Source organism: Sorangium sp. So ce321, from assembly GCF_051530195.1.
Classification (GTDB): domain Bacteria; phylum Myxococcota_A; class Polyangia; order Polyangiales; family Polyangiaceae; genus Sorangium.
This window is the reverse complement of sequence record NZ_CP150329.1, coordinates 2,760,663-2,818,333: the sequence shown is the minus strand read 5'-3', so window position 1 is coordinate 2,818,333 and position 57,671 is coordinate 2,760,663. Positions and strand designations below refer to the sequence as shown.

Genomic DNA, 57,671 nt, shown 5'->3' with positions numbered 1-57,671 from the left:
GTGGGCATAGTCGACGAGCACGATCACATCGTCGTCGCCCGGCGCGTCGCAGCGCTCCAGGCGGCCCGCGACCTGGATGGGGGACGAGAGCGCCGACGCGGCGTCCTCGACGTCGAACCCGAGCAGGTACGCCACGGCGAGCGCGGCGAGCAGGTTCGACGCGTTGTGCGCGCCGAGCAGGTGGGAGCGGACGGTGACCTCGCCGGCGGGGGTGCGGGCTCGAATGAAGATGCCGCCCGCCGAGTGCGCGAGCTCGACGGGGGCGATCTCCGCCGTGTCCGGGCCGGCGCCCACCGCGGTCGAGTAGCGCGCGAGCGTCGCCGCGGCCGGGCGCGACAGCCCGCCCGGAGCGAGCATCTCGACGAGCTGCCGCCCGAAGGGATCGTCGACGTTGATGACGGCGGCGCCGGGGCCGAGATCCACGAACAGCCGCGCCTTCGCCGCCGCGTACGCCTCCATCGTGCCGTGGTAGTCGAGGTGATCCTGCGTGAGGTTCGTGAAGACCGCGATCCGGAAGCGGATCGCGTCGGCGCGCTTCGCCGCGAGCGCGATCGACGAGACCTCCATCACGAGGTGCGTCGCGCCGCGCTCGACCATCGCGGCCGCGACGCGGGCGAGCTCGTCGGCCTCTGGGCTCGTGTGCGACGCGGGGACGTCGAGATCCTCGAAGCGGTAGCCGAGCGTCCCGACGATCCCGGCCCGCCCGCCGCACCGGTCGACGCAGGCCTGGACGAGGTGGGCCGTCGTCGTCTTGCCGTTCGTGCCGGTGATGCCGACGACCTCGAGCGTGAAGGTCGGGTGCCCGTAGACCACCGCCGCGGCCTGCGCGAGCGCGAGCGGCACGTCGGGCACCTCGACGCGGGCGGCGCCGAGCGTGTCGGCCGCGCTCCCGCGGGCGAGGATGACCGCCCGCGCGCCGCGCGCGACCGCCTCGGGGATGAAGCGCTCGCCGTGCGCGCGCGCCCCTGCCCGCGCGACGAAGATGTCCCCCTCCGCCACCTGGCGCGAGTCGAGGTGCACGCCCGTCACGGGCATGTCCGCCGCCTCCGCGGGGGAGAGCGCGGCGCCCGGGATCTCGCGCAGCACGTCGCCGAGCCGGAGCGCGAGCTCGGCCTCGGTGAAGGAGGCCTCTGTCTGGTCGCGCTCTGTCATGTGGGCGGCTCGAAGACGAGCTTCAGCGGCGATCCCTTGGGCAGGACGGTCCCCGCCGGAGGCTCCTGGCGCGTGAGCCTGCCCGTGCCCTCGACGCTCGGGTCGAGCCCGAGCGTCGCGGCGCTCTTCACCGCCTCGCGCTGCGGCAGGCCGGTGAGATCGGGGACGCGCAGCTCCCCTGTCTTGAGCGGCGCGGACGGCGTGACCACCGCGGTCGAGATGGGCGCGGCCGCGGCGCGCGCCTCGCTGAGCACCTGGTAGGTGTTCGCCGCGGTGTCCTCCCCCGACTGCTCGCCGATCTCCGACAGCTTCATCGGCACGCTCCCGCGCGGGGTAACGCCCATGTAGCGGAGCGCCATCTCGCCGACCCGCCGGAAGACGGGCGCCGCGACCGAGCCGCCGCCGTAGGTGCCGCCCATCGGCTCGTCGAGCACCACCGCGATGGCGAGCCGAGGCCGCTCGGCCGGGACGAACCCGGCGAACGACGCCACGTAGTGGGTATCGGTGTACCTGCCCGTCGCTGGATCGATCTTCTGCGCCGTGCCCGTCTTCCCCGCGACGCGGAAGCCCGGGATGGCCGCCTCGACGCCGGTCCCCTCCCCCTCGGTGACCGCGACGAGCATCTCCGACGTCATCCGCGCGATGTGCGCGGGCACGGCGTCGCGGCGCACGCGCGGCGACGGCTCCGACAGCGTGACGCCCGTGCCGTCGGTGATCCGCTTGATCAGGATGGGCTCGAGCAGCCGCCCGCGGTTGGCGATCGCCGCCATGCCCATCGCGAGCTGGAGCGTGGTCACGCTGATCCCCTGCCCGAACGCGGCCGCGGCCGTCTCGACCTGGACCCAGGGGCGACCGCGCGGCCGGAGCACGCCGACGGACTCGCCCGGCAGCGGCACGCCCGTCAGGTCGCCGAAGCCGAACCGGCGGAAGCCCTCGTACAGCCGCTGCTCGCCGAGCCCGAGCGCGATCTTCGCCGTGCCGATGTTGGACGACTGGCCGAGGATCTGCGGCAACGTCAGCCACTTGTGCACGTGCGTGTCGTGGATCACGACGTTGTCGATCGCCATGTTCCCCTCCTCGCAGTAGATGGTCGCGCTCGGAGAGACGCTCTTCGCCGCGAGCGCGCTCGCGATGGCGAACACCTTCATCGTGGATCCAGGCTCGAAGCGATCGACGACGCAGCGGTTGCGCCGGGCGCCCGGGTCGCTCTGCGAGTAGTCGTTCGGGTTGAACCCCGGCGCGCTCGCCATGGCGAGGATCTCGCCGTTCTCGGGATCGATGACGACGATCGAGCCGCCGAGCGCCTCGTAGGTCTTCATGGCCGCCTCGAGCTCGCGCTCGGCGGTGAACTGGATGCCCTTGTCGATCGTCAGGTGGACGTTGTGCCCGGCGAGCGCCTGCTCGTCCTCGATCCCCTCGGAGAAGATGAGCCGGCCCGATCGATCGCGGAGCCCGCGCACCTCGGACGCGTTGCCGCGGAGCTCGTGCTCGAGGCTGAGCTCGATCCCCTCCTTGCCCTCGCCGTCGGTGGCGACGAAGCCGAGCAGCGGGCCGGCGAGCTCGCGGTTCGGGTAGAAGCGGCGCCCCTCGCCCTCGATCACGAGCCCGCGCACCGGGTAGCGCTGCTTCCGGTCCGAGAGCGCGCGGACGTTCTCGACCTCCTGCTCGGAGATGCGGCGCTTCAGCCAGGCGAAGCGTCGCCGGCGGCCGAGCTTCTCCACGACGTCCTCGACGGGCAGCGAGAGCGCCTGCGCGATGCGCTCGGCGTACTGCTGGATCTGCGTCGGGATGTACTTCTCCTCGATGCCGCGGAGCATCTCGACCGCGTCCACCGAGACGCTGGGCACCTCCACGCTCTCCGCGAGCGGCGCGCCGTTCCGGTCGTAGATGGTGCCGCGCTTCGGCGTGATGTGGAGCCGCCGCTGGCGCTGGCGCTCCGCGAGGTCGTACCAGGCGTCCCCGTCCTCGACCTCGATGCGGTACGCGCCGGACACGACGCCGCCGAGGCCGAGCGCCATGAGGCCGCAGAGCAGCCCCATGCGGATGCGGATCCACCGCGCGCGCCGCGGGTCGAGGTTCTTCATTCCTGCTGCCCCCCGCCCGGCGGCGCGTTGCCGGCCTCCCCGCTCGCCGGCTCACGCTCCTCCGGCAGCGCCGCGTAGCCCCGCACCGGGATGACCCGCTCGGGCGGCGGCGGCGTCATGCCGAGCAGCGTGCGGGCGACCATCTCCACGCGCTGCGGCGTCTCGTAGCTGGCCGCCTCGAGCGACAGCACCCGCTTGACCTCGCGCAGCCGCGCCTGCTCCGCGCGCGCCCGCCCGAGCTTGTAGCCGAGGTCGACCGTGCGCCCTCGCAGGGCGAGGTGCACGACGAACGCGGCGACCGTCGCGGCCACCGCGAGCGTCCAGAGCACGAGGAACGGGCGCTGCCTCACGCGAGCGACTCCGGGCGGCCGATGCGCCGCGCGGCGCGGAGCTTCGCGCTGCGCGCCCTCGGGTTGTCGGCGATCTCGTCGTCGCCCGCGGTCACCGGCTTCTTCGTGAGCGGCTGCCACACGTCCGGCTCGCGCAGCGCGCGCTTCACGATGCGGTCCTCGAGCGAGTGGAACGCGATGACGGCGAGCACGCCGCCGGGCGCGATGATCCGCGGCGCCGCCGCGAGCAGCGCCTCGAGCTCGTCGAGCTCTCCGTTCACGGCGATGCGCAGCGCCTGGAACGTGCGCGTCGCCGGATCGACGCCGCCGATGCGCGCCGGCCCGACGGCGCGCACCACGGCGCGCCGCAGGTCGAGCGTCGTCTCGAGCTCGCCGCTGTCGGCCGCCTGCTTGATACAGCGCGCGACCCTCCGGCTGCGGCGCTCCTCGCCGTAGCGGTAGATCAGGTCCGCGAGCTCCTCGTCGCTGATCCGCTGGATGAGCTCGAGCGCCGTCTCGCCGCGGCTCGGGTCCATCCGCATGTCGAGCGGCCCCTCGGCGCGGAAGCTCATGCCGCGGGCCGGGTCGTCGAGCTGCATGGAGCTCACGCCGATGTCCGCGACGAGGCCGTCCACCCGCGCGACGCCGAGGGCCTCGAGGTGCCGCTCGATCTCGGAGAACTCACCGTGAACGTAGGTCACCCGATCCCCCATCCGGGCGAGCCGGGCGCGCGCGATGGCGAGGGCGCGCTCGTCGCGATCGATCCCGATGACCCGGGTGCCGAGCGTCTCGAGGATCGTCTCGGCGTGGCCGCCGGCGCCGAGGGTGGCGTCGACGTAGACGCCCTGGCTGACCGGCGAGAGCGCGGCGAGCACCTCGCGGCCGAGGACGGTGACGTGCGGCTCGCCTCGCGGGCGCGGCGGCGGAGGGGGGAGGTGCATGGGGACTACATTGACGACGTTCATAGGCGGAACTGCTCCGCGATTGCGGCCTTGAAGCTCTGGAGCTCGACCTCGCTCATCTGCTGAGCGGCCTTCCACCGCTCCTGCGACCAGAGCTCGATCGTCTGTCCCATCCCTGCCCACAGCACGTCCTTGGTGAGGCTGGCGTGCTCGCGGAGCGACGGGGGGATGAGGATCCGGCCCTGCTTGTCGAGGTCGCACTCGACGGCCGCGGACAGGTAGCGGCGCCGGAATGCGACCACGTTGGAATCAAACTGCGGCAACGCTGCAATTTTGGCCTCCAGCTCCTCCCACGCCTTCATCGGGTAGGCATGTAGGCAAGGGTCGAAGAGGGCCGGGGTGATGACCATGCGCAGGTCGTTCGCGGCTGCGAGCACGTCACGAAAGCGCGAAGGGAGGCTCGTGCGCCCCTTCGCGTCGATCGCGTGCTCGAAGTGACCGCGAAACATCGTGCTCATCGACCCCAGCTGCGGCTGGCCTGTCCCGCCGAGGGCTTGGTGGCGCGTTGCGCCACCGGGTGCACGCCGCCTCGTGACATTCTCTGCCACTTCTTCCCACGAAGCTCCGCCACGCTACGGAGGGAGGTGCCGAGTGTCAACAGTTTGGAAGATTTCTGGACCCCAACGGCTACCTATGTAGGACATTCACCTCCAGAGTATTACCCCACAAAACAGCGCAAATAATCGCAAGTTGGCGGATCGGGTCGGTTCGTGGGGCGAAGTGGGGAGCCCTCTGCGGGGGGCGCGAGCACGTCTGGCGGAGTCCTGGCAAGGCGGAAAAGAAGCAAGGCGGATCGCCGCTGCGGGCGCGGCGATCCGCGGCTGGGCGGTGGGGCGGCGCCCCGGAAACCGAGCGGGCTCGGCTTCGGGCCGAGGGGTGCGGTGGGGAGGCGCGTCAGCTCCGGCGGGGGAGGCCCGTCAGCTCCGGCGGGGGAGGCGTCCGGCGAAGCGGTGGGGGAGAGTGGGGGCGCCCAGCCGCCGCGCCGGTCAGCCGGGGGAGGCCCGGCGGGCGCGCGGGTGGTGGAGGAGAGTGGGGAGCCCAGCCGCCGCGCCGGTCAGCCGGGGGGAGGCCCGGCGGGCGCGCGGGCGGTGGAGGAGAGTGGGGAGCCCAGCCGCCGCGCCGGTCAGCTGTGGGGGGTCACGTTGGTCTGGACCCACTCCACGATGCTCTTCAGGGTGGTCCCGGGGGTGAAGACGCCCTTCACGCCGGCGTTCTGGAGGCGAGCGATGTCCTCGTCCGGGATGATGCCCCCACCGAACACCACGATGTCATCGGCCCCGTGCTTGCGGAGGGCCTCCATGACGGCGGGGAAGAGCGTGTTGTGCGCTCCGGACATGATCGACAGGCCCACGGCGTCGACGTCCTCCTGCACGGCGGCGGAGGCGATCATGTCGGGCGTCTGGTGCAGGCCCGTGTAGACCACCTCGAAGCCGGCATCGCGGAGTGCCCGTGCGACGACCTTGGCGCCGCGGTCATGGCCGTCCAGGCCGGGCTTCGCCACGAGGATTCGGACTTTGCGCTCTGCCATGATCGCGTCGATTACCGCCTGCCTGGGCAGGCGTAAAGCGCAGCGCCCCGGCGGTGCGGCCTCAGCGCCCCGGCGGTGCGGCCTCCCCTACACAGCTACGTGGCGCGCGCCCTTACTGGGCGGCGAAGACGAACGGGATGGTCACGGGCGTGGAGCCCGAGGAAGGGGGGAACCGCCAGGATTTGATCCGCGAGCCGATGCAGCTCGACAAGCCGGGGTAGTCCTTCTCCGACCCCCCGGCCGAGACCGACTGGACGGCGCCCGACGCGCCGATGACCACCGACGCCGAGACGCGGGCGGTGGTGGACGCGTTGCTGGCGCGCGCATCGAGGGCGGGCTGCCAGCAGTGGCGCCGGACGCTGGGGCGGTTCGACTCGACAACGCTGGAGATCTCCCCCTGAGAGAGCTGGCTCAGGCCAGAGCCTGCGCCCTGGGTGCCCGGCCCTGACGAGGGGCCGGGGACCCCGGCGCCGAACCCGGACCTGTCGATCGGGGCCGAGCTCCCCGAGGCGACCGGCTTCTCCGGCTGGGGGCGCTGGCCAGCGGCGCTGCCCGGTCTGCCCGGCGTGGCGACCTCCGGCCTTGGCGACGCTGTCTCGGCCGCCGGAGGCGTCTCGGGATCGACGCTCGGCGGGGGCGGAGGGGCCGCCGTCGGCAAGCTGGCCGGCTGCTGGATCGGCGCGGCGGGGGCGGTCACGACCTGCACGGGCGGCGGCTGCTTGGGAGACAGCAGGACGTAGGCGGAGACACCGCCGAACGCCGCTGCCATCGCGATGAAGGCGTAGGCGAGCGGGCTCATGCCCGACCGCCGCCTCGGCGCGACCGTCTCGACCAGGCTGCCAGGCGTGGCCACCAGGGGGGCGGGCTCCACGGAGGAGAGAGCGGCCGCCGGCGGTGAGCCGCCCGCGTGCGCCGACGTGAAAGGCGAGCCGCCCGCCGCCACGCCACCCGCGGGGGCCGCCGTGAACGGCGAGCTGCCGGCAGCCAGGCCGCTGCCAGCGGACGCCGCGGCGAAAGGCGAGCCGCCCGCCGCCACGCCACCCGCGGGGCGACCCACGTTGGCCGCAGATGGCGCCGCCAGCTCGGGCTTCGGCGTGGAGGCGACCGGGGCCGCCGGCTCGGCCGCGAACGGGTCGGCGAGTACCGCGAGCGGCGCGCCCGCGGCCTGGCCGCGCGCGGCGCCGCCGGGGGCGCCTTGCCACGCAGCCGGCGCGCTCACCGCCGGCGTGGCCGGCGCGGGGCGCGCAGCAGACGTGGGCGGGGTCGGTGCGGCCGGCGTCCCCGCCGCCGTGAAGGCAGCGACCGAGCCGGCGACCGCCGGAGGCGGATCGTCCACGCCGGGAGGCTCGGGCTCGCGCGCGACAGGGCGCGCGGGCGTGGACACGGCCAGCGGAGGGACCCTCGCCGAAGAGGGCATGCGCGCCGAGGGAGGGACCTGCGCCTGACCGACGGAGAAGCCCGTGCTGCTGGTGCGGCGCGCGGGCGTGGACACGCGGGTCGACTGGGCCTGGGTGACGATCTCGAGCAGCTCCGGGAAGTTCTTGAGCGGCAGCCACTCGTCGAACCCCTCGCGCCAGACGAGCGAGTCGCCGTCCACGGCGCCGGCCAGCGCCTTCTCGCGGATGACGGACAGCCTCACCGGGCCGAGCGGGACACCGCCGACCCCGACATACCAATCCTCGCTCGACGTGGAGCGCACGGCCGGCGCCTTCGCGAGGGGGCGGTCGTCGGACATCGACCGCTTGAACACGCCGGCGACCCCCGCCGCCGGCGCGGGCTCCGCCCCTCGAGAGGCCGCCGGCGCGGGCTCTGCCCCTCGGGAAGCCGGCGCAGCGGCGGTCGCGGGCCTCCCGGGCGCTGGCTGGGCGGCCCGAGCTACCGGCGGCGCCTGCGGTGCGGTCGCGGGGCGCGGGCTCGACGCGGTCGACGTGCTCGAAGGGCTCGACGCGGTCGACGTGCTTGAAGGGCCCGACGCGCCCGACAGCCCCGGCGCCGGCCGCGCGACGGGGCCGGGGACGGCGCGCGGAGCGACAGGAGGTCGAGGTGCCCCTCCGGGGCGCGGGAGGGACTGCGAGGCTGGCCGGGGCGGCGACGGCGCAGCGCCCTGGCCCAGGGACGATGCGGGCGGCGCCTTCGCGCGGCTCGCGGCGCCGGCGGCCGGCGCACCTGTCCCGGCGGCCGGCGCCTCGTCGCTCGGCGGGGCGAGGTGCGCGTCGTCGCCTGCCGCGCGCGGCGGCTCCACGGGGAGCGCCTGCGCCACGGAGCTCTCGGTGACGCTCGCGCTGACCTGAATGAGGTGCCCGCATCGCCGGCACTGCATCCGTACCGACTTGCCAGCGACCTTGTCGTCGCCGATCTGGTACTTGGCCTTGCAGTTATCGCAGAGGAATTTCATCCAGGGACGCGCCTGCCGGTGGAAGCTGCCGGTGGAATCCGCGCAGTCTACGACAGCTTGACCCCAAACGACATGGGGTAGGCGCGGTCAGAGCAACCCGAGCAGGTGCTCCTTGATGGATTGCCGCGTCGGGTCATCGGGGGCGACGCCGAGCGCGCGCTCCCATGTCTCGATGGCTTTGTTGCGGAACCCGGCCTTCTGGTACAGCACGGCGAGGTTTTTCAGCGCGGGGAAGTGCTTGCCATTGATGTGCAGCGCCGTCTCCAGCTCCTGGATCGCGTCGTAGAGCTGGCCCTGCTTGCCGTAGAGCAGGCCGAGGTGGAAGTGCAGCCGGTAGGCGAGCGGGTCGATCGCCGTGCCCTCGCGCAGGTGACGCACGGCCTTGTCGAAATCGCCCGCGCGGTACGCCGCGATCCCCGCGGCGAGGAGGCGCTCCGCCTCGGCCGAGATCCGGTCCTGATCCCCGCGGATCGAGCGCGCCTGGAGCGCGTTCTCCACCGCGGCGACGACGTCGGCGACGCGGAACGGCTTCTCGATGTAGGCCTCCACGCCGTAGCTCGACTTCAGGTCCTCGGCGAAGCGCCACCCGCGGTACACGGCCGAGATCATGATGATCGGGATGTGGCCGTAGCGCTGGGTGCCCTTCATGCGGCGGGCGATGTCGAAGCCGTGCACCTCCGGCAGCATGGCGTCGAGGATCATCACGTCGGGCGGATTCTCCTTGACCATGCGCAGGGCGAGGAGCCCGCGGTCGGCCTCCTCGACGCGGTACCCGCGCTCCTCGAAGATGCGGCGGAGCAGCTTCCGGATCTCCGGCTCGTCATCGACGACCAGGACGGTGGTCTGATCGCCCTGCGGGGCCTTGTTGCCCGCGCCCGGGAGCGACTCGACGACGGACAGGTCGCGGTCGGCGGTGCCGAAGTCGGTGTCCGTCAGCTCGTCGGCCGCCGCTGCCCTCCGCATGGCGTCGTCGACGACGAGCGGCGGGCCCGCCGAGGAGATGCGCGACGGCGAGGTGGCCGCCGGCGGGCTCGGCTCGTCGGTGAGATCGGCGAACGAGATCTCCGCGTCGTCGCGCGGACGCTCCGGCGCGGGCCGCGCGGGCGGGGCGGCGCTCGGAGCCGGCGGGGCCTGCGGCGCAGGCGGTACAGACGCCTGGGACACCGTCGACGGAGGCACGGCGGAGGGAGGCCGGCGCGCCGGCTGCGCAGGGGCGGGCGCGGGCGGCGCCTCGGTGGTGGACGCCGCTGCGGCGCCGAGACCGGCCCGCTTCAGCACCTCGGGCGGGCACTTCGCGCCGACATAGAACGGCTCGCCCTGCTCCTTCATGTCGTAGGCGGCCGCGATGGTCCGCACGAGGGGACCCGCGAGCGCGATGTACGGGAAGACGCGCTTGCCGGTCACGAACTCGAGCTCGTCGATCACCTTCTTGTCGGCGGGCGCGGCCATGGCCACGAGGATCCGATCCTCGCGGACGAGCACCGGCAAGAGCTTGTGTTTCGCGGCGATCTCGCGGGGCAAGATCGAGAGGTCGCTCAGCTTGATGCAGACCTGATTGAGATCGATGCCAGGAACGCCGCTCTGCTCGGAGAGGGCCTTCAGCGCAGCGACCTCGGAGACGGTGCCGCTCTCGATGAGGTTCGTGGCGAGGGGAACCCCCTTCGCACGCGCGTCGAGGAGCGCCTGTTCGAGCTGGGGCTGAGTGACCGCCCTTTGCTGCAGGAGGATGCGTCCGAGCGGCTTCTTGTTGGCGTCTTGCGTCATTCCGCGGGCCGAGTCCGAAGGCTAATGGACGAGGAATGCGCGGGCAAGCACGCGACCCGCGCGCGAAGGCGGCCGTTCGGCTGGCGCGACCGGCTCGGGCTGCTCGGGCTCATGAACCGGCAGACCGACCCCACGGCCTGGTCGAGCGCAGCCGCGGCGCCGCCCGGGGTGCGCGGCTGCGAGCGCGCGGCGCGATGCCAGCGGCGAGATCTCACCATCCGCTCATGGTACTCCGGAACCCGCGCCGGGCAGCGCGGACGTTGCGCCCGCCGGCGAGGGCGCCGCCCCGCGCCGGCCCCGAGCGCGGCCAGGACCGAATGGCGACGATGTAGGGTCACTCGCTTGCGTCGGGGGCGCCGAGCCACGCGCGGGCGAACGCCGTGTACCGCTGCTCGGCGATGGCCGCGCGCGCTTCGCGCATGAGGCGGCCGTACAGGTGGAGGTTGTGCTCCGTCAGCAGGCGCAGCACCAGGATCTCGCCCGCCATGTAGAGGTGCCTCAGGTACGCGCGGCTGTAGCCCCCGGCGCAGGTCGGGCAGGCGCAGGTCGGGTCGAGCGGCGATGCGTCGTCCTTGTAGCGCGCCTGCTTGATGACGATCTTGCCGCGCTGCGTGAGCGCCTGCCCGTTGCGGGCGTTCCGGGTGGGGAGCACGCAGTCGAACATGTCGACGCCGGCGCCGATGGCGTGGACAAGGTCGAGCGGCGTCCCCACGCCCATGAGGTAGCGGGGGCGCGCCGGGTCGAGGTGCGGGGCGATCTGCGCGACGACCTCGTGCATCATCGCGATCGGCTCGCCCACGGAGAAGCCGCCCAGGGCGAGCCCGTCGAACGGCAGGGCGCCGAGCTCGTCCGCGTGCGCCGTGCGCAGGGCGACCGAGGTGCCGCCCTGCACGATGCCGAAGAGCGCCTGGGTGGGGCGCTTGGCGGCGAGGCAGCGCTTCCCCCAGCGCGTCGTCAGTCGGCATGCCTCCTCGACCTCCGCGAGCGGCGCGCCGCCGGGCGGGCACACGTCGAGCTGCATCGCGATGTCGGCCCCCAGCAGCCCCTGCACCTCCATCGCGACCTCGGGCGTGAGCGCCTTGCGCGCGCCGTCGAGGTGCGAGCGGAACACGAAGCCGTCCTCGACGAGGGTGCGCCGCTCGGCGAGCGAGAAGGCCTGGAAGCCACCGGAGTCCGTGAGCATCGCGTGCGGCCACCGCGAGAACGCGTGCAGCCCGCCGAGCTGCGCGACGAGCTCGGGCCCTGGGCGGAGCCACAGGTGGTACGTGTTGCCGAGGACGATCCTCGCGCCGGTCGCCGCCACCTCGCCGGGGGTCAGCGTCTTCACGCTGCCCTGGGTGCCGACCGGCATGAACGTCGGCGTCAGGACCTCGCCGTGCGGCGTGGACAGCACGCCCGTGCGGGCGTGACCGTCCCGAGCCAGCTCGGAGAAGGAGAAGTCAGGCGTCCGGCTCATGGCGCGCTCGCTCCGCGGATCAACATGGCGTCACCGTAAGAATAGAAGCGGTATCCGGCGTCGATCGCCGCGCGGTACGCGAGCTGCGCGCGCTCGCGGCCGGCGAAGGCGAACACCAGCGCGAGCAGCGTCGAGCGCGGCAGATGGAAGTTCGTCAGCAGCGCGTCGACGACGCGGAACCGGTAGCCAGGCTGGATCAGGAGGCGCGTCTCGCCGGACTGCGCCCGCACGAGGCCGGCGCGCGCCGGATCGGCGGCGGTCTCGAGCGCGCGCACCACCGTGGTGCCGACCGCGACCACCGGCGCGCCGCGCTGGCGCGCTCGCGCGACAGCGTCGGCGGTCGCCTCCGGGACCGAGTAGACCTCGGCGTGCATCGGGTGCTGATCGAGGTCGTCGACGGTGACCGGCTGGAACGTGCCGAGCCCGACGTGCAGCGTGACGCTCGCGATCTCGACCTCGTTCGCGCGGAGCCGCTCGACGAGGGCGGGCGAGAGGTGGAGGCCCGCGGTGGGCGCGGCGACCGCGCCCGGGACGCGGGCGAAGATGGTCTGGTACCGCTCGCGATCGGCCGCGTCGTCGCCGCGGCCGAGGTAGGGAGGGAGCGGCACGTGCCCGTACGCCTCGATCGCAGCGGCGATGGACAGCCCCGCCGGCGACGAGAGCAGCACCGTGAGCACGCCGTCGTCCGCGCGCTCCAGCACCTCCGCCATCAGCGCCCCGTCGCGCTCGAGATCGAGCACCGCGCCCGGGCGGATCGGCTTCGAAGCGCGCCCCATCGCGCGCCAGCGCTCGGGGCGCGCCGCGCTCTCCCGCGGCCCCGCGGCGAGGTCCTCCCCGGCGGCCGGCGCATCGTCCAGCCGGTGCAGGAGGAAGAGCTCGACCTGCCCGCCAGTGCCGCGCTTCTTGCCGAACAGGCGAGCGGGGACGACCCTCGTGTCGTTGACGATGACGAGCGCGCCGCGCGCGATGTACCGGTCGAGCTCGCGGATCGCGCCGTGCTCGACCTCGCCGGCGCCGCGCCCTCGATCGACCAGGAGGAGCCTCGCGCCGTCCCGCTCCTCGGGGGGCCGCGACGCGATGAGCGCCTCAGGGAGTTCGTAGTCGAGCAGCTCGCAGCGCACGCCGCGCTACTAGCACGACGCGGGCGAGTGCACGCTCGTCTTGGAGCGAAGGAAGCGACAGATCTCGCCGACCTTGTACGGCTTCGGGACGAAGGCCACGGCGCCGCAGTCGGCGCGCTCGACCTGGCGCGCGGAGAGGTGATACGCGCTGGAGAGCACGACGCGTACCCTCGGGAAAGCGCGCCGGATGTGGCGGGCCAGCTCGAGGCCGTTCAGGTCCGGCATCATCAGGTCGATCATGGCCACGTCGACCGGAGACGAGCCGAGGATGCGCAGCGCATCCTGGAACGAGGCGGCGAACGCGACCTCGAACCCCTCGACGCTCAGCCCAGCCGAAAGAGCGCGACGCTGGGAATTCTCACCGTCCACGATCAGCATGCAGGCCATTAAGCGTCCTCCTGCGGCGCGCGCCGCCATCCAATACGCCCTACCCGTTTAGCAACTGCCGGGCCAAGCTACCGAATCACCGCGTTGCGGTCCCCGACGCCAAAGTGAAACAGAAGAACACAGTCTACATCACCTGCCCCATTGCACTAAGGCAAATCCCGACGCTCCCCCATTGCATAGATGCAATCCATCGTGGGCTAGCTGCCCTGATTTGCTGCTGAGGCAGGTGGCTTGCCGTGGCGGCAGGTACGTGCCGGATGAAGGTGGGCGGGCAGCTTTCTGCTGAGCCTGGTGGGCAGGCAGCTGCTGAGCCTGGCGCGCACGGGTCCGCTGGGCACGGCGGTTCGCGCTTGCTGTACCCCGCGGGTACGTGCGGCTGACCCTGACCGCCAAGGCGGTCGCGCAGCCCGGCCGGCGCGGGGGAGCGCGCTGGCTCAGCCCGGGGGATAGGTGATCGCGAGGCGGGTCATCTTGCGCCACAGGGTGGTCGCGCTGATCCCGAGCACCTCGGCGGCGCGCTCCCGGCTGCCGTCGCACTCCCGCAGCGCCGCCTCGATGGCTTGCCGCTCCGCGCAGTCGACCACGTCGGCGAGCAGCCTGCCGCCGCCTTCCGGCGGCCGCTTCGGCTGCACCGCGGCGGGCAGCACGTCGTCGACGCTGATGACACCGCCGCCCGAGAGGGCGACCGCCTGCTCGACCATGTTCTCGAGCTCGCGGATGTTGCCGGGGAAGTCGTACTGCATCAGCGCCTCGACGACGCCGTCCGCGGCGCGGGCGCGACAGGTCATCTTCCGGTTGTACTTCTCCAGGAAGAACTCCCAGAGGATCGGGATGTCCTCGCGCCGCGAGCGCAGCGGCGGGAGCACGAAGCGCGCGACGTTCAGCCGGTAGTAGAGATCCTGGCGGAACCGCTTCTCCGAGACGGCGGCCAGGAGCTCCTGGTTCGTCGCGGCGATGATGCGTACGTCGACGTGGATGGGCTTGTTCTCTCCCACCCTGCGGATCTCGTTCTCCTGGATCGCGCGGAGCAGCTTCGCCTGGAAGGTGAGCGGGGTCTCGGCGATCTCGTCGAAGAAGAACGTGCCCCCGTCGGCCTCCTCGAACAGCCCCTTGCGCGCCGAGATCGCGCCCGTGAACGAGCCGCGCGCGTGGCCGAACAGCTCGCTCTCGAGGAGCGTCTCGCTGATCGCGGCGCAGTTCACCGGCACGAACATGCGGTCCGCGCGCTTGCTGTTCGCGTGGATGGCCTTGGCGACCAGCTCCTTGCCGGTGCCGCTCTCGCCGGTGATGAGCACCGTCGCGTCGGTCGGCGCGACCTTCACGATCCGGCCCAGCACCTCGCGGACCGCCTGCGAGCGGCCCACGATGTTCTCGAACCGGTACCGCTCCTTGAACTCGCTGGCGAGCAGCTGCACCTCGCCGGTGAGCTTCCGGTTCTGGACCGCGCGCTCCACCTTCACGAGGAGCTCCTGCTCCGAGAACGGCTTCTGGATGTAGTCGAAGGCGCCGAGCCGCATCGCCTCGACCGCGCTCTCGATGGTGCCGTACGCGGTCATCACGATGACCTCGGTGTTCGCGTTCGACTCCTTCACCGCGCGCAGCACGCCGATCCCGTCGAAGCCGCCCATCCGCAGGTCGGTGAGCACGGCGTCGTACGCGCCCTTGGCGCCCAGGTCGGCCCCCTGGCTGCCGTCCGCCGCTTCATCGACCTCGTACCCGGCGCCACGCAGCATCATCGCGAGCGTGGTCCGCATGTTCCGCTGGTCATCGACGACAAGAATCTTCGACATGGATTTCCCCCGCCGCCCTCATCCTCCCGTGGGAACGAGAGCGGCGCGACGATCACGACCGACGCGCGCCGAGCTGGCGCAACACCGCGCGAGCGCGGTCGTCCGCGGCGTCTTGGACATGCGTCCAGCGTATCGTACGTCAAGCACGACCCCCGCCGCCAGGAGGCCCGCGGGGCGCGCCAGCGGAGCGGGTGCGACCCCTACCCTACCCTACTTGCGGATCTGCTGGGACAGGTAGGCGGTCTCGCCGAGCTTCTCGATCAGCCCGATCTGCGTCTCGAGCCAGTCGATGTGCTCCTCCTCGGACACGAGGATCTTGGCCAGGAGCTCCTCGGTGGTGCGATCGCCCTTGTCGCGGCAGAGGGCGATCGCCGTGTTGAGCCGCTTGACCGCGTGGTACTCGAGCTCGAGGTCGCTCTTGAACTGCTCCGGCACGGTCTGCCCGATGTGAAGGGTGTCCAGGCGCTGCAGGTTGGGCAGCCCCTCCAGGAAGAGGATGCGATCGATGATCGCGTCCGCGTGCTTCATCTCGTCGATCGACTCGGCGCGGCTGTTCGCGGCGAGGGTGACGAAGCCCCAGTTCGCGCACATCTTCGCGTGAAGGAAGTACTGGTTGATCGCGACGAGCTCTCCCGCGAGCACCTCGTTCAACGCGTCGATGACATCTTTCGCACCCTTCATCGCATCCTCTCGCGCTCGTGCCTGTCGTGCTCGCCTCGCCCCATGCAGGCGTGGCGGCGCCGGCTGGAGCGCCAGCGCCCAGGTCAAATGCGCAAGGTCGACGCAAGTGCGCAAGAAATTTCGAAGCAAACGCGCGGCGACACCGGCCGCCTCCCCGGCGAAGCCGAGGCGCGATCGGAGAACGCCCGGAGAATCAGGCTGCGCTGGAGACCGGCGCCATGGTCAGGCGCCGCGGCGGAGCGACGGCCTCATCCTCGCCGACGAGCTTGGCGATCGTCGGACGGCAGGAGCCGCACCGCGTGCCAGCGCCCGTGCAATCCATCACCTGCGAAACGGAGCAAGCCCCCTCGTTCATCGCTTCGCGAATCTCTCGATCACAGACGCCCATGCAGAGGCACACGTACATGCTGCAGACCCCCGGCTACGTTGACGACTAGGATTGATATTGAACATAGCTTTCAATATCGACGCGTCAAGCAGGAACGTTCTCTGGGCGGATCCTCTGCGCTGCCTTGCGCCTCCCGGGTCGAGCGCGCCGGGGGCGCGGGCGGAACGAAGCGTCGGGCAGGAAATGGGGCGTGGGCCCGCTGGGTTGGCTGGCGGAGGAAGCCCCGGGACGAGCGCCGGCGAGGCGCGGGGGCGCGGGCGCCGGGGGCGCGGGGGGCGCGGGGGGCGCGGGCGCCGGGGGCGCGGACGAGGGCGCGGGCCGCGGACGAGGGCGCCGGGGGCGTCACATCGTGAGGCCGCCGTCGACGTCGATGCAGCGGCCGTTGAAGTACTCGCACTCGATCACGAAGCGCACGGCCTGCCAGATGTCCTCGGGCACGCCGATGCGGCCGACGGGGATCATGGCGACCAGGGCGTCGCGGGCCTTCTGGTGCATGCCCTGGGTCATCGGCGTCTCGATCATGCCCGGCGCGACGGCGCCGACGCGGATGCCGAACGGCGCGAACTCGAGCGCCCAGGTCTTCGTGTTCGCCGCGAGCGCGCTCTTCGCGGCCGTGTAGTTCGACTGGCCGCGGTTGCCGTGGCGCGCGATGGAGCTGATGTTGACGATGACGCCCTTCTGCTCGGTCTCGACCATCTTCGCGACGACCTCGCGGACCATGAGCGTGGCGCCCGTCAGGTTGACGTCGATCACGGCCTGCCACTGCGCGGCGCTCAGCTTGACGACCGCCCCCGTCTGGCGATCTTTCTTGACGAGCAGCCCGTCGCGCAGGATGCCGGCGTTGTTCACGAGGCCGTTCAGGCCCCCCATCGCCTCGTGCGCGAAGCGGACGAACGCCTCGACCTCCGCCTCCACCGCCACGTTGAACGGCCGCGCATGGATCTTCCCGGGGAGGTCCTTGCCTGCCTCGACGAGCGACGCGAGCCCCTCCTCGTTCACGTCGCCCGCGGCGACCTGGCCCCCGAGCTCCGCGAGCCGCAGCGCATAGTGGCGCCCCAGTCCCTGGGCGGCGCCTGTGACCACAAACTTCGTGTCCTCGAGTCGCATATCGCATTCCTCCAGGGATCGCTCCCGATCGCTGTCCCGAACCTCGGAGCGCGCCGTCTACCACGAGCCAGCGAGGCCGCGGGAGACGTTGCGGCGCGCGGGCGCGCCCGCGTCCTGGCAGCTAGCCGCTTGCACCGGGTCGCATCGATGTTATTCAGCGCCCATGAGGTCGATCGCGCTCGCCGTCGCCGTGTGCGCCGGCACCCTGACGCTCGCGCCGGCCTGTGACCGCGCGCCCCCTGTCCCCGAAACCTCCGATCCGACGGGCAAGGATCTCGTCGTCGGCGCCGTTGTCGCGGCCACCGAGAGGAGCGGAGGGATCCGCATCTACAAGATCGTCGAGGTGGAGGACCTGCCCCAGCCGTTCGGGCGAGACCTGCACATGATCGCCTACGATCCCAAGGTGCAGACCTTCCAGGAGGCCGCGGAGCTCCGCCGCAAGGGGACGATGACCGTCGCGAAGGACCACATGATGGTCCGGCTCGTGAACTTCATGCCGCGCGACCACCGGGTGATCAGCAACGAGGCGGTCAGCGACGAGGAGCGGGCCCCCTACCTCCGCTCGGTCCAGAGCCGGCAGCGGTAACCGCCGCCCATCCGCCAACGAACAACCATCAACGAAGGGCGATGCACCCGCGCCGCGCGATCAGCGCGCTCCGCGCAGACGATCGCCGAGCCGCTCGATGGCCTGGCTGTGCAGGCGGCTCGCCCAGCTCTTGCTGATCCCGAGATCCTGCGCGATCTGATCGAAGCGCTCGCCGTCGAAGTAGTGGCGCTCCACGAGGGCGCGCTCGCGCTCGGGGAGCTCGCGCACGGCGTCGCGCACGAACTGCGCGAGCTGGGCGCGCGAGGCGCACTCCTCGGGGCTGTCCGCGGCGTCGGGGACCGCAGCGACATCCCCGTGGGCCGAGACCAGGCCGAGCGCCATCGCGGCCGCGTGCCCGGCGAGCAGGCCGCCGAGCCGCGCGGCGTAGGCCTCCTGCGTGGCAGGCGCGTCGGCGTCATCGTCCGCCCCGCGCCCCTCCGCGAACCGCGCCGACGCGGCGAGCGCGCTGGCGCGCGCGGCCGCGGAACGCCAGCGCGTCTCCCGCCGGATGCCGTCGAAGATCGCCCACCGGATCTTCCGCTTGGCGTACGCCTCGAACGTGGACCGACCCGGGTCGTACGTCCGCGCCACGTCGAGCAGCGCCGGGTGCCCGAGCGCGACCAGATCCTCGACCGGGATGCGGCGTCCCAGGCGGCGCGCGATGCGCTTCGCGACCAGGTGCAGCAGCTCGAGCCCCTCGGCGATCAGCCGGTCCTCCGGAGCGCGCACGGCTACCCCGCCTTGGCGCGGCCGGCGGCGCCGAGAACCCCGAAGGCCCGCTCGCCGCTCTCGTCGACCTCGCGCGGGTGCGCGCGCCGGAGGAGGCGGATCGCCTCCTCGTCGTGCAGCAAGACCTCCGCGAGCTGCTCGCGCATCCACGCGACCTCGTGCGCCGGCAGGCGGTCCACGTACGGCGCCACGGCGGCGTCGACCTGAGCGGCGATCCAGGGGTCATCGAGGAGCGAAGCGTCCATGGGCGCGGCATTATATCCGCATCGAGCGCGCCGTCACCCGGCGCGCGCCGGGCCGCGGGCGCGTCACCTGGGCGGCGGCGACGCGTTGAGGCAGGCCTCGAAGGCCTGGACGGTCCGCGCGTCGAACGCGCACTTGAGCGACCCGGGATCCACGTGCTTGCCGACGTTCTGCTCGCACATGTTCGCGTACTGATCGCCCAGCTTGGCTGCGACGACATCGATCTTCTTCTCGGTCTCGCCGCGCTGCTCCGGCGTGAGCTTGGCGCTCAGCGCCCCGACCTGCTCCGTGCGCGTGAGCACCGTGAGCTTCTTGCCGAGCTCGACGCAGTCGCCGTGCATGAGCGAGTAGTCGTCCGGCACGGAGTCGTCTCGCCGCGGCGCTGCGGACGTCGAGGCCGGCGCCGCGTCGGCCGCCGGCGCCTCGGCGCTCGGGGCGGCCTCTGGCGTGGGCTCCACGCTCTCCGCGGGCTCTTCCTGCCGCTCGGGCTCGGGCTGCTCGGCCGGAGGCGGCGGCGCTCCGGCGCACGCGAGCAGCAACATCGATACGGGACCAGTGATCAAGACAAGAGCTCTCCCCATCCGACAAGGGTTGATCGGTTCGCGGCGTGCGTCCATGCCGCGCCGGACGTGCTCGGCCCTGTGAATCTGTGAAGCGGTGCTGTGAGGCGGTGAAGCGGGGCGGGCGGCCATCGATCGATCCCGACGTTCCCCGGAGGTGCACGGACCGCCTTGGCAGGCTCCGTGCAGGGCGCACCGTGGCGACAGGCCGGGCTTGCCGGCGAAGTCGCCTGTCCGCGCGGAGGCGCGCGCATGCGGTCGCTCTGGATTGTTCTCGTCCTGATGCTCGGATCGGCGCTGCTGATTCAGGTGGTGATGGCCTCCGACAGCCGCATTCCGTACGCGCGTTTCCGCGCGCTCGCGGAGAGCGGGGAGCTCGCCGAGGTCGAGATCCAGGACGACGTGTACATCGGGCGGGCGGCGTCCGGCCTGAGCTCGCACGCGCAGCAGAGCTACCGCACGGGGCGCATCGAGCAGACCGAGAAGGATCTGCTCGCGGCTCTCGACCGGCGCAGGGTCCCGTACACGCGCGTCGCGGACGGGCGAGGGCTCCTGCCGTACCTCTGGCTGGTGCTGCCGTTCGCCGGGCTGGTCGCGGCGGTCCAGCTCGCCTCGCGCCGGGCGACCACGGCGGGGAACGTTCCGAACACGGCGACCACCTTCGGCAAGAACCGGGCGCGGGTCTACGAGGCGCAGGGGTCGGCGGCGACGTTTCGCGATGTGGCCGGCAGCGCCGAGGCGAAGGCCGAGCTCGGCGAGATCGTCGACTTCCTGAAGACGCCGGAGCGGTACGAGAAGCTCGGCGGCCGGATGCCCAGGGGGGTGCTCCTCGTGGGCCCGCCCGGCACCGGCAAGACGCTGCTCGCGCGAGCGATCGCGGGCGAGGCGAGCGTCCCCTTCTTCAGCGCGTGCGGGTCGGAGTTCGTGGAGATGTTCGTCGGCGTCGGCGCCGCGCGCGTGCGCGATCTGTTCTCCCAGGCGCGCGAGAAGGGGCCCTGCATCGTGTTCATCGACGAGCTCGACGCGGTCGGCAAGGCCCGAGGCCTGGGCGGCTCCGTCGGCGGGCACGACGAGCGCGAGCAGACGCTCAACCAGCTCCTGACCGAGCTGGACGGGTTCGACGCGCGCACGGCCATGGTCGTGATCGCCGCGACGAACCGCGCCGAGATCCTCGATCCAGCGCTGCTCAGGGCGGGGCGCTTCGACCGCCGGGTGCACGTCGACAGGCCCGACCTCGGCGAGCGGAAGGAGATCCTCGCGGTGCACGCGAAGAAGGTGGCGCTCGACCCGGGCGCCGATCTCGACGCCATGGCGGCGCAGACCGCCGGGCTCGTCGGCGCGGATCTCGCGAACATCGTCAACGAGGCGGCGCTGCTCGCGGCGCGGCGCAGGGCGGCCGCGGTGGGGCAGAGCGACCTGGAGGCCGCGGTCGAGCGCGGGGTAGCGGGGCTCGAGCGGCGCGGGCGGCGGCTCGGCGCGCGCGAGAAGCTGGTGGTCGCCTACCACGAGGTGGGGCACGCGCTGGCGGCCACGCTGCTGCCGACGCAGGACCCGGTGCGCAAGGTGTCCGTGGTGCCGCGCGGGCCGGGGGCGCTCGGGTACACGATGCAGCAGCCGCGCGAGGACCGTTACCTGTGGAGCCGGCAGGAGATCCTCGACAGGCTGGTCGTGCTGCTCGGAGGGCGCGTCGCCGAGGAAGAGGCCGTCGGGGACGTGTCGACCGGCGCGCAGGACGATCTGCTGAACGCGACGGAGCTCGCGCGGCGCATGGTGCGCGAGCTCGGGATGGGCCAGGGGGTGGGGCTCTCGGCGCTGGAGCCGCGCCGGCAGCTGTCGTTCCTCGACGAGGCGCGGGGCGGGCCGCCCGCGGGCGCGGGGCCGCGGGAGTGCAGCGACGCGACCGCGCGCGAGGTCGACGCGGAGGTCGCGCGGCTCCTCGCGGACGCGGAGGCGCGGGCGCGCGCGATGATCCACGCGCACCGCGCGGAGCTCGAGCGCATCGCCGCCCGGCTCTACGAGGTGGAGACCCTGAGCGGCGATGAGCTCAGGGCGATGATGGCGAGCGGCGGAGCGGCGAGCGCGTGCTCAGTCGACGCTCCGTAGCGCGCGGGACATGTCGAAGCCCGCGGCGTCGTGGTGATAGACCACGCGGAGCACGCGGCCGCGGACGAGCTCCCGCGGCACCGCCCCCATCATCCGGCTGTCGAGCGAGGCGGCGCGGTTGTCGCCCATCACGAACAGGTGGTCCGGCGGCACGACGACCGGCCCGAACGCGGCGAAGTCAGGCTCGCCCGCGGCGTGCGTGACCGGGCCGAGGTGCTCCACGCGCGAGCCGTCGCCGAGCTGCTCCACCTGCTGCGCAGCGCCGTCGACATACAGCACGCCGTCCCGGAGCATCACCGTCTGGCCGGGGAGCGCGATCACCCGCTTGACGAGGAGGGTGGAGCCGCCGCGCGGATCGGCGAAGAGCACCACGTCGCCGGCGCTCGGCCCGCTGCGGTCGAACAGGGTGCGATGCGTGAGCGGGACGCGGACCCCGTAGGCGACCTTGTCGACCAGGATGCGGTCGCCCGGGGCGATCGTCGGCCACATCGAGCCGGTGGGCACATGGTACTGGTCCGCGAGGGTCGAGCGACCGAGCGTGAGGATCGCGAGGGCCGCGAGCAGCTTGAGGAGGCCACGCGCGAACGGCGCGACCGTCTGGTAAGCGCGCCGCGCGAACGCGCGTTCGGATCGGGGCACGAACAGGCCGGCCTTCGCGGGCTCGAGGCACGCTGTCGCAGCCTCCGCCGCCGGCCGGGGGGAGCCGGGATCGCTCATCTCCGCCGGGGCTAGCATCCGCGCGCGAGACAGGCCAGCTTCGCCGCATGCACCGCTGTACTTCATCTACTGCACCATTCTCCCGAGGTCTGGGCCGCCTCACACTCTGCGGATCAATGTCGCTTCATCCGGTATCGACAGGTGCCGCGATGCACCTCGCCGGCTACAGCGCGCTGGGGCTCGACTTTACCTATATCCCTTTTGCGGTGACCGATGTTGAAGGCGCGACGCGCGGGATGCGGGCGCTCGGAATCCGCGGCCTCGGTGTGTCGATGCCCTACAAGCAGGCGGTAATTCCACTACTGGACGAGATCGACCCGGTCGCCGCGCGGATCGGCGCGGTGAACACGATCGTCAACGAGGACGGGCGCCTCCGGGGTTACAACACCGACTGGATCGGCGCCGTGCGGGCGCTCGAGGAGGTGACGCAGCTCGGGGGCGCGCGGGTGCTGCTCCTCGGCGCCGGCGGCGCGGCGCGCGCTGTCGCGTTCGGGCTGGCGGAGCGCGGCGCGACCGTCACGGTCGCGAACCGCGACCTCGAGAAGGCACGGCAGCTCGCCGCGGCGGTCGGCGGGACGGCCGTGCCCCTCGACGGCGGGGCGCTCTCGCCCGAGCACGGCGTCCTCGTCAACGCCACGTCGCGCGGCATGGCCGAGGTCGACCCGCGGAGCCCCGTCGCGGAGGAGGGGCTCCGGGAGGATCTCCTGGTCATGGACATCGTGTACAAGCCGATGGTCACGGAGCTCGTGGAGGCGGCGCGGCGGCGCGGCGCGAGCGCCGTTCACGGCGGGAGGATGCTCCTCCACCAGGCGGCAGAGCAGTTCCGGCTGTACACCGGGCACGAGCCGCCGCTCGACGCCATGGATGAGGCGCTGCGCGCTCAGCTCGGCTGATGCGCCGCCGCCGGGCTCGGTCGCGCCGTCCGCGCCAGGCGCCGCCAGCCGGCGTGAGACGCGCGGCGAGCTCTGTCGTACGCCTCGCTGCGCCTCGCTGCGCCTCGCGCGTCCCCTCCGGAGCAATGGCGAAGGGCGAGCGCCACGCGTAGTCTTCAGGCGATGATCTCGTTCGAAATACGCGCAGCCGTGACCGGCGACGAGGAGCAACTCCTCGATGTCGCGCGCCACCTGAACTCGGTCAACCTGCCGAACAACCGTGACGCAATCCACGAGATCGTCGCCGAGAGCCACAAGAGTTTCAGCGGGGCGATCCAGGACCCTCGCCTCCGCCAATACGTCTTCGTGCTCGTCGATCTGACGAAGGGCGGCAAGGGGACGATCGTCGGGACGTCGATGATCATCGCGCAGCTCGGGCGGCGCGGCATCCCGTACATCTTCTTCGACGTGCTCGACGAGGAGAAATACTCGGCCACGATCGACAAGCACTTTCACCATACGGTGCTGCGCATCGGCTACTCGTACAACGGCCCCACCGAGATCGGTGGACTCGTGCTCATGCCAGCCCACCGGCAAGGGCCCGAGCGGCTCGGCACCATGATCTCTTATGTTCGCTTCCTCTACATGGCCGCGCGCCCCGCGCTCTTCCAGGAGGAGATCCTCGCGGAGCTGATGCCCCCGCTCGAGCCGGACGGCACGAGCCACCTCTGGGAGGCGCTCGGGCGCAAGTTCACCGACATGAGCTATGCCGACGCAGACCTCCTCTCCAAGAAGAACAAGGAGTTCATCAAGGGCCTCTTCCCGGAGGGGACCCTCTACGCCTCGCTGCTGCCCGAGGACGCGCAGCGCGTGATCGGAAAGGTAGGGTCGCAGACCCGAGGGGTGGAGAAGCTCCTGCGACGCATCGGCTTTCGCTACGCCCACCGGGTCGATCCGTTCGACGGCGGGCCGCACTTCACCGCCCGCATGGACGAGATCTCCCTCGTGAGCGACACGCGCCAGGGGAAGGCGGGCCGCCCGTTCTCGCCGAGCCCGTCGGACCCGAAGGGCATCCTCGCGCTCGAGCGCCCCGATCCCCCCTATTTCCGCGCGGTCACCGCGTCCTTCCGCGATGAGGGGGCACGCGGCCTCGCGATCGCCGAGGACGCCTGGGAGCACCTCGCCCTACAGCCACTCTCGCCGGTCTGGGTCCTGCCCATGCCCTAGCAGCCGCGGACGCCTGCGCGCTTCATCTGGAATGCGCACGCCCCGCGGCTCAGGTCGCCTTGCTCCGTGACGATTCTGTTGCTACAGAATTAACAGAAGTTTTCACACGGGAGTTCGACGACATGGCCCTGGGATTGGACTTCGATTTCAGGCGCTTGCCCGCGCTGGAGCGGAGGGGGCTCCGGCCCGGGGCGGCGACGCAGGACGAGCGCGGCGCGGAGAGCGCGCCGGTGGCAGCAGCGGGCGGCGCGGAGCCCGCGCTGTCGGAGCGGGAGAGGCGCATCGCCGCCGCGCTCGCCGAGGCGGCCATGCCGCCCGGCCGCTTCCTCAAGGGCGCTGGCGCCGCGACCGCCAGCCGCCTCGCGGGCTGGCTCTGCTCGATCCCGCCGCACCTCGCGCAGGGGCTGCGCGCGGCGCTGTGGGCGATGGAGCTCGCCCCGATGGCGACCCGGCTCAGGCCGCTGTCGGCGCTGCCGCTCGAGGAGCGGATGGAGGTGCTCCGCGGCTTCGAGCAGAGCCGCGCGCGGACCCTGCGCTCGCTGCTCCGCGCCGTGCTCACGCCGCTCCGGTTCCTCCACTACGACCGGCCCGAGATGTTCCAGCACGTCGGCTGCCGCTACGAGCTGCCCACGGTCCGCAACGAGGAGCCCCGGTGGCTGGCGCAGGTGACGAACGGGCGCGAGGTCGAGGAGGACCTGGAGCTCGAGTGCGAGGTGCTCGTGATCGGCACCGGGGCCGGCGGGGCGGCCGCGGCCTACGAGCTCGCGTCGCGGGGGCACGCGGTGCTGATGCTCGAGGAGGGCGACTACCACCGCCGCGCGAGCTTCACCGGGCGGCCTGCGCGCGCGTACCGGGACATGTACCGCGATCACGGGCTCGACATGGCGGTCGGCAACGTGAGCATCCCGGTGTTCGCGGGGCGCGCCGTCGGGGGGAGCACCGTGATCAACTCCGGCACCTGCTACAGAGCGCCGGAGAGCACCTTCGCGTCCTGGCGAGACGGCATGGGACTGCCGGCGGAGTTCTCGTCGGACGGGCTCGCCGCCTACTACGAGCGCGTCGAGCGCATGCTCCAGGTCGCCCCGGCCAACCCGCTGCACCTCGGGGCGATCGGGCCGATCGTCCAGCGCGGCGCGGAGCGGCTCGGCCTGCGGCACGGGCCGCTCCAGCGCAACGCGCCGGACTGCGATGGGCAGGGGATCTGCTGCTTCGGCTGCCCCACGGGGGCGAAGCGCTCGACCGACGTGAGCTACGTGCCCGAGGCGCTGAAGCGCGGCGCGCAGCTCATCACCGCGGCGCGCGTCAGGACGATCGACATCGTGGCGGGGCGCGCGCGGGGCGCGACGGCGGTCCTCGGCGGCGACACGAGGGCCGGAGCCGCGGGCGGCGGGGGCAGACAGGGACGGCGGCGGCCGCGGCTCGTGGTCAGGGCGGAGGCGGTCGTGGTGGCCGGCGGCGCGCTCATGACGCCGCTGCTCCTGCGCCGGAGCGGCGCGTGCCTCTCGAGCGGCATGCTGGGGAAGAACCTCTCGATCCACCCGGCGTCCAAGGTGATGGCGCTCTTCGATGAGCGGATCGACCAGTGGCAGGGCATCCCGCAGGGCTACCAGATCGACCACTTCGCCGACGAGGGGCTGATGTTCGAGGGGGGCTCGCTGCCGTTCGACGTCGCCGCGCTCGCCGTGCCGTGGACGGGGCGCCGCTACACCGAGCTGATGGAGCGGTATCCGCACCTCGCGACGTTCGGGTTCATGATCAAGGACACGAGCCGCGGAGAGGTGAGGCCCGGGATCGGCGGCACGCCGCTCGTGCTCTACACGATGAACGACGAGGACGTCGCGAAGATGCAGCGCGGGATCGAGCTGCTCTCCGAGGTGTTCCTGGCCGCCGGGGCGCGCCGGGTCCTGCCCCTCGTCGCCGGCTGCGACGAGGTGAACGGCCCCGCGGACCTGGAGCGGCTCAGGTCACGGCAGATCAAGGCGGGGGACCTGGACATCGCCGCGTTCCACCCGCTCGGGACGTGCCGTATCGGGGTGGATCCGCGGACGTCGTGCCTCGGGCTGGATCACCAGGCGCACGACGTCGCCGGGCTCTACGTGTGCGACGGGAGCGCGATCCCCTCGTCGCTCGGCGTGAACCCGCAGATGACCATCATGGCCATGTCGCTGCGCGCGGCCGAGCTCCTGAGCGAGCGGCTATCCGGCTGAGCCGGCGCGGTACCCGATGGCGGCGGCGCGCTCGCTGCCGATGCGGTCGCTCTCGACGGCCCCGTCGCGCATGGTCACCACGCGCGGCATCGACTCGGCGAAGCTGAGGTTGTGCGTCACCACCACGATCGTGGTGCCGTGCTTGCGGTTCATCTCGAAGAACAGCTGGTGGATCGAGTCGCTCGTCGCCGTGTCGAGGTTCCCCGTCGGCTCGTCGGCGAGGAGGAGCTTCGGCGACAGGACGAGCGCCCGCGCCAGCGCCACCCGCTGCTGCTCGCCGCCCGACAGCTCCCCCGGCCGGTGCGTCGCGCGCTCCGCGAGCCCGACCTCGGCCAGGAGCGAGCGCGCGAGCGGCTCCATCTCGCGGCGGGTCTTCCCCTGGATGAGCCCCGGCATCATCACGTTCTCGACCGCGTTGAACTCGGGGAGCAGGTGGTGGAACTGGAAGACGAAGCCGATCGTCCGGTTCCGGATCGCCGCGAGGCGCGAGCTCGGGAGCCCGGTGAGCTCGTCGTTGCCGAGGCGGATGCGGCCGCTCGTCGGGAGATCCAGCGTGCCGATGCAGTGGAGGAACGTGCTCTTGCCGGCGCCGGAGGGGCCCACGAACGCCACGACCTCGCCCTGGTTGATGACGATGTCGATGCCGCAGAGCACGTGGAGCTCGCGCCCCATGTGGACGAACGTCTTGCGGAGGTCTTCGACGACGACGAGCGGAGTGGACATGGGATGGTTACTCGTAGCGGAGCCCGTCGACCGGTGAGAGCTTCGAGGCGGCGCGGGCCGGGTAGAGGGTGGCGATGGTGCAGATGAGCAGCGCCGCCGCGGCGACCATCGCATAGTCGGAGCCGTTCACGTTCACGGGCAGCCGGTCGATGTAATAGACGTCGGGGTCGAGCCGGACGCCGAACCAGGACAGGCCCGTGCAGGCCGCGAGCGCGGTGCCGACACCGTAGACGGTGCCGATGGCGCCGATGATGACGCCCTCGAGCATGAACACGCGCATCACGGCGTTGTCGGAGGCCCCGAGCGCCTTGAGGACGGCGATCTCCTTGCCCTTCTCCGTCACCATGAGCAGCAGCGTGCAGACGATGCAGAAGCTCGCGACGGCGATGGCGATGGACAGGATGATGAACGTCGCGATCTTCTCCAGCTTGAGCGCGCTGAAGAGGTTCTTGTTCATCTCCATCCAGTCGCGGACGCGGAGCGCCGGAGGCGGCTTGCCGCCCTCCGGCGGTGGCTCATCCAGCGCCGCGCTCGCGGCGATCGCCGCCTCCACGGCCGGGCGGACCTCCTGCACCCGCTCGGGATCCGGCACCCGGATGTCGATGTGGGTGATCTTGTCCTCGAGGCTGAAGAACTTCTGCGCCTCTTCCATCAAGACGTACGCGTGCGTGACGTCGTACTCGTACATGCCGCTATAGAAGATCGCCGCGACGCGGAACCTGCGGGAGCGCGGCATGACGCCGGTCGGACCGAGCTCGCCCATGGGCGACAGGAGGGTCACCTCGTCCCCGACGAGCACGTGGAGCGACTTCGCGAGCTCGCGGCCGATGATGACGCCGGGGTACACGCGCGTCTGCTGCTTCAGGTAGTCGCGCACCGACGGGTCGACCTCCGACGGCTGGCGGAAGTCCGGCCCCTTGAAGTACGGCTCCCCGCCCGGGCCCCGGCCGATGATCTCCTCGGGAGGCAGGCTCGTCAGCTTCTCGGGGTCGCGCAGGTAGTCGAAGCTGCCGACCTCGATGTTCTTGGCGAGGTCGATGACCTGTCCGATGGTGTCCGGATCGATGCCGCGGACGAGGGCACCAGCGGTGTTCGAGGCGCTGGAGCCCATCGCCTCACCCGCCACGACGGGCGTCGCGGCGGCGCCGTAGGGCGCGAGCGCGACGCGCACCTTGGTGAGCTTGTCGTCCCAGTCGCCGAAGCCGCCCGGGCGGGAGACGTCGACGACCATGTGCGCGTTGTTGCCGAGGATCTTGCGCTTCAGGTCGGCGCCGAAGCCGCCCATGATGCTCGTCACCGAGCACAGGGCGCACGAGCTGACGCCGACCCCGGCCATCGACAGGACCGAGATCACCGTGAGGAAGCCGCTCTTCGAGGCGCGCACGTGGCGCGCGCCGACGTACGGGACGAAGCTCCGGCGCTCGAGGGTGTCGAGGATGATCGGCAGCAGCGCCGACAGCACGAAGAACAGGAAGACGACGCTCGAGATGAGGGCGGTGAAGCGGATGATCTGATCGGTGGCGTTGACCGACGCGAGCCGCCCCGTGGGCATCCTGGACGTGAGCACCGCGGTGATCCCGAACGTCACGCCCACGAGCGCGCCCCACCACCAGCCCAGCGCGCGGTACAGGCCGCTGCGGACAGGGCGGCTCCCGGCGACGAGGTAGCCGGTGCCCGCGCCGATCAGGACGCCTCCGACGATCCATTTCAGGGTCGGATGGAGCGGCAAGACCGCGAGCCAGAGGATGCCGATGGCGATCGCGACGAGGAGGCACAGCGTGCCGAAGGCCCTGAGCAGCTGGCGCGCCCTGGGCCCTGCCCTGCCGAAGAGCCTCCAGGCGAAATCGGTCTCGGTGAAGAGCAGGCGGCCGACGCCCACCGCGAGCAGCGAGGCGAGCAGCCCTCCGACCTTCTCGGGGTTGCTCGTGAAAAAGGCGCCGAGGAGCCCGAGACCCTTGAACCGCTGACCGGCTGCGAGGGGCGCCAGGGCGAGCAAGCTGGCCCCCGCGAGCCCGATCACGAGCCCGACGCGCGCGACGCGGGGGCGCTTCGGCTCCAGCTCGCCCTTCTGGCCAAAGCGGGTGTAGCCCCGCCAGACGAGCAGGAGGACGCCCAGCGCGACGGCGGCGAGGAGCGCGATCTGTAGCGGCTTCGAGAGCTCGGTCACGTGTCGGTCTCGGGGCGGAGCAGGGGGAACAGGATGACGTCGCGGATCGACGTCGCGCCGGTGAGGAGCATCGTCAGGCGATCGATCCCCATGCCGAAGCCCGCCGTCGGCGGGAGGCCGTGCTCCAGGGCGCGGACGTAGTCGGCGTCGTAGTCCATCGTCTCCTCCTCGCCCCGGGACTTCTTGGCGACCTGCGCGCGGAAGCGCGCGTCCTGGTCCTCGGGATCGTTGAGCTCGCTGAAGGCGTTGCAGAGCTCGCGGCCGTCGATGAAGAGCTCGAAGCGGTCGACCAGCGCAGGGTCGCTGTCCTTCTTGCGCGCGAGCGGCGAGACCTCGAAGGGGTAGTCGATGATGAAGACGGGGATGCTCTTGTCGCCCGCCTCGGTGCGATAGTCCCTCGTGAGGAACGGCTCGACCACGTACTCGTAGGCGGAGAAGACGAGCTCCCCGGGCGACTCGCACTTCTTCGCGCCCGAGCGGAAGTTCGTCCAGTCGATCTCCCGCCCGCTCGCCTTCGCCGCCTTCGCCCACTCCTTGATGGGGGCGTCGTCCGCGGTGATGCGCTGCGGGACGTCGGCCGGCAGGCCCGACTTCGAGAGGGCGCGGGCGATCCCCTCGGCCATGGGGACGCGCGCGAAGCGCTCGAGCGAGTACGTGCGCTGCGCGGCCCAGGCGGCGTGCTCGGCCGGGAGCCGCTCGGCGAGGCGGGCGTCGACGTGGCGGAGCATCGCCTCGGTCGCGTCCATCAGGGTCTCGTACGTCGCGTACGCCTGGTAGTACTCGATCATCGTGAACTCGGGGTTGTGCCGCGTGGACAGCCCTTCGTTCCGGTAGCAGCGGCCGATCTCGTAGACACGCTCGAAGCCGCCGACCACGAGCCGCTTCAGGAAGAGCTCGGGCGCGATGCGCAGGAAGAGCTCGAGATCGAGCGCGTTGTGGTGGGTCTTGAACGGCTTCGCGGCCGCGCCGCCGACGAGCGTGTGCATCGTCGGGGTCTCGACCTCGAGGAAGCCGCGCGTGTCGAAGAACTCGCGGAGCGCGGCGACGATCGCGCTGCGGGCGCGGAAGACCCCCGCGACGTGCGGGTTGGCCACGAGGTCGACATACCGCATGCGGTAGCGCGACTCGACGTCCTTGAAGCTCGTCTTGGTCGGCAGCGGGCGGTAGGCCTTGGTGAGCAGCCGGAGGCGCTCGGCGCGGATCGAGAGCTCGCCCTTCTGCGTCGCCATCGCGACGCCGTGGGCCTCGACGAAGTCGCCGAGGTCGATGTCCTCGAGCCGCTCGAAATCGGCGAGGCTGCCCTGCTCGCAGTAGAGCTGGAGCTCGCCGGTGCGGTCGCGCAGCCGGACGAACGTGACGCCGCCGAACGAGCGCACGAAGAGCACCCGGCCCGCGACGCGGAACGGGTGCGGCTCGACGCGCGCCGGATCGTACCGGTCCGCGGCGGGCCGGTCCGGCGCCGCGCCCTCGGCCTTGGGCTCGGCCGCGGCCCGCGCGCCGTCGAAGCGCGCGCGGACGGCAGCGAGCTCGGTGAGCGGCTCGCCCGCCGTGACGTCGTTGGCGAACGGGTTCTCGCCGCGATCGCGGAGGCGCGCCGCCTTCGCCTTGCGGGTCGCGATCAGCGTCTCCTCGGCGCGCGCGGCCTCGGCGGCGTCCTTCACGAGCCGCTCGGCCTTCCTGTCGTTCGGCCTGTCTTTTTGCTGGCTCACTGAGCGTCGTCCTCCGCGACCGAGCCGCCCTTCCGGAGCGAGCCGCCCGCCGCGGCGAGCAGGTAGGCCTCGATGAAGCCCTCGAGATCGCCGTCGAGCACGGCGTCCACGTCGGTGGCCTCGGTGGAGGTGCGGACGTCCTTGACGAGCCGGTACGGCGCGAGGACGTAGTTCCTGATCTGGCTGCCGAAGTTGATGGCGCTCTTCGAGGCGTTGTGGGCCTGGACCTCGGCCTCCCGCTTCTGGAGCTCCATCTCGTACAGCTTCGCCTTGAGGACCTTCATCGCCATCGCGCGGTTCTGGTGCTGGCTGCGCTCGGCGCGGCACACGATGTTGAGGCCGGTCGGGATGTGCCGCAGACGAACGGCCGTCTCGACCTTGTTCACGTTCTGCCCGCCCTTGCCGCCGGCGCGCATCGTCGTGATCTCGATGTCCTTCTCGTTCACCTGGATGTTGATCTCGTCGTCGCTGTCCGGGGTGACCTCGACGGCGGCGAACGCGGTCTGGCGCGTGTGATCGGCGTTGAACGGGCTCATCCGGACGAGCCGGTGGACGCCGGCCTCGGAGCGGAGGTAGCCGTAGGCGGCGTCGCCGCTCACCGTGAAGGTGACGGCGTCGATGCCGGCCTCGTCGCCGTCCTGGTAGTCGATGATCTCCGTCTTGTAGCCCCGGCGCTCGCAGAAGCGCAGGTACATGCGGAGGAGCATGGACGCCCAGTCCTTCGCGTCGGTGCCGCCGGCGCCCGGGTGGATGCTGACGATGGCGTTGCCGCGGTCGGCGGGGCCAGCCAGCATGCGGTCGAGCTCGGCCTTGCGCAGGCGCGCGGCGATCGCGCCGGCCTGCGCGTCGGCGTCGGCGATGACGCCCTCGTCACCCTCGGCGGCGCCGAGCTCGAGGTACTCCGCGAGATCCTCGATCTCGCGGCCGAGCTTCTGCGCCATCTCGAGCTTCGACTCGACCTGGGCGCGCTTGCGGAGGACGGCTTGGGCTTTTTCCTGATCGTTCCAGAACCCGGACGACAGCGTCGTCTGGGTCAGATCCTGGAGCATCCGTTCGAGCTTGGGGACGTCAAAGATGCCCCCTTAGCGCCTCAAAGCGCCGTTTGATGTCCAGGACTTTCTCGCGGGTCTCGGAGAGCATGGCGGGGGATCTATTCGATCCGGGCGGCGATCGCCAGGAGAGACCGCCGCGCGTGAACGGACGCCAGCGGCCCCCGCCCCGGGCGCTGGCGAGGCGCTCCGCGGCGCAGGGCGCGGGCGTGGCCGCCCGCTCCTCACGCGGGCGTCGGCGCGGGGGCAGATCTCCGGAAGGCGCGACGGATCGCGGGCCAGACACGCCGAGACCTCCACGCGCCGAGCGAGTGCTGAAGCGCGTCCTTGATGGCCTTCATGGAGACCTCGGGAGGCGACGCCGGGTTGCTCAGCGCGCTGTCGAGGTAGCGTGCCAGGAGCTCGGTCAGGGCGACGGCGGTGACCGCGTTGGAGAAGAGGCCGGCGACGGGGATGAGGCCGAGCGTGAAGTTGGCGAAGAGCCGCACGGTCGCGCCGCCCCAGATGATCTTGCTCACCTGCAGCCACGGGGCCTTGAGGAGCGGCACGCCCCGGCGCCGTGTCGTCGACACGGAGAACCAGTAATGAATGGGAACCACGATCAACTCATCTGCGCCAGGGATGGGCTGCGTGACGAAGCTCGTCACTGCGGCCACGGCAGAATACTTGTTGGTCATCCGGCGGGTCTTCGCGTCCATCGACGGTATATACGGCGCGGAGCCAGCTGCCGGGAGGCCAGGACGAGCCAGTCGGCCCGGAGCCCGCGCGCGAGATCGAGGGCAGATCACGCCCGACCTGGACGAAGCACGGGAGTCTCCGCGCGCCTCGGTGTCTTCAGGATCTGGCGCTCTCCTCGAGAGGCGGACAACGGGGCATCTCCCCGACGAGCGGGAGCGACCTGCGCATCAGCCACCGAGGACACAGGGATCGCCGTCCTCATCTCCCGCGCTCCGCGCCGCGGCGGCCTCTCCCTCTCCAGAGCCGCAGGCGCTCTCCAGAGCCGCAGGCGCTCTCCAGAGCCGCAGGCGCTCTCCAGAGCCGCAGGCGCTCTCCAGAGCCGCAGGCGCTACGGATCGAGCCCCTCCCGGCACGCGACCCTGAGCTCTGCGAGCGCGGCGACGAGCGACTCCCGCTCGCTCCGCCACGCCGGAGAGTCGTCCTCGGCGTCGCGCCGGCGGAGGTGCTCGCGCGCCTCGTCCCAGAGCGGACGGGGAGGCTCCTCTGCGGGCACGCGCTGGCGCAGGGCGTCCGCGAGGCGGAGCACGCGCTCGACGCGGGACAGCGCCTCGCCGAGCGGCACCTCGCCCGCCTTGCAGCGCCGGAGCAGGCCGCACTCGTAGCTGCTGCACACGGAGAAGCGCGTCTCGTAGACGGTGCACTTCCGGTCGCGGTGGCAGGGGCACGGCAGCCTGAAGGCGTCGTGGTACTGGTTGCAGGCGAGCGGCAGGCGCAGCTTGTCCGCGAGCGGGAGCTCGTGCTCCTCGAGCGGCGCGACGTCGAAGAGCAGCCCCGTGCAGCAGAGGCCGCACGCGGTGCAGAGGTCCGAGCCGCTCGGCCGCGCCTCGGAGGCGTCGCTCGCTGGGGGAGAGCTCACCCGCCTCGATTGGCACGCTCACGGCCGGGCGTCGAGCCGGGAGGCGGGCGGGCGCGGCGCGCGCGCCCGACATGCCCGCAGGCAGGCGCGGGCGCGCGCACGTCGGCAAGCGATCGTCAGTACGCGATCTGCGAGTAGGGGCAGCGCGCCTCGATCGCCTCGATGTCGCACGGCTCGGGCGGCATGCAGTTGAAATACTCCGGGCAGCTCGCGTCCTGCTCGCAGCCGCAGCCGCACGCGTTCCCGAAATAGTCCGTGTTCTCGGGGCAGAAGAAGTCGATGACCTGGCACTCCTCCGGGCTGTCGGCCACGTAGTTGCGCCACCACTCGGCCTCCGGGTCGCAAACGCAAGCGCGCTCTGTGCACGCGATGGTCCCGTCGGCCGAACACGTGCATGTGTTGCAGCCGTCGGAGGACGGGAACGACTCGCCCGGCTTGTAGTCGATGCCGTCCTGGGTGCAGCCCTCGTGGCAGAGGATCTGCGTGCAAATGCGGGTGCCGTCGGCGTCGCACCTGCAGGTGTTGCAGCCGTCCGTCGGGAGCTCCGTCCCCGGCTCGCATTCGTGGCACGCGATCTTGGTGCAGCCGACGTTGCCGCTGCCGGAGGGGTCGCACGTGCACGTGTTGCAGCCATCCGAGGCGGGGAAGGACGCGCCAGGGGGATGGTCGACGCCCTCGTAGGTACAGCCGGCGACGCACGCCCTGAGGGTGCAGGCGACGCTCCCGTCGTCCGAGCAAACGCAGGTGTTGCAGCCGTCGTCGGACGGGAACGAGTCGCCAGGCCTGTGGACGACGCCATCCACCTCGCAGGGGGTCCCGCCATCCACGACGGTGATGTTGCAGCCCGCGAGCGCGCCCGCGGAAGCGAGGGCAGCGAACGAGAGCAGGCCGCTGACGTGGAACCAAGAAAGACGGTGGGCTGTCATGGGATTCGCTCCTGTGCCAGAGAATGCCAGCGCGGCGCCCGGAGGAATCGGCCTCCGCAGCGCGGTGGAAAGCGCTGGGAGCAGCGGAAGAAAGGACCGTGCCAGACGCACCCGGCGGCGCGCGGCCGGGGATGAGGCGTTCGCCGCCCCGCGCTCCGCCGCCCCGCGCTCCGCGGCGCGCGCTCTCTCAGCTCGCCGCCCCGGCCTCCGGGTCCTCGAGGACGATCTCGCGCAGGTGGTCGAGCCCGACCGACCCGGAGCCGATCACCCTGGCGTGGAACGCCTTCAGGTCGAAGGCCCCGCCCTGCCGGCGCCGGAGCTCCTCGCGCAGCTCCAGGACGACCCGCTCACCCACCTTGTAGCAGATCGCCTGCCCCGGCCAGCCGAGGTAGCGCGTCGCCTCGCTGTGGGCGTGCTCCAGCGTGAGGAAGGCCCGGCGGTGGAGGTACTCGACCGCGATCTCGTAGCGCCATGGCTCCCCGGCGTGGAGCGGGGCGTGCGAGGGGATCGGCAGATCGAGGTGCATGCCGATGTCGAGCACGACGCGGTAGGCGCGCGTGAGCTTGCCCGAGAGCATCCCGAGCACGTACTCCGGGCGCTCGAAATACCCGAGCTCGTACATGAGCTGCTCGGCGTAGAGCGCCCACCCCTCGGCGTGGCCGGAGTTCGTCACCAGGAAGCGATGGAGCCGGCTCAGCCGCCCCTCGAGGTGCACCTGGAGCCCGCACTGCAGGTGATGGCCGGGAAAGCCCTCGTGGTACGCGATGGTGATCTCCTCGTAGAGCGGGAACTCGCGCTTCGCGCCCGGGGCGTACCAGACGGTGCCGGGCCGCTTGAAGCCGTCGCTCGGGGGCACGTAGTACGCGCCGAGCGCGCCGCCGGGCGGGGCCATCTTCACCTCGATCTGGCGGATGGGCGCCGGGATGTCGAAGTGGACGCCGTCGAGCTCGGCGAGCGCCCGCCGCTGGCGCTCGGACATGATGCGGAGGAACTCGTCCGCGTCATGCGCGCACCGGGCCGGGTCGGTCGTGAGCCGCTCGATCACCTCGGGCAGCGACGCGCCCGGAAGGATCTCGTCCGCGAGGCGGGCCATCTGGGCCTCGATGGCGTGCACCTCGGACCAACCCCAGGCGTACGTCTCGATCGGGTCGATGCTCGCGCCGAGAAAGCGGCGCGCAAGGCGGAGGTAGCGCTCCCGCCCCACCGCGTCCACGGCGCTGGCGCTGGGCATGTAGGTCTGCTCCAGGTACCCGGCGAGCGCGCCGAACGCGGCGCGCGCCCGCTCGACCCCGGCGGCGAGCCGCTCGCGGCCAGCGCCAGCGGCGAAGCCGGACGCCTCGTAGGCGGCCGGCAGCGTGAGGAAGAACGACGCCTCGCCCGCCTGGTAACGCGCCTGCTCGATGACGGCGACGACCTGACGACGCGCGACGACGTGGCCCGTCCGGCGCCCCTCCTCCAGCGACGCGCGGTAGCTGTCGCAGGCCTGCGGCAGGCCCTCGAGGCGCGACGCGACCGCCTCCCAGCCGGCCGCGCTCCCGAGATCCATGAGGTCGAAGACCATCCGGAGGTGCTGGAACGGCGACTCGATGTTGTTCAGATCGCGCAGGTGCTCGCCGTGGCGGAAATCGTCGAGCCGCTCGTCCAGGTAATCGGCCATGACACGGCGTGCGAGGCGCCCCCACCGCGCCTCTGGCCCGCGAGGGGGCGGCAGCGACCGAAGCCGCTCCCGGAAGGAAGCGAGCGTGGTGGCCCAGTCCGCGGCGCCCGCCGGGCTCCAGTCGTTCCAGGCGCCCTCGTCGCACGGGATGCCTGCCAGGGTGGCGTGAACGGGGCAGCGGGCGGCGAAGGCTTCGACGAACTCGTCGCTCAGGGCGAAGATCGGATCGCGCGCGTCGTGGTTGTGTTTCACCGCGACAGCATATGCGGCCACGCCTGAATTTTCGCCGTGCACGCGAGACGATCCGGCGGGTCTTCGTTACGCTGGGTGGAGGGAGACCGCTCACGCGCGGCGCCCCGGGGAGCGACATGAACCACCGCAGCCTGCCAGGCGAGCTCCATGACGACGACCTGCGCCCCGGCGCCGCTCCTCCCTCGCGCCCCCATCCCCCGCGGCGGCCCGTCTGGCCGCGCCTCGCCGGGCTCGTCGCGGCGGCGGCGGCGCTCGCGGCGCTCGGCTGCGGCGCCGGCTCCTCCGGCCAGCACGCGAGCGCGGCGTCGCGGGAGGCCGCGACGATGACGCCGGCCCAGATCGCGGCGCGCGCCACGCCGGCGGTCGTCACGATCCGCGGCGACGGCTCGCTGGGGGCGGGCTTCCTCGTCCGCGAGGACGGCTGGATCGCGACGAATTTCCACGTCATCGCCGGGATGCCGGACCTGGAGGTGGTCCTCTGGGATCAGAGCGAGCACCCGGTGCTCGAGGTGCTCGCGTTCGACGAGGATCGGGACCTCGCGATCGTCCGGATCCACGCGCCGCGGAAGCTCCCGCTGCTGCCCCTCGGCGACAGCGGCGCGGTCCGCCCGGGCGATCCGGTCGTCGCGATCGGCCACCCGCTCGGCCTCGCCGACACCGTGTCGAACGGCCTCGTGAGCGCGGTGCGCGTGGTCGACCCCGCGCTCACGCTGCTGCAGATCTCCGCGCCGATCGCCCCCGGCTCCTCGGGCGGGCCGCTGTTCAACGAGCGCGGCGAGGTGATCGGCGTCGCCGCCGCGGTCGCGACGCAGGGGCAGAACCTCAACTTCGGCGTGCCCGCGGCCTACCTCAAGAAGCTCCTGGTGCACCCCGATCCCGTCCCGCTCTCGACGTTCGCGGCCGAGACGGCCGACGAGGAGCCAGCGCTCCCGGCGGTGAAGCGCTCGGTGCCCCACCACGCGCTCTCGCTGCTCCGCGGGTGCACGGAGGGCGACCTCCTCGTGCTGGCGCGGACGATGGACGGCGCGATCCAGGTCGGCTCGCCGCTCTACAACGAGGGAGATTTCGCTTCCTGCTATCACATCTACGAGGGCGCCGCGCTCGACATGGAGCGCCGGCTCGGCGCCGCGTGCAGGGGCCCGAAGCAGGCGCTCGCCACGGGCCGCCGCAAGGCGTCCAGGCTCGACGACAACGCCGCCCAGGCCTGGGCGATGCGCGACGCCTTCGACGGTCTGCTCGATGTGATCTTGCGCAAGGTCCACGGCGACGCCGAGTGAGCGGCGCGTGATCGCGGCGCGCTCGTCGGCGATCGCTCGGCGAACGCTCCGGCGCCGGGCGCGGGCGCGCCGCGGCCCTGGAGCGTAGCCAGCCGCCGCGGCGGCCGCGAAGCGGACGCCGCGGCGGGCGGAGCTAGTCGAGGTGAGCCGGCGCCGGCCGGCCCCCCTCGTGCGCGACCGCGGCGCGCGCCGCGGCGTTATGGTGCCCCGCGTGCCCCGCCGCGACGATCCCGTCGCCCGCCGGAGCGACGCCGCCCTCCCCCGCCCCGCCAGGCGCGCCCTGGTCGTCGCTGCCCCGCATGAAGGGCAGGACCCGCTTGAGCCACATCGAGACGTCGTCGAACAGCGAGTAGGCCACCGGGGTCGCGAGCAGCGTCAGGAGGAGCGCCAGCGTCTGCCCGCCGATGATCACGAACCCGGTCGCGCGGTTCGTCCCCGAGCCCGCGCCGCTCGAGGCGACGAGCGGGATCATGCCGGCCACGAAGGCGAGCGTGGTCATGAGGATCGGCCGGAGCCTGTCGCGGTTCGCCTCCAGGATGGCCTGCGCCCGCGGCAGGCCGTGCTCGCGCAGCTTGATGGTGTGATCGATCTGGAGGATCGAGTTCTTCTTCACGACGCCGAACAGCACGACGATGCCCAGCAGCGAGAAGATGTTGAGCGACTGGCGGAAGATGATGACCGCCAGGAACGCGAACGGCACCGTCAGCGGCAGCGACAGGAGGATCGTGATCGGGTGCAGCCACGACTCGAACTGCGCCGCGAGCACGAGGTACATGAAGACCAGCGAGAGGAGGAGGGCGACCAGGAAGCTCTTCATCATCTTGACGAGCTCCTTCGACGCGCCGACCGGGCCGGCGGAGTAGCCGGAGGCGAGGTTCAGCTGCGCCGTGGCCTTGTCGAGCTCCTGGACGACGGTCTGCTGCGAGTAGCCCGCCTCGAGGTTGGCCGTGAGCATGACCTGCCGCTGGCGGTTGTACCGCTCGATGCGCGACGGGCCCGTCCCCTCGGCGAACGTCACCACGTTGTCGAGCGTGACCGCGCCGAGCTTGGTCGACGGCACCGTGATCTTCGCGAGGCCCTCCTTGTCCGAGCGGAAGCTCGGCAGCGCGCGCGCGCGCACCTCGTACTGCTCCCCGCCCTCGTTGTAGGTCGACACCTTGTACCCGCCCACGAGCAGGCGCAGGGTGCTGGCCACGTCGCCGACCTGCACGCCGAGATCGGCGGCCTTCTTGCGATCGATGAGCACCCGGATCTCCGGCTTGCCGACGAGCAGCGACGTGTCCGGGTCGACGACGCCCGGCATCGCCTTGAGCTTCTCGAGCAGCGCGTCGGAGTACTGGCCGATCCGCTGGAGGTCGGGGCCCTGGACCTGGTAGGCGATCTGGGCGCTCTGGCCGCCGGAGAACGCGGGCACGACGCCGATGCTCGCCCGGAGCTTCTCCGCGTCGAACTTCGGCTTGAGCTCGCGCCGGGCGCGATCGATGAGGTCCTGCTGCGACAGGTCGCGCTCGCCCGCCGGCTTGAGCTTCACGTAGATGCTGGCGAGGTTCGGCGTCTTCTGCGCGTCGTCGCCGATCGTCGTCAGCGTGTAGAGCACGCCCGGGAGCTTCTCGAGATCCGACGCGAGCCGCGTGGCGATGACGCGCGTCCCGTCGAGGCTCACGCCCTCGGGCGCGCGCAGGACGACCTGGAACTGCGACTCGTCCTCGACCGGGAGGAAGTTGAACTTCGCGAGGCCGCCCAGCACCGGGATCGAGACCAGCGCCAGGAACGAGGCGAGCACGATCACCCAGCGGTGCGCCATCGACCAGCGGAGGAGCCCCATGTACGTGCGCTCGATCGGGCCGTAGAAGCGAGACTCCTTGGAGCTGTGGGCGTCGTTCTTCGCCGGCTTCTTCAGCCACCGCGCCGACAGCATCGGCGTCAGGGTGAAGCTCACGATCAGCGAGACCAGGATCGAGAACGCCATGGTGAGGCCGAACGAGTTCAGGAAGCGGCCGACGATGCCGCTCATGAACGCGACCGGGAGGAACACCGCGATCAGCGAGAGCGTCGTCGCGAGCACGGCGGGGCCGATCTCCCGCGTGCCCTGGAGCGCCGCCTCCCACGGGCTCACGCCCTTCTCCTCGATCCAGCGATAGCAGTTCTCGAGGACGACGATGGCGTCGTCGATCACGATGCCGACCGCCAGGGTCAGCGCGAGGAGCGTGATCCCGTTGAGCGTGAAGCCCGCCACCTTCATCAGGGCGAAGGTGGAGATGATGCTCGTCGGGATGGCGATCGCGGAGATGAGCGTGCTGCGCGCGTTCGCGAGGAAGAGCGCGACGATGATCGCGGCGAGCAGCGCGCCGAGCACGAGGTGCTCCTTCACCGCGTTGACCGAGTTCTTGATGAACTCCGACTGATCGCGCGCGACGACGATCTCGTAGCCCGGGGGGAGGCGCTTCTCGACCTCGCTGATCCTCGCCTTGAGCCCGTCGATGACCTCGACGGTGTTCGTCCCGCTCTGCTTGCGGATGCTGAGGAGCACGGCGGGGTTGAGGCCGCGGAAGCCAGCCGACTCCTGCTCTGCCATGCCGTCCTGGACATCCGCGACGTCGCCGAGCCGGACGGAGTAGCCGTCGCGGTTCGCGAGCACGATGTCCTCCATCTGCGCGACCGACTGCACGCGGCCGCGCGTCCGGAGGGTGAGCGCCCTGCCGCCTTGCTCGATGCGCCCGGCCGGGATCTCCACGTTCTGGCTCGCCAGCGCCTGGGCCACGATGCCGCCCGTCAGCGAGTACTTCTCGAGCTTCTCCGGATCGATCCAGATGTTGATCTGGCGGTTCCGGCCGCCGATGACCAGCACCTGGCCGACGCCGGCGAGCGACTCCAGCTCGCGCCGCAGCGTCTTGTCGGCGAACTCGGTCACCTCGCGGACGTCCGACTTCTGGGACGAGACGGCGAGCGTGAGGATCGGGGCGGCGTCCGGGTCCAGCTTGCCCACCATCGGCGGCTCGATGCCCTCCGGGAGCTCCGCGAGGACGCTCTCGACCTTGTCGCGCACCTCCTGCGTGGCGACGTCGACGTCCTTCTCGAGCTGGAAGGAGATCATGACCTGGCTCAGCCCCTCGACCGAGACCGAGCGGAGCTCGTCGATGCCGCTGATGGTGTTGACCGCGGACTCCAGCTTGTCGGAGATCTCGGTCTCCACCTCCTCGGGCGCGGCGCCGGGGAGGATCGTCGTCACGACGACGAACGGGAACTCGACCTTGGGGAAACGATCCACGCCGAGGCCGAAGTACGAGAACGCCCCGAGCACCGTGAGGAGCAGGACGATCACCGTGGCCAACACCGGCCTACGGATGCAGATTGCCGCGAGCCATTGCATGGTCGCTACCTTTCTTCAGTGATGAGACGCCGGTGCGCAGGGCTCACTGCGCCGCCGCGACCTCGATGCCGTCCGCCAGCTCGCCCACCTTGTCGATCGCGACCTCGTCGCCCTCGGCGACGGAGCCAATGACCTCGATGAGCCCGTCGACCTTGCGGCCGGTCTTCACCAGCCGCTCCGTCACGCGATCGCCCGAACGCACGAACACGCGCGCGCTCGTCCCGGAGGTGCCGATCGCCGCCTCGGGCACGAGGAGCGACGTTCTTGACTCGCCGGTCAGCGTCATCTGACCCTGCGCGAAGAAGCCGGGGCGGAGCTTCCCCTCGCTGTTGTCGAACTCGGCCTCGACGGGCAGCGTGCGCGAGGACTCCTTGAGGCTCGCGCCGATACGCTTCACGACGCCCGGCAACAGGCGACCGGGGAAGGCGGCGACCGAGACGCTGACGGGCTTGCCCACCTCGATGTGCGCGATGTCCCCCTCGGGCACGTCGATGCGGAGCCGCAGCGGGTTGTCGCGGACCACGACCGCGACGACGCGGCCCGGGCTCGCGAACTCGCCGACGCTGATCCGCTTCTCGGAGACGGCGCCGTCGAACGGCGCCCGCACCGTCGTGTCGGAGACCGACTTCGAGGCGAGCCCCGCCTGCGCCTGCGCGGACGTGAGCGAGGCGACCGTCGCGCGGATGCCGTTGACCGCGGCCTCGTACTGCGCGCTCGCGTTCTGGGCCTGCGTGCGCGCCGTGTCCCAGGTCGACTGGGCGACGGCGCCCTGGTCGTAGAGCTGCTTCACGCGCTCCGCCTCGGACTTCGCGAGCTCCATGCTCTGCTTCGCGGCCCGGACCTCCGGCACCTGGTCGGGATCGATCCCCTTCGGCGACGCCCCCTCGGGCAGCGCGAGCCTGGCGCGGGCCTGCGCGACAGCGGCGGAGGCCGCCTGCGACTGGAGCGCGGCGTTGCGCGCGTCGAGCACGACGAGCGGGTCGCCCTTCTTGACCCGGGAGCCCACGTCGACCTCGACGCTGATGACCGAGCCGGCGACCTGCGTGGCCACCTCGCTGGTCTCGTCGGCGACGAGGGTGCCGCTGATGTCGAGCGTCTGCGCGAGCGGGCGCGCGGTCACCTTGCCGAAGCGCACAGCGGGCTTCTCGCGGGGCGCCGCGGTGTCGCGCGCCGGCGACGGCTGCGTGCCCGCGTCCGAACGGCGGCAGGCCGTCAGCGTGGGCGCCGCGAGCGCCGCGAGCAGCGCCGCGATGACCGCGGCGCGAGAGTGGTTCGAGACGGCGCTACGAGCGCCGAAGGCCCTTCGAGCGATACGGCGCTCGGGTCCGCAAGGAGGATGTGTCATGGGGAGTCCGCCCGGGTTTTTGCCAGCGCCTGCCGGTGCGGTCCAGGAGCAAAGCTGGCGGGCACCACAGTAGGGCGCTGACCGGCCGGTCATCAAGGGGGTCATCCTGGCAATGTCTACGTCCTCCTCGCACTTCGTGCCGCCATGCACGAGGAAAACGTGCTTCGCAATGTGCTCGGGGTTGTCTCGGCCGGCAACCGGCAATGAAACGGGAAGGTGAACGGCCGGTCATCTTCCTCGAAGACGGCCAGGAACACGGCGCCTGGCGCCCTGCGGACGCCCGCTGCGCCCTCGACGGGTCGGACGCGCGCCGCGCTGCGGAGCGGGTTTGATGCACTGTGACGGGAATACCGTCACAGAGTAATTCAGCATGAGCAAAATCGACTGCCCCCCATCGGCTGCTCCGGAGAGGGGTCCAGTCCGTGAGCCGCGGGAGGTGCCCGGGGGCGGGGCGGCGACTCAGCGCCACGGGTCAAAGGCGTCGCGGAGCGCGGGGCCCGCGAGCTCGGCGAGGAAAGGGTCGAGCGCGCAGAGCGCGTCGAGCCAGGCGACGTCGGCGGCCGCAACGGAGGGCTCCTGGGCGAGGCTCGCGAGCCGGCGGGCGCGGGTCGCGTGGGCGCGGGCGCGCGCTTCCGCATAGGGGACCATCTCCCCGACGGACATCATGAAGGCCCAGTCGCTCGATTGAAGGAGGAGGAGCTCGCGAATGGCCTGATCCAGCGCGCGGCCGGGCAGGCCGCCCGCGTCGCGGCGGCGCGAGAGCGCGTCGAGCACCGCGCGCTCGGCGTGGTGGGCGTGGCGCCAGAGGCGCGCCGCGCTCGGGCCGGTCCAGAACGCGCCGTACCCGCCTTCGCCCCACGTGGAGGCGGCGGGCTCGACGACCGCCGCGGGCGGGTGGCGCTCGAGGTACGCGCCGAGCGCGATCGGGACAGCGCGCTCCGAGGCCGCGAGGCGCCGCAGGGCGTGCTCGAGGAACTCGGGACCTTCGAGCCACCAGTGGCCGAAGAGCTCGGCGTCGTACGGCGCGACGAGGATGGGCGGGGCCGGCGCCCCGTGGATCGAGGCGAGCGCGGCCTCGCGGCGGGCCACGAACGCCGCGGCGTGCGCGCGCGCCTGCGCGGACGCGCGGGCCGGGTCGTAAGGCGCCTTGTCGGGGCCGGGCCCGGTCACGCGGTGGAGCTTGAGGCCGGTCATGAGCCGGACGCCGTCGGGGCCGATCTCGCCGTCGAGCTCGCGCTCGGGCAGCTCGAGCCCGACGTCGCGGTGGAACTCGCGGTAGGCCGGGTGTCCCGGGTAGCCGGCGTCGCGCGACCAGACCTCCCGGGCGCTGTCGCGATCGCGCCCGAAGCACGCGACGCCGGAAGGCGAGAGGACGGGGACGGCGGCGCCCGCGGGGGCGGGCGGCGCGGCGAGCGTGAGGGCGTGGGCGTCGAGCACGGTGAAGCGCACGCCGGCCGCCGCGAGATCGGCGTCGAGGGGCGGCGCGTAGGCGCACTCGGGCAGCCAGAGGCCGCGAGGCGCCGGCGCGCCGGTGAGGGCCGCGAAGGCGCGGCGGCCGAGCCGGAGCTGCGCCCGGATCGACGCGGGCGTGGGGAGCAGGCCGGGCAGGTAGGCGTGCGTCGCGGCCGTGGTGAGGAGCTCGATGCGCCCCGCCGCGGCGTGACGGACCAGCGCGCCCGGGACATCGCCGCCCAGCGCCTCCCAGGCGCGCGCCGCGTCGGCGAGCCGCGCGCGGTAGAGCGCGGCCGCCGGCGCGAAGCCGCTCCCGGCGAAGCGGGCCTCGACCCGGGCGGCGAGCGCGGTGAGCCGGCGGAGGTGATCCTCGAAGCGACGGAGGAGCAGCTCGTCGCGCAGCATCGCGAGGAGCGGCGGCGAGACGGAGAGGGTCAGCGGGGCGGCGACGCGATCGGCGGCGAGGCGATCGAGGACCCCGAGCAAGGGGAGGTAGCACTCCCAGAGGGCCTCGAAGAGCCAGCGCTCCTCCAGCGAGCGGGCGTGCTCGGGGTGGCGCACGTACGGCAGGTGGGCATGGAGGACGAGGGCGACGTAGCCCGTCATGGATCGCTGGGCGGCGGGAGACCGCCGGCAGGCCCCGGGTGTGGCACGGACACGCCGGCGCGAGAAGCGCGGGGCGGCCTGGACGTCGGAGCGCCCGGGATCGCCCGTGCGCCTCCGGCCTCCGTGCGCCTCAGCGGTCCTTGAGCTCCGCCCCGAGATCCGCGCCGAGGCGCGCGGCCTCGCGCGCGTCGCCGGGCCACGCCACGCGTCGCTCTGCCTTCCGCAGCCGGGTGCCGTCGGGCTCGGCGAGGAGCGCCCGCAGCCAGAGCGCGCCGCCGTCCCGCACCGCGTACGCGGCCACCGGCGTCCGGCAGCTGCCCTCCACCGCGGCCATCACGGCGCGCTCCGCGGTGACGCAGGTCGTCGCCTCGGCGTCCGCGAGCGCCGAGAGGACGTCGCGCACGCTCTCGTCGTCTGTCCGGCACTCGATGCCGAGCGCCCCCTGGCCGATCGCCGGCAGCGACACCTCGGGGGACAGGACCTCCGTGGCGCGATCCGCGAGGCCGAGCCGCTTCAGGCCGGCGAGCGCCAGCACGATCGCGTCGAACGCCCCGTCGGAGACCTTGCGCAGCCGGGTGTCGACGTTGCCGCGGACCGGCTCGATCACGAGGTCCGGACGCGCCTCGCGCAGCGCGACGGCGCGGCGGAGGCTCGAGGTCCCGACCCGGGCGCCCGCCGGCAGATCGGCGAGCGGCGCGCCGCTCCGGGTGACGAGCGCGTCGCGGGGATCCTCCCGCGCGGGGATGCACGCGAGGCACAGCGCCGGGGCGATCTCGGCGGGGACGTCCTTGATCGAGTGGACCGCGAAGTCGGCGCGCCGATCCAGGAGCGCCTCCTCGAGCTCCTTGATGAACAGCCCCTTGCCGCCGATGTCCTGGAGCGAGCGATCCTGCGTCCTGTCGCCCGAGGTCACCACCTCGAGCTCGCGGAGGGAGAGATCGGGCACCGCCGCCTCGAGGGAACGGGCGAAGGCGCGGGACTGGGCGAGGGCGAGCGCCGAGCGGCGCGTGGCGAGGGTGAAATCCATGGCGGTCACGCTCCCTTTAGCCCAGCTGCCCGCACGGCCGCGGCCGGATTTGCGACGGCCATGACGCCGGCCTCACCGGGCTGGGGGCGCGCGCCAGGCTGCCGGGCATAGAGGCCGTCATCCGCCGGCCGGGGCGAGGCGCCGCCGCGCTCGCCGGAGGCGGGCGGCTCCGCCCCGCGGGCCGAGACCGGCGTGCGAAGGCTGTCCGGGGTTTCGCGCAGCTCCCCCTCGACGAGCGCCCGGGCGACGCCGCTTTCGGCCGGCGCGTCGTCGATGGCGAACAGCTCCCGGAGCGAGTCGACGTGCTCGGCGACGCGGGGGTCGCCGGCCATCGCGCGGAGGCGGGTGGTGGGCACGTGGAGCAGCTTGTTCGTGGCGGCGTCGATCATCAGCGCGAGCGCCTGGCGCTCGGCCGGGCCGAGGTGCCGGAGCTTGCCGGCGAGGCTGCGCTCGACCTCGCCCGCCAGGACGGCGCGCGTGCGGGCCCGCAGGCCCACGATCGTGGGCGTCAGGGCGCGCTCGAGCGTCCACGCCTCGAACGCCTGCGCCTCGTCCATGACGATGGCCTCGGCCCGCGACGCCTCGACGGCGCGCCCCTCGACGGACTGCGCCACGATCTGCGAGAGGTCGTCGACGTCGTACAGGTAGACGTTGTCGAGCTTGTTGACGGCGGGGTCGATGTCGCGCGGGACCGCGATGTCGATGAGGAACAGGCTCCTGCCCCTCCTGGCCTTGCGGGCGCGGCGGACCAGGTCGAGGGTGACCACGTAGCTCGGGCTCGAGGTCGACGAGACGACGATGTCGGCCTCGACGACGGCGCGCTCGAGATCGGCCCAGGGGCGGGGCTCGCCGCCCACCTCGCGGGCGAGCGCGGCGGCGCGCTCCGGGCTCCTGTTGACGACGACGAGGCGAGCGCCGGCGCGGACGAGGAGCTTCGAGGCGGCCTCGGCCATCTCGCCGGCGCCGATGAGCAGCGCCGTGTGGCCGGCGAGATCCGTGAAGATCTGGCGGGCGAGATCGATGGCGACGCTGGAGACCGAGACCTGGCCCGCGCCGATCGCCGTCTCCGTGCGCACGCGCTTGCCGACCTTGATCGCGCGGTGGGCGGCGCGGCCGAGCCTGGCGCCGAGGGTCTTCGCCCCGCGGGCGACCTCGATGGCGTCCTTCATCTGCCCGAGGATCTGCGGCTCGCCGACGACCATCGAGTCGAGCGAGGCGGCGACGCGGAAGAGGTGGAGGACGGCCTCGCTGCCGACGCAGCCGGCCAGGTGGCCCCGGACGGCGTCCCCGCCGATGCCGACGAGGACCGAGGTGGCGGCCCGCAGCGCCTCGTTGTCGACCGAGGCCTCGTCCTCGGACGGCGGCGCCGCGCTCCCGGGGCGGGTGAGCCCCGGCGACATCTGCCGCGACGAGGCGTAGACCTCGACGCGGTTGCAGGTGGAGAGCACGAACGCCTCCCCGATGGCGGGGTGGCCGGTCAGGCGCGCGAGCACCTCGGGGAGCTGGTTGCGCCCGATCGCGAGCCGCTCGCGCACCTCGATGGGCGCGGTCTTGTGGGAGAGCCCGACGAAGATCACCTGCGCTAGCCTCCGAGCCCCACGGCGGGACGGACGAGATAGATGACGAGCACCGCCGCGGCGCAGGCGAGCCCCGCGATGGTGCCGTACGCCGCGCGCCGGCCGCGCCAGCCCGCGGCGGCGCGCAGGAGCAGCACGAGCGCGATGAGGAGCCAGGTGGCGTAGCCGAAGATGGCGCGCATCACCTCCTCGGTGTTGCCCATCTCGAGCCGGTGCGCCCAGTAAGTCCCCGTGATGATGCCGAGCGTCAGCAAGGGGAAGCCGGCGCTCAGGAAGCGGTGGACGGCGCGGTCGAGGGTGTCGAGCGGCGGGAGGCTGCCCATGCGCTCGACGTGCCGCTTCTGCTTGAGCCGCTTCTCCTGCACGAGATAGAGCGCGGCGGAGGCGCCGGCGAGGAGGAAGAGCGCGATGCCGAGCAGGTTCGCCATCACGTGGGCCGCGATGAACAGCGGGCTGAGCTTCGGCTCCGCGTGCGGCTTCCCGAGGAAGAAGGTGCCGAGCAGGAAGGCGAGCCCGAGCGGCCCGATGAGGAGCCCGAGCGCGTCGATGCGGAAGCGGCGGCGGGCGACGAGGTAGACGCCGATCGCGAAGAGGGACGCGACCGAGAGCATGAAGTGCATCGAGTGGACCGGGCAGACGCGCGCGACGAAGCTGGCGAGCGTGACGTAGGTCGCGTGCCCGAGGGCGCCCAGGCCGAGCAGCAGGGGCGCGTGGCGCGAGGCCGGCGCGGCCGCGGAGCTCGGCCGCGCGGCGGGGTCGTGGTGGTGGTGGTGGTGGTGCGGCCCGGCGCCGAACCCCGCGAAGTCGGCCGCGGAGGGGAGCCGCGTGCGGTTGCGGGCGACGTCGAGGAAGAAGAGAGCGCTGGCGGCGCCGTAGAACAGCAGCGCGAGCACAAAGCTGATCCCGGAGAGGGCCTCGGGCATGGCCCCCGTTATAGCCTGCCTCACCGGGGATGGCCCGCCGGCCGCAGAGGCGGAGGCGTACTCTCGTAAGAAACGGCCCGACAGAGCAGAAGAGCCGAGCCCAACGCCCGGTAGCCCCCCGACCGGCGGCGCGTCGCTTCCGCCGGTGCCGCTCCGGGGAGGGGCACCGGCGCGGCGCGGGGCCGCTACATCTCGCTCGTCAGGAACGCGGCGAGGAGCTCCTCGTCGCTGGTCAGGCTGCTGTTGGTCGCGGTCGCCGCCGTCGCGGCCTTGCGGTGCTCGGCGAACGTGCCCACCGGCGCGCCGATGAACCCCGGGACCACGTCGTAGGCGTTGTCGCCGATGATCATGGAGCCCTCGAGGATCTCTGCCCCGAGCTCCCGCAGGAAGGCGCGCGTCTTGACCCTGCCGAGGACCTCGTGGATGTCCGCCGAGCCCGTCACCTCGCGGAGCACGCGGATCGCCTCGATGATCTTGTAGCGGCGGCCCTCGGTCTTGATCAGAAGCTCGTCGTTGTTCAGATCGACGCGGTCGCTCGCGATCCACTCGTCGAGCGCGGCCTGCGGAAAGAACACGCGGTTCTTCATTGCGCTCAGTCTACTCAAAAACAGGCCCGAGCGGTTGGGCCGCGTCGGCAGGCCGCGCGCGGGGAGGATCCGGGGCAGGCCCGCTTCAGGCCGGCGGGGGTACCCGGGGCGGAGGCACCGAGTCCCGCGGCAGGCCGCGCAGGCGCGCCGGCAAGTGCCAGAGCGACTCGAAGATCCCGAGCAGCACGTAGAAGCCGAGCAGCCACACGAGCACGAACGCCGGCTGCAGCTGCGTCGAGATCACCGCGCTCGACCCGACCGCAAAGGCGACGAAGAGCACCGTCCGGACGTTGAGCTTGAGATCCTTGAAAGAGCGGAACCGGATCGTCGAGACCATCAGCAGCGACAGGATCGTCGTGGTCACGAGGATCGCCGACGCGTAGCGCTCGCCGCCGATCGCGCCGGCGGCGGCGTGGTTCGCGACGACGATCGAGACAAGGATCCCGGCGGCGCCGGGGATCGGCAGGCCGACGATGTACTTCGAGGGCTTCGTGGGCTTGCCCGCCTCCCCCATCGAGAGGACGTTGAAGCGAGCCAGCCGGACCGCGCCGCAGGCCGTGAAGATGAACGACACGAGCAGCCCCGCGAGGTCGAAGCGGTGCAGCGTCCACTGGTAAACGAGGATCGACGGCGCCACGCCGAACGAGACGACATCGGCCAGCGAGTCGATCTGAAGGCCGAAGGCACTCTGGGTCTTCGTCATCCGCGCGACACGCCCGTCGAGGGTGTCGAAGAACATCGCGAAGACGATCAGCAGCGCGGCGCGGTAGAAGTCATCCTCCGACTGCGCCGTCGCCGAGCGCCGGATCGAGTCGAACCCGCAGAATATCGATGAGAGCGTGATCAGGTTCGGAAGCAGGAACAGCGTCTTCCTGAGCTCGAACCGCCGTCGCTTCCGGATCATGCCGCCTCCCTTTCAGGCAGGCAGGCTATCGCCGTGGCGACCACGAACGCAAGCGCCGCGGCATAGGCGGGAGCCGCTGAAAGGTTACCGCGAGCTCGGATCCGGGATTGTTTCATCGCACCATCTGCTTCGTTTCACGCCTCGCTTCGATCGCTCAGCCGCTCAGTCGCTCAGCGGTGATCATCGCCCCGACCGCTCCGCGGGCCCGTCCTCTGCTCGACCGCGCACGGCGGCTGATCACCCGACCTCTCAGCGGTCGAAGCGCGCCGTGGCAGGCTCGTTCCATACCGCCTCCGGCACCTTGGCGCCCGGATCGAAGCGGCACGCCATCGGGCGGAGCTCGACGGCCGCGCCGCTCGGCGAGGAAGGGCCCGCCGCGACCCGGAACAACCAGGACTGCGCGAGATCGGCCGGGACGATCGCGGAGAGAGGAGCCCGCCCGATCGATCTCGCCTCCCAGCCTGCCACGCACGGCGCGGCAGGCGTGCCGTGGAGCACGACAGAGGAGGTCAGGAGCACCATCGCGTCGGGCGCGCCGGAGGGGCCGGCGGCGTCGGTGACGAGCACAGGGTGGCGCGTTCCAGGAAACAAGGCCTCGCTGCCGAGAGAGAGGGGCGCCTCGTGGCGCGCGGTCGCAGCGCGCTCGGCAGCAGAACAGGGGCGCGGCGCGTCGCCGAGGTCGAACGGCGTCGGCAACGGCTGCGCCGGGCCGAGCGTGCCGTCCGCACGGAACGGCTGGAAGAGCGCCCATGCGGCCGCGTGCCCAGGATCGGCGACGAGCGTCGTGACGCCGATCGATTTGCCAGCGTAGGTCCAGTCGGTGTGCACGAGCCGATCGCGGCCCGCCGGAGGCGCGATCGTCACGGCCTCGATCGCCCACGCGGCGCCGGGATCCGGGGAGGTGGACGGCGCCGGGGCCGGGCGGTGGGCGAGCAGCATCGCGGTCACCGGGCCGTTCGACGCCTGCCGGACCATCCCCACGCCGACAGGGTGGCCCTCCGCGAGGACGGCGTCGGCGCGCACGTCGAGGCTGCCGCGGAGGCCCGACGCAGGCCAGGAAGGGAAATCGAAGCGCTGCAGCTTCCCCGAGGGCTCGTAGAAGAACGTGAGCGCCGAGTGCGCGCTGCCGGAGTGCGGGCGGAGGAAGAGCCCGCGCAGCGACACGGACAGGAGCGCGGGATCGAAGAAGTCCTCGGGGGGCGGCGCGGGCGCGCGGCGGCCGGCGGCTGGCGCGCCGGGCTGAGGGCGCGCGGCGGCCGGCGGCGGCTGGCGCGCGGCGTCCGGGACGACCTTCACGTCGCCGAGCTCGAACGGGCCGGCGTCGGGGATCGCGCCGCGACCCGAGGTGCCCTCGATCCAGTTCTCCCACGCGACCTCGACGTTGCGCATCGGCGCGCCCAGCTTCGCCGCGCCGCCGGGGAGCCGCACGCGGGCCGCTGCATAGCCCTCCATCTGGGCCGTGACGTTGGTCGCCACCCGCGCCCTGCCGGCCCCCGCCGGGACCGCGGGCAACAGCGAGCGCGTGACGACGCGCGCCTCGCCGGCGCCCGACTCGGGGAGCATCGCGGAGACGACGTCGACGGCGCCGCTCGGGGCGCGCGTGAGCAGCGACCAGACCGACCGGCCGCGCAGGAGCTCGTCGCCGTCGGGCAGGCCGAGGCCGCTCGAGTCGACGTGCTCGACGCGCGTCCACTTCGAGGACGGCAGCGTCTCGCAGACGATCGGCGTGCGCACGGCGGGCTGAGCGCGCGGCGCGGGATCCGGCGCGCGCGGCGGCGCGCCCTCGGCCTGGCCGCCCCAGCCGACGCGGGTCGCCACGTCGCCGAAGAGGCAGCCGCTCCCGCCGCACGCGACCGCGACCGGGGCCTGCGAGAGCTCGCGCGAGAGCGCCGGCATCTCCGGGAGCTCCGCCCAGCTCACGCCGCCGTCGAGCGACTCCCAGAGCACCGCGACGTCCTCGCCGCCGGCGCGCGGCGCGCGCGACGCGAGCGCGACGACGCGCCGCCCGAAGCCGGCCAGCGCCGCGCTCTCGGCCGGCGGAGCCGCCACCGTGAGCACCCGGCCGTCCTCGTCGGCGGTCAGGTACGTGAGCGAGCCGCGCTCCGAGAGCAGCAGGCCCACGGCGCCGTCGTCCGCGGGGCGGAGCGCGCTCTCCTCGACGATCTCGAACCCCCCGGACGGCGAGCCGTCACCCGGCCCGCCCTCGCCCTCCTCGTCCTCGTCCTCGGCGCCGTCGGGGCGCGGCGCGGGCGGGGCCGCGGCGTTCGCGTCGAGCGACCGCGGCGCGAAGGTCTCGCCGCCGTCGTGCGAGACGAACAGCGCGAGGCGCTCGTCCTTGCCGCGGTAGCCGACGAAGTAGGCGGAGCGACCGTCCGCCGAGAACGCGGGCAGCGCGGCGGGGGCGCTGAGCGTCGGGGCCGCCGTGAGGGCGACCGCCGCGCGCGCGGTGTCCTCGGCGCCGTCCTGGGTCAGGAGCAGCGGCGCGGTCGGCTTGCAGCTGCCGGCGCCGTCGCTCGGCTTGCAGACGCCGGTCAGGAGCGCCGCGCCCTCGGGAGCCACAGCGACGCCGACCTGGTCGATGTCCGGCGTCTCCAGCGTGGCCGCGGGCGACCACGTGCCGCCGCCGTCCGCGCTGCGGAGCACCCGCGCCGCGATGCGGTCGCCGTCCGGCTCGGCGCAGACGGCGACGATGCGCCGGCCGCTCGCGCCGAGCTTGATGCTGCCGCACTCGCCCGTGCCCGGCAGGGGCGCCTCCTTGAGCGGGCCCTCGATGGGGCCGCTCGCGAAGAGCCACGGCGCGCCGGCGTCGTCCGGGCGGACCGCCTCGACGTAACGATCGCCGGCCATCGCCGCCCGGCCGAGCCACACGGCGCCAGCGGAAGGGGAGCGCGGGGCCGCGACGGCGAGCTCGACGTCGGCCCGCGGGAGCGTCGCCCCGCTGCGCGAGAACGCCGGCGCGCGCCGCGGATCCCAGGTCGCCGACGCGAGGAGGCCCTCGGCCAGGAGCTCGCCGCCGAGGACGCCGACCCGCGAGAGGCCCATCGCCGGGAGCGGCGCCCGCGCCCAGGTCGCCCCGCCGTCCTCGCTCGCGAAGAGCGCCTCCGGCAGCGCGAGCGCGAGCGCGCGGCCCCCCTCGGCCATGGCGACGCCGAAGGCGCGCGGCGGCGGAGGCCCGCCCTGCCCCGCGGCGCCGTCGAGCGGGACCGGCTTCCAGCCGAGGTCCTCGCGCCACCGGAGCACGCCGCCGCCCCGGGTCACCCCGAGCAGCGCGCCGGAAGCGCCCGCGACCTGCGCGAGCGGCTCGGGCGGCGAGAGCGTCCGCGTGAACTGGCCGAGCGGCGAGGAGGCCTCGTAGAGCGCCCCGCTGGCGCCGACGAACATCCAGGAGGCCGGCGAGCGCCGCACGATCGCGGTGAGCTCCTCGGGCGCGGGCGAGGCGCTCGTCCTGCCCTGGCCCGCGCAGCGCGCGGCCGGCGCGGCGCTCGAGGACGCCGCCGGGGCCTCGGGATCGGGCGTGACCGTCCAGCGCTGGCCGCCCTGGGCCACGACGACGCAGCCGGCGCCGACGAAAGGCGCCCACGCGACGGCGACCTCGGGCGCCGCGGGGTGGTAGCTCCAGCGCGCCGGCGAGGCGTAGGCAGCGCCCGCGATGTCCGCCGAGGGAGCGGAGGCCTCGGCGGGGCGGGCCGGCTGCGCCGGGGCGCCGGAGCAGCCCGCGAGCGCGCACGCCGACGCGAGCGCGACCGGCGAGCGGGTCCGCGACGGCGGCGCGGTCATTCGACCCAGCGGGCCACGAACAGGTTGGTCTCGCCGGGCTTCGCGCCGTACCGGTTCGAGGCGAAGACGACGTGCTCGCCGGTCGGCGAGAACATCGGGAAGCTGTCGAAGCCCTCGTAGAAGGTCACGCGCTCGACCGGCGGCACGCCGTCCGCCGTCGGCGGCGCCTCGGTGTCGACCAGGTACAGGTCGAAGTTCGGCATGCCCCGCGCGCCCTGCGGGGTGCTGAAATCCGAGGCGAAGACGATGCGCCGCGAGTCCTGCAGGAAGTAGGGGGCAAAGTTGGCGCGGCCGTTCCTCGTCACCGCGCGCGGGTTCTGCCCGTCGGCGCTGGCGATGAAGATCTCGAGCGCGCTGGGGCGCACGAGCCCCTTGGCGAGCAGCGCGCGGTAGTCGTCGAGCGCGGCGCCGGTCGGGCGGCTCGCGCGCCACACGAGCTTGGTCGCGTCGGGGGAGAAGAAGGCGCCGCCGTCGTAGCCGGGCGTGCTCGTGATGCGCCGGACGTCGGAGCCGTCGAGCTTCGCCGTGTAGAGCTCGATGTCCCCGTCGCGCGTGCTCGTGAACACGAGGCGCGAGCCGTCGAACGCGACGGTCGCCTCGGCGTCGTAGCCCTTGCCCTGGATGAGCGGGCGGAGATCGGAGCCGTCGAGCTTCGCCGTGTAGATGTCGAACTCGTCGAGCGGCCACACGTAGCCCTGCGAATGGTCGGGCTTCGGCGGGCACGCCTCGCCGGCGGCGTGCGTGGAGGCGAAGAGGACGCGCGCGTCCGCGGGAGCCGCGGGCGCGGGGTAGAGGAAGTACCCGCAGGTCGTCTTGCCCTGGCCGTTCGAGACCCGGCGCACGTCGCCGCTCTCCAGGTCCATGACGTACTGCTGGTCGCACTTGTTGCCGTCGCGGGTTGACTGGAACACGAGCTTCTTGCCGTCGGGCGACCAGTACGCCTCGGCGTTCTCGCCGCCGAAGGTGAGCTGCCGGAGCTCGGCGAAGTGCTTCTCGCGCGGGTCGGCGGCGACGCTCTTGCCGGCGCGGACGCGGAACGGGAGCCACTCGGGCTTCGCGGTGGTCGTCGCCTCGGGGATCTGGCCGAGGGGCTCCTTCGGCCGGGGCTCGGGGGAGGCGCAGGCGGCGAGCAGCAGGCAGGCGAGGACGGCGGACAGCCTTCGGTTCATGGCGGCGCGACTCTAGTACGAAAGCGGGGAGGCGTCGCGCGCGCAGCTACCGGCGGGAGATCACGGGCGGAAGATCGTCACCGTCGTCGGATTCGTATGGCCGCCACCGACGCAGTTGGGAAAGCTGCCGTCCGACGCCGGCGCCTGGCAGACCTCGTCGCACTCGCCGAGGACGTCGACGATGCAGCCCTCCGTGTCCACGCCCGTCCCGCCGCACACGCGGCGGATGAGCGTCGAGCCGGGCGACCTGCACGCGAACCGGACCTGCTCCGCGGCGAAGAGATCGCCGAAATAGGCGCCCTCCCGGTTCGGGAAGGCCGCGCGCTCCTCGGGATCCGAGTCAAGCGCCTTGTTCTTGCCGCGCATCGAGATGGGGAGGCTCTCGCCGAGGTAATTGATCCTGGCCAGCATGCACGCCGAGATCCAGCCCTGGCAGCGGGCGTTGCACTGCCCGTGCGCTCGGCCCCACTCGGGCGAGAGGCCGATATCCCCCTCGAACACGTGGGTCACGCCGTCGATGGTCACCTCCGCGGATTGATCCGCCGGGAGCCCGCAGCCCGCCGCGTAGGTCAAGAACTCGCGGGCCAGCGGGTCCCGCAGCGCGTTCATGACCTCGGGGCTGCTCGCGAGCGCGTCGCTCGTCAGCGGGTTGCCCGTGAGCGCCGCCGTCGCGAGCCTGTCTGTCGTGAGCGCGTTGGCCCTGAGCGCATTGGTCGTGAAGGCGTTGCGCGTGAACAGCTCTTGCGCCGCCGTATCGCTGTCTTCCCCCACGGAGTCGGCCTCACCGATACAGGCTGGCAAACAGACGCTCACCAGGCCCAGGATCGAGATCGCGAGTTCGATACGATTTCGCATAGCCCCCTCAACCCGAATGAAACATGCATCAGGGTTTTCCTCAACGGGTTTTCAGGCGGAAGCTGAAGAATCTACACCTGCGATGACGTCGTCAGGGCAGCGCCGGAGCGGTCGGGCAGGCGCGGTCGTGGGCTGCGCGCAGACCCCGGAAGAGACGTGAGCAGGGAATCCTACGTACTGCGGATCGCAGCGTTACAGCTGCTCGCGATCGCAGGGACGCGTCGGGGACATCCGCTGTGCGGTAGATCGCAGTCCCACGGCGCGTCGGCGACTGCGGAGATGCAATCAGAGAATCCCATGTACGGTGGATCGCAGTCTCACGGCGCGTCGCCATCGCCGAGCCACCGCGCCGCCAGCGCGAGCGTCTCGCCGTTGTCGAGCGCGGCGAGGAAGCGGTCCCGGTAACGAGGATTCGAGATCTGCCCGGCGCGGGAGAGCACGCTGTGGCGCGCCTTCGCGATCGCGGCGATCGCCTCGTCCTGCCTGCCGCTCGCGAAGAGGGCCTCGGCGCGGACGAGCCGGATCAGCGTCTCGCCCTCCTCGACGGCGCCGAGCGACTCGAGCAGGGAGAGCGCCTCGCCGGACAGGGCGAGCGCCTCGTCGGCGAGGCCCTTCCGGAGCAGCACGCGCGCGGACAGGGCCCACGCCGCGGCGCGCAGCGGCGGCGCGCTCTGGAGGAGCTCCGACGCCGCGCGGGCCTCGGCCTCGGCGGCGCCGAGATCTCCGCCGAGCAGCGCCGCCCTCCCGAGGTAGGCGCGGGCGACGCCCTCGGCCCTCGGATCGCCCAGCCGCTGGAACGTCGCGATCGCCTCCGCCACGACCCGGCGGGCCTCGTCGAGATCGCCGCGGGCGATCATCACGTTGCCCAGGTTGCTGCGGGCGAACGCGGCCAGGTCCGTGAGCTCCATCTGCTCCGCCGCCCGGAGCGCGGCGCGGAGCGCGGCCTCGGCCCCCTCGTAGTCGCCGAGCTCCATGGTGATCGCGCCCAGGTTCACCCGCAGCGAGCAGGCGTTGCGGCGGTCGCCGCTCCGCTCGAACACCGCGAGCGCCTCCTCGATGCCCTCCAGGCAGGCGCCGGGGTCGCCGGAGGTCATCGCGCGGATGGCGCGCGCCTCGTAGAGCCTGGCGAGCACCTCGACGTCGAGCGGCCGGCCCTCCTGCTCGCTGCGCTCGAGCGCCTCGATGATGGCGTCCGCGGCGGCGTAGCGGCCGCCGAAGACGAGCCAGAGGGCCCCCTCGACGAGGCAGATGTCCCTGCCCGTCAGCGCGCCGCCCGCCGGCGCCGCGCCGCGCGCCGTCATCACCCACGACTCCACACGGTCGAGGGCCCCCTGCTTGCCCGCGGCCATGACCACCTGCGTGACCGCGGCGTACCACGACGGCGAGCCCGGCTCGAACAGCGCGGCCGCGTCGAGCGCGCGCTGCTCGGCGACGGCGAAATCGCCGCGCCAGACGCGGGCCTCCGCCTCGACAAGGAGCAGCCCGCCCGCCTCCGCCCCGAGCGCGCCGCACGCGACGCCGCGCTCGGCGTGGCGCATCGCCGCGAGGAGGTCGTTGCCGCGCAGGGCCTGCTCCGCCGCGCGCCGGTACCACGCCGACGCCCGCCCCGGCTCGGCGCCGCGCTCGAAGTGCTCCGCGAGCTCCGCCGCGTCGCCCTTCCCCTCCCCCTCCAGCCACTCGCCCGCCAGCCGGTGGCCGAGCTGCCGGTCGTAGTCCGTCAGCGCCCCGTACGCCGCCTCCCGCACGAGGCCGTGCCGGAAGCTGTACTCGGCCTCGAGCGCGCCCGCCTCGCCCGGCGGGCTCTGTCCGAGCGGCGCCGCCTCCACGCAGGCCGGCGGCGCCTCTCGGGCAGGCTCGTCGCCGACAGCCCCGCGCGCCGACGATGTCGACGAGAGGAGGCCGGCGCCGCGCGCGCCGACCCGGCCAGGCTGCCGCCTGGGGAGGATCACCTCGCGCTCGACGAGCTCGGCGAGCCGGAGCGCCACCTCGGCGTCGGCGCCGCCGAGCAGCGCGGCGACGCCGCCCGGCCGGAAGCTCTGGCCGAAGACGCTCGCCGCGCGCAGGACGCGCCGCGCCTCGGGATCGAGCGCCTCGAGCCGCGCCTGCACCATCGCCAGCACCGTCTCCGGCAGCGCGGCCCCGCGCCCCTCGGCGGCGGCGCGGATCTGCTCCTCGAGGAAGAACGCGTTGCCGTCGGCGCGCTCGACCAGCGTGGCGACGACCTCCTCGGTGGCGGCGCCGCCGAGCGCCTGGCGCACGAGGCGCTCGCTGGCGCGGCGCGAGAGCCCCGTGAGCTCGACCTCCTGCACGCCGCGGCCGGCCCACAGCTTCGGGAAC

General features: G+C 72.6%; 46 protein-coding genes and 1 pseudogene (2 of these 47 cut by a window edge). 7 read left to right on the top strand and 40 right to left on the bottom strand.

Annotated features, from left to right (window positions below):
• The 7 genes from WME89_RS10935 to WME89_RS10905 all read right to left on the bottom strand — a co-directional run.
• On the bottom strand, positions 1-1,152 hold the 5' portion of the coding sequence (locus tag WME89_RS10935) for a UDP-N-acetylmuramoyl-L-alanyl-D-glutamate--2,6-diaminopimelate ligase (protein WP_438009148.1). Its footprint begins 453 nt before the window's first position; the window shows 1,152 of its 1,605 coding nt (coding positions 1-1,152); the start codon lies at positions 1,150-1,152; its stop codon lies beyond the left edge, outside the window.
• A complete protein-coding gene (locus tag WME89_RS10930; RefSeq protein ID WP_438009147.1) occupies positions 1,149-3,236 on the bottom strand; it encodes a penicillin-binding protein in 2,088 nt (695 codons plus the stop codon). Before WME89_RS10930 ends, WME89_RS10935 begins: the two co-directional genes overlap by 4 nt.
• The gene (locus WME89_RS10925; protein ID WP_438009146.1) at positions 3,233-3,586 is read right to left on the bottom strand and encodes a hypothetical protein; all 354 of its coding nucleotides are present in this window, start codon (positions 3,584-3,586) and stop codon (positions 3,233-3,235) included. The genes WME89_RS10930 and WME89_RS10925 overlap by 4 nt, the downstream gene beginning before the upstream one ends.
• Positions 3,583-4,506 (bottom strand): 16S rRNA (cytosine(1402)-N(4))-methyltransferase RsmH, encoded by a 924-nt coding sequence (gene rsmH, locus WME89_RS10920; RefSeq protein ID WP_437625086.1) that lies wholly within the window; start codon positions 4,504-4,506, stop codon positions 3,583-3,585. Before rsmH ends, WME89_RS10925 begins: the two co-directional genes overlap by 4 nt.
• Before the next feature lie 20 nt (positions 4,507-4,526).
• Positions 4,527-4,985, bottom strand: a complete 459-nt coding sequence (mraZ, locus tag WME89_RS10915) for a division/cell wall cluster transcriptional repressor MraZ (protein ID WP_436626482.1) — start codon at positions 4,983-4,985, stop codon at positions 4,527-4,529.
• A gap of 665 nt (positions 4,986-5,650) precedes the next feature.
• On the bottom strand, positions 5,651-6,055 hold the full coding sequence (locus WME89_RS10910) for a cobalamin B12-binding domain-containing protein (protein WP_437625085.1): 405 nt from the start codon (positions 6,053-6,055) through the stop codon (positions 5,651-5,653).
• Positions 6,056-6,167: 112 nt separating this feature from the next.
• Positions 6,168-7,790: a GYF domain-containing protein gene (locus tag WME89_RS10905; protein ID WP_438011919.1), complete on the bottom strand. Its 1,623-nt coding sequence runs from the start codon at positions 7,788-7,790 to the stop codon at positions 6,168-6,170.
• A 7-nt stretch (positions 7,791-7,797) separates the two neighbouring features.
• Here WME89_RS10905 and WME89_RS10900 point away from each other — a divergent pair, with 7 nt between their 5' ends.
• Positions 7,798-8,346: a hypothetical protein gene (locus WME89_RS10900; RefSeq protein WP_438012102.1), complete on the top strand. Its 549-nt coding sequence runs from the start codon at positions 7,798-7,800 to the stop codon at positions 8,344-8,346.
• Positions 8,347-8,357: 11 nt separating this feature from the next.
• On the opposite strand, the pseudogene WME89_RS10895 reads toward WME89_RS10900, so the two are convergent.
• The 9 genes and pseudogenes from WME89_RS10895 to WME89_RS10855 all read right to left on the bottom strand — a co-directional run.
• Positions 8,358-8,450, bottom strand: a pseudogene (locus WME89_RS10895) (zinc-ribbon domain-containing protein); the annotation flags it as partial.
• Positions 8,451-8,537: 87 nt separating this feature from the next.
• On the bottom strand, positions 8,538-10,214 hold the full coding sequence (locus tag WME89_RS10890) for a response regulator (protein WP_437625084.1): 1,677 nt from the start codon (positions 10,212-10,214) through the stop codon (positions 8,538-8,540).
• Positions 10,215-10,548: 334 nt separating this feature from the next.
• Complete coding sequence (gene tgt, locus WME89_RS10885; protein ID WP_438009145.1) at positions 10,549-11,670, bottom strand: tRNA guanosine(34) transglycosylase Tgt; 1,122 nt, start codon at positions 11,668-11,670, stop codon at positions 10,549-10,551.
• Positions 11,667-12,791, bottom strand: a complete 1,125-nt coding sequence (gene queA / locus WME89_RS10880; RefSeq protein ID WP_438009144.1) for a tRNA preQ1(34) S-adenosylmethionine ribosyltransferase-isomerase QueA — start codon at positions 12,789-12,791, stop codon at positions 11,667-11,669. The genes tgt and queA overlap by 4 nt, the downstream gene beginning before the upstream one ends.
• Positions 12,792-12,800: 9 nt before the next feature.
• Positions 12,801-13,208 carry a response regulator gene (locus WME89_RS10875; RefSeq protein ID WP_437511585.1) on the bottom strand — a complete coding sequence of 136 codons (408 nt, stop codon included), beginning with the start codon at positions 13,206-13,208 and terminating at the stop codon, positions 12,801-12,803.
• A 404-nt stretch (positions 13,209-13,612) separates the two neighbouring features.
• On the bottom strand, positions 13,613-14,968 hold the full coding sequence (locus WME89_RS10870; protein ID WP_438009143.1) for a sigma-54-dependent transcriptional regulator: 1,356 nt from the start codon (positions 14,966-14,968) through the stop codon (positions 13,613-13,615).
• Between the two features lie 210 nt (positions 14,969-15,178).
• A complete protein-coding gene (gene bfr / locus WME89_RS10865; protein ID WP_437652272.1) occupies positions 15,179-15,649 on the bottom strand; it encodes a bacterioferritin in 471 nt (156 codons plus the stop codon).
• A gap of 193 nt (positions 15,650-15,842) precedes the next feature.
• Entirely contained in the window at positions 15,843-16,055 is a 213-nt protein-coding gene (locus WME89_RS10860) for a (2Fe-2S)-binding protein (RefSeq protein WP_437625079.1), read from the bottom strand.
• Positions 16,056-16,379: 324 nt separating this feature from the next.
• Positions 16,380-17,144: an SDR family oxidoreductase gene (locus tag WME89_RS10855; RefSeq protein WP_436626472.1), complete on the bottom strand. Its 765-nt coding sequence runs from the start codon at positions 17,142-17,144 to the stop codon at positions 16,380-16,382.
• 163 nt (positions 17,145-17,307) lie between these two features.
• Here WME89_RS10855 and WME89_RS10850 point away from each other — a divergent pair, with 163 nt between their 5' ends.
• Positions 17,308-17,730, top strand: a complete 423-nt coding sequence (locus tag WME89_RS10850; RefSeq protein WP_438009142.1) for a hypothetical protein — start codon at positions 17,308-17,310, stop codon at positions 17,728-17,730.
• Positions 17,731-17,790: 60 nt separating this feature from the next.
• On the opposite strand, the gene WME89_RS10845 is transcribed toward WME89_RS10850, so the two are convergent.
• The 3 genes from WME89_RS10845 to WME89_RS10835 form a co-directional block, all read right to left on the bottom strand.
• Positions 17,791-18,459: a sigma-70 family RNA polymerase sigma factor gene (locus WME89_RS10845; protein ID WP_438009141.1), complete on the bottom strand. Its 669-nt coding sequence runs from the start codon at positions 18,457-18,459 to the stop codon at positions 17,791-17,793.
• Between the two features lie 2 nt (positions 18,460-18,461).
• Entirely contained in the window at positions 18,462-18,704 is a 243-nt protein-coding gene (locus WME89_RS10840; protein ID WP_436626469.1) for a hypothetical protein, read from the bottom strand.
• 63 nt (positions 18,705-18,767) lie between these two features.
• On the bottom strand, positions 18,768-19,265 hold the full coding sequence (locus WME89_RS10835) for a hypothetical protein (RefSeq protein WP_438009140.1): 498 nt from the start codon (positions 19,263-19,265) through the stop codon (positions 18,768-18,770).
• 249 nt (positions 19,266-19,514) lie between these two features.
• Here WME89_RS10835 and ftsH point away from each other — a divergent pair, with 249 nt between their 5' ends.
• The gene (gene ftsH, locus WME89_RS10830) at positions 19,515-21,365 is read left to right on the top strand and encodes an ATP-dependent zinc metalloprotease FtsH (RefSeq protein ID WP_438009139.1); all 1,851 of its coding nucleotides are present in this window, start codon (positions 19,515-19,517) and stop codon (positions 21,363-21,365) included.
• Here ftsH and lepB read toward each other — a convergent pair.
• Entirely contained in the window at positions 21,348-22,004 is a 657-nt protein-coding gene (lepB, locus tag WME89_RS10825; protein WP_438009138.1) for a signal peptidase I, read from the bottom strand. The two genes, ftsH and lepB, sit on opposite strands and share 18 nt — an antisense overlap.
• Before the next feature lie 194 nt (positions 22,005-22,198).
• Between lepB and WME89_RS10820 the strand changes: the two genes are divergently transcribed.
• From WME89_RS10820 to WME89_RS10810, 3 genes are all read left to right on the top strand, one after another.
• On the top strand, positions 22,199-22,975 hold the full coding sequence (locus tag WME89_RS10820) for a shikimate dehydrogenase (protein WP_438009137.1): 777 nt from the start codon (positions 22,199-22,201) through the stop codon (positions 22,973-22,975).
• A 162-nt stretch (positions 22,976-23,137) separates the two neighbouring features.
• Positions 23,138-24,181: an arginine N-succinyltransferase gene (locus tag WME89_RS10815; RefSeq protein ID WP_438009136.1), complete on the top strand. Its 1,044-nt coding sequence runs from the start codon at positions 23,138-23,140 to the stop codon at positions 24,179-24,181.
• 122 nt (positions 24,182-24,303) lie between these two features.
• Positions 24,304-26,388: a GMC family oxidoreductase N-terminal domain-containing protein gene (locus WME89_RS10810; protein WP_438009135.1), complete on the top strand. Its 2,085-nt coding sequence runs from the start codon at positions 24,304-24,306 to the stop codon at positions 26,386-26,388.
• Here the strand turns inward: WME89_RS10810 and WME89_RS10805 are convergent.
• The 8 genes from WME89_RS10805 to WME89_RS10770 all read right to left on the bottom strand — a co-directional run bounded on the left by WME89_RS10805 (position 26,377) and on the right by WME89_RS10770 (position 36,465).
• Entirely contained in the window at positions 26,377-27,111 is a 735-nt protein-coding gene (locus WME89_RS10805) for an ABC transporter ATP-binding protein (RefSeq protein ID WP_437625069.1), read from the bottom strand. The two genes, WME89_RS10810 and WME89_RS10805, sit on opposite strands and share 12 nt — an antisense overlap.
• Positions 27,112-27,118: 7 nt before the next feature.
• Positions 27,119-29,278, bottom strand: a complete 2,160-nt coding sequence (locus WME89_RS10800; RefSeq protein ID WP_438009134.1) for an FtsX-like permease family protein — start codon at positions 29,276-29,278, stop codon at positions 27,119-27,121.
• Positions 29,275-30,987, bottom strand: a complete 1,713-nt coding sequence (gene lysS / locus WME89_RS10795) for a lysine--tRNA ligase (RefSeq protein WP_438009133.1) — start codon at positions 30,985-30,987, stop codon at positions 29,275-29,277. Before lysS ends, WME89_RS10800 begins: the two co-directional genes overlap by 4 nt.
• Positions 30,984-32,127 (bottom strand): peptide chain release factor 2 gene (gene prfB, locus WME89_RS10790; RefSeq protein ID WP_438009132.1). Its coding sequence is split into 2 segments (ribosomal slippage): positions 30,984-32,057 and positions 32,059-32,127, totalling 1,143 coding nucleotides; the frame shifts between segments, so codons are not numbered across the junction. Before prfB ends, lysS begins: the two co-directional genes overlap by 4 nt.
• 133 nt (positions 32,128-32,260) lie before the next feature.
• Positions 32,261-32,734 carry a hypothetical protein gene (locus WME89_RS10785; RefSeq protein WP_438009131.1) on the bottom strand — a complete coding sequence of 158 codons (474 nt, stop codon included), beginning with the start codon at positions 32,732-32,734 and terminating at the stop codon, positions 32,261-32,263.
• A gap of 368 nt (positions 32,735-33,102) precedes the next feature.
• Positions 33,103-33,630 carry a hypothetical protein gene (locus tag WME89_RS10780; RefSeq protein ID WP_437625064.1) on the bottom strand — a complete coding sequence of 176 codons (528 nt, stop codon included), beginning with the start codon at positions 33,628-33,630 and terminating at the stop codon, positions 33,103-33,105.
• A gap of 116 nt (positions 33,631-33,746) precedes the next feature.
• Positions 33,747-34,556, bottom strand: coding sequence for a hypothetical protein (locus WME89_RS10775; RefSeq protein WP_438009130.1), 810 nt, complete (start codon positions 34,554-34,556; stop codon positions 33,747-33,749).
• A 187-nt stretch (positions 34,557-34,743) separates the two neighbouring features.
• A complete protein-coding gene (locus WME89_RS10770; RefSeq protein ID WP_438009129.1) occupies positions 34,744-36,465 on the bottom strand; it encodes a DUF885 domain-containing protein in 1,722 nt (573 codons plus the stop codon).
• Between the two features lie 116 nt (positions 36,466-36,581).
• Here WME89_RS10770 and WME89_RS10765 point away from each other — a divergent pair, with 116 nt between their 5' ends.
• Positions 36,582-37,742 carry a S1C family serine protease gene (locus WME89_RS10765; RefSeq protein WP_438009128.1) on the top strand — a complete coding sequence of 387 codons (1,161 nt, stop codon included), beginning with the start codon at positions 36,582-36,584 and terminating at the stop codon, positions 37,740-37,742.
• A gap of 133 nt (positions 37,743-37,875) precedes the next feature.
• Here WME89_RS10765 and WME89_RS10760 read toward each other — a convergent pair whose 3' ends face one another.
• The 12 genes from WME89_RS10760 to WME89_RS10705 form a co-directional block, all read right to left on the bottom strand.
• Positions 37,876-41,112 (bottom strand): efflux RND transporter permease subunit, encoded by a 3,237-nt coding sequence (locus WME89_RS10760; protein WP_438009127.1) that lies wholly within the window; start codon positions 41,110-41,112, stop codon positions 37,876-37,878.
• Between the two features lie 43 nt (positions 41,113-41,155).
• Entirely contained in the window at positions 41,156-42,457 is a 1,302-nt protein-coding gene (locus WME89_RS10755) for an efflux RND transporter periplasmic adaptor subunit (protein WP_438009126.1), read from the bottom strand.
• 459 nt (positions 42,458-42,916) lie between these two features.
• A complete protein-coding gene (locus tag WME89_RS10750) occupies positions 42,917-44,515 on the bottom strand; it encodes a glycoside hydrolase family 57 protein (RefSeq protein WP_438009125.1) in 1,599 nt (532 codons plus the stop codon).
• A gap of 130 nt (positions 44,516-44,645) precedes the next feature.
• Positions 44,646-45,542, bottom strand: coding sequence for a hydroxymethylbilane synthase (gene hemC, locus WME89_RS10745; RefSeq protein WP_437652292.1), 897 nt, complete (start codon positions 45,540-45,542; stop codon positions 44,646-44,648).
• A 5-nt stretch (positions 45,543-45,547) separates the two neighbouring features.
• Complete coding sequence (gene hemA, locus WME89_RS10740) at positions 45,548-47,119, bottom strand: glutamyl-tRNA reductase (protein WP_438009124.1); 1,572 nt, start codon at positions 47,117-47,119, stop codon at positions 45,548-45,550.
• 5 nt (positions 47,120-47,124) lie between these two features.
• Positions 47,125-48,042, bottom strand: a complete 918-nt coding sequence (locus WME89_RS10735) for a cytochrome C assembly family protein (RefSeq protein ID WP_438009123.1) — start codon at positions 48,040-48,042, stop codon at positions 47,125-47,127.
• A gap of 185 nt (positions 48,043-48,227) precedes the next feature.
• The gene (locus tag WME89_RS10730; RefSeq protein WP_436626447.1) at positions 48,228-48,629 is read right to left on the bottom strand and encodes a hypothetical protein; all 402 of its coding nucleotides are present in this window, start codon (positions 48,627-48,629) and stop codon (positions 48,228-48,230) included.
• A gap of 85 nt (positions 48,630-48,714) precedes the next feature.
• The gene (gene pssA / locus WME89_RS10725; protein ID WP_438009122.1) at positions 48,715-49,533 is read right to left on the bottom strand and encodes a CDP-diacylglycerol--serine O-phosphatidyltransferase; all 819 of its coding nucleotides are present in this window, start codon (positions 49,531-49,533) and stop codon (positions 48,715-48,717) included.
• A 249-nt stretch (positions 49,534-49,782) separates the two neighbouring features.
• Complete coding sequence (locus tag WME89_RS10720) at positions 49,783-53,310, bottom strand: hypothetical protein (RefSeq protein ID WP_438009121.1); 3,528 nt, start codon at positions 53,308-53,310, stop codon at positions 49,783-49,785.
• Entirely contained in the window at positions 53,307-54,479 is a 1,173-nt protein-coding gene (locus WME89_RS10715) for a TolB family protein (protein WP_438009120.1), read from the bottom strand. The genes WME89_RS10720 and WME89_RS10715 overlap by 4 nt, the downstream gene beginning before the upstream one ends.
• A 60-nt stretch (positions 54,480-54,539) precedes the next feature.
• Positions 54,540-55,334: a hypothetical protein gene (locus tag WME89_RS10710; RefSeq protein ID WP_438009119.1), complete on the bottom strand. Its 795-nt coding sequence runs from the start codon at positions 55,332-55,334 to the stop codon at positions 54,540-54,542.
• Positions 55,335-55,651: 317 nt separating this feature from the next.
• On the bottom strand, positions 55,652-57,671 hold the 3' portion of the coding sequence (locus tag WME89_RS10705) for a protein kinase domain-containing protein (RefSeq protein ID WP_438009118.1). The gene runs 1,997 nt beyond the window's last position; only the last 2,020 of its 4,017 coding nucleotides appear in the window; its start codon lies beyond the right edge, outside the window — the gene reads right to left on this strand; its stop codon occupies positions 55,652-55,654.

What these genes read in the sequence shown, in the direction of transcription:
- hemC (WP_437652292.1), bottom strand. Translation starts at nt 45,542, where the DNA reads ATGGATTTCACCCTCGCCACGCGCCGCTCGGCGCTCGCCCTCGCCCAG.
- WME89_RS10735 (WP_438009123.1), bottom strand. Translation starts at nt 48,042, where the DNA reads ATGCCCGAGGCCCTCTCCGGGATCAGCTTTGTGCTCGCGCTGCTGTTC.
- WME89_RS10715 (WP_438009120.1), bottom strand. Translation starts at nt 54,479, where the DNA reads ATGAACCGAAGGCTGTCCGCCGTCCTCGCCTGCCTGCTGCTCGCCGCC.
- tgt (WP_438009145.1), bottom strand. Translation starts at nt 11,670, where the DNA reads ATGAGCCGGACGCCTGACTTCTCCTTCTCCGAGCTGGCTCGGGACGGT.
- WME89_RS10820 (WP_438009137.1), top strand. Translation starts at nt 22,199, where the DNA reads ATGTCGCTTCATCCGGTATCGACAGGTGCCGCGATGCACCTCGCCGGC.
- mraZ (WP_436626482.1), bottom strand. Translation starts at nt 4,985, where the DNA reads ATGAGCACGATGTTTCGCGGTCACTTCGAGCACGCGATCGACGCGAAG.
- WME89_RS10760 (WP_438009127.1), bottom strand. Translation starts at nt 41,112, where the DNA reads ATGCAATGGCTCGCGGCAATCTGCATCCGTAGGCCGGTGTTGGCCACG.
- WME89_RS10805 (WP_437625069.1), bottom strand. Translation starts at nt 27,111, where the DNA reads ATGTCCACTCCGCTCGTCGTCGTCGAAGACCTCCGCAAGACGTTCGTC.
- WME89_RS10860 (WP_437625079.1), bottom strand. Translation starts at nt 16,055, where the DNA reads ATGTACGTGTGCCTCTGCATGGGCGTCTGTGATCGAGAGATTCGCGAA.
- WME89_RS10850 (WP_438009142.1), top strand. Translation starts at nt 17,308, where the DNA reads ATGAGGTCGATCGCGCTCGCCGTCGCCGTGTGCGCCGGCACCCTGACG.
- WME89_RS10855 (WP_436626472.1), bottom strand. Translation starts at nt 17,144, where the DNA reads ATGCGACTCGAGGACACGAAGTTTGTGGTCACAGGCGCCGCCCAGGGA.
- WME89_RS10890 (WP_437625084.1), bottom strand. Translation starts at nt 10,214, where the DNA reads ATGACGCAAGACGCCAACAAGAAGCCGCTCGGACGCATCCTCCTGCAG.
- WME89_RS10775 (WP_438009130.1), bottom strand. Translation starts at nt 34,556, where the DNA reads ATGACAGCCCACCGTCTTTCTTGGTTCCACGTCAGCGGCCTGCTCTCG.
- WME89_RS10730 (WP_436626447.1), bottom strand. Translation starts at nt 48,629, where the DNA reads ATGAAGAACCGCGTGTTCTTTCCGCAGGCCGCGCTCGACGAGTGGATC.
- WME89_RS10765 (WP_438009128.1), top strand. Translation starts at nt 36,582, where the DNA reads ATGAACCACCGCAGCCTGCCAGGCGAGCTCCATGACGACGACCTGCGC.
- WME89_RS10815 (WP_438009136.1), top strand. Translation starts at nt 23,138, where the DNA reads ATGATCTCGTTCGAAATACGCGCAGCCGTGACCGGCGACGAGGAGCAA.
- WME89_RS10755 (WP_438009126.1), bottom strand. Translation starts at nt 42,457, where the DNA reads ATGACACATCCTCCTTGCGGACCCGAGCGCCGTATCGCTCGAAGGGCC.
- WME89_RS10720 (WP_438009121.1), bottom strand. Translation starts at nt 53,310, where the DNA reads ATGACCGCGCCGCCGTCGCGGACCCGCTCGCCGGTCGCGCTCGCGTCG.
- WME89_RS10785 (WP_438009131.1), bottom strand. Translation starts at nt 32,734, where the DNA reads ATGGACGCGAAGACCCGCCGGATGACCAACAAGTATTCTGCCGTGGCC.
- WME89_RS10810 (WP_438009135.1), top strand. Translation starts at nt 24,304, where the DNA reads ATGGCCCTGGGATTGGACTTCGATTTCAGGCGCTTGCCCGCGCTGGAG.
- WME89_RS10930 (WP_438009147.1), bottom strand. Translation starts at nt 3,236, where the DNA reads ATGAAGAACCTCGACCCGCGGCGCGCGCGGTGGATCCGCATCCGCATG.
- WME89_RS10750 (WP_438009125.1), bottom strand. Translation starts at nt 44,515, where the DNA reads ATGACGGGCTACGTCGCCCTCGTCCTCCATGCCCACCTGCCGTACGTG.
- WME89_RS10905 (WP_438011919.1), bottom strand. Translation starts at nt 7,790, where the DNA reads ATGTCCGACGACCGCCCCCTCGCGAAGGCGCCGGCCGTGCGCTCCACG.
- WME89_RS10710 (WP_438009119.1), bottom strand. Translation starts at nt 55,334, where the DNA reads ATGCGAAATCGTATCGAACTCGCGATCTCGATCCTGGGCCTGGTGAGC.
- ftsH (WP_438009139.1), top strand. Translation starts at nt 19,515, where the DNA reads ATGCGGTCGCTCTGGATTGTTCTCGTCCTGATGCTCGGATCGGCGCTG.
- pssA (WP_438009122.1), bottom strand. Translation starts at nt 49,533, where the DNA reads ATGATCCGGAAGCGACGGCGGTTCGAGCTCAGGAAGACGCTGTTCCTG.
- WME89_RS10910 (WP_437625085.1), bottom strand. Translation starts at nt 6,055, where the DNA reads ATGGCAGAGCGCAAAGTCCGAATCCTCGTGGCGAAGCCCGGCCTGGAC.
- WME89_RS10875 (WP_437511585.1), bottom strand. Translation starts at nt 13,208, where the DNA reads ATGGCGGCGCGCGCCGCAGGAGGACGCTTAATGGCCTGCATGCTGATC.
- WME89_RS10840 (WP_436626469.1), bottom strand. Translation starts at nt 18,704, where the DNA reads ATGGACGCTTCGCTCCTCGATGACCCCTGGATCGCCGCTCAGGTCGAC.
- WME89_RS10870 (WP_438009143.1), bottom strand. Translation starts at nt 14,968, where the DNA reads ATGTCGAAGATTCTTGTCGTCGATGACCAGCGGAACATGCGGACCACG.
- rsmH (WP_437625086.1), bottom strand. Translation starts at nt 4,506, where the DNA reads ATGCACCTCCCCCCTCCGCCGCCGCGCCCGCGAGGCGAGCCGCACGTC.
- bfr (WP_437652272.1), bottom strand. Translation starts at nt 15,649, where the DNA reads ATGAAGGGTGCGAAAGATGTCATCGACGCGTTGAACGAGGTGCTCGCG.